Genomic DNA, 57,671 nt, shown 5'->3' on the forward strand with positions numbered 1-57,671 from the left:
TTGATTTTTTCTGCTTTCGCGACATTCACGCTCGCTATTTCTAGCCACGTTGTAGTTCAATCAGCTTTAGGGATTGCCCGCACTTAACCCTCACTACTAGCCAATCACTTGACTAGCAGGGCTTACTGATATATTTAATTAACTTTGGTTATAATTGGTTAAATAAATCGTAACAGTTAGTTACCCTTCATCTTCAAACCTTCTCCCCTATTCTTACATAAAAAAAGAAAGCAAAGGATCTGCTTTCTTTTTCCTTTTTATACTTGAGATGTTTGCACCCGAGCTGTTCTCGTTATGTCCATATCAATGCCATATGTAAACTGTAATTCCCTACAAACATCTTTAATTAAAATCGCGACATTATACTTTTCATTAAATTGTAAAACTATGCTTTCTACTTCTTCATATGTATACCTATATTCTCCTGTAATGACACTTTTTAGATCAAAGCATTCATTTATACAAAGTTGCACAAGCAGCTGGTCATATTTCTCGATTACATCTTCTTTCTTCCACAGTACCTCTTTTACATATAACCGATCAAACTTCACACTTTCTCGGTTACAATCCGTTAAAATCCGGGTCATTTCATTTAATTCTCGATATAATTCGGAAATATTTCTGCTTAAACTAAGCAGTTTATCTACGCCATTTTCATATAACATACTCTTTCCACCCCCGCATTTTCTTTTTCTTATTATAGCAAGAAAATTCTAAAAATAGTTTCTTTCTTCTGAAATATTAGGAAACTAATTTCGATTGCTTTACAATGAAACTAGCTAACACGAAAGGGGAAAGAAACTTGGAGCAAAAATTATATTACGCTGACGCTTATAAGAAAGACTTTACTACTAAAGTTATAAAGCAAGATTATAATGCAGAAGGAAACTTATATGTTGTCTTGAATGAAACTGCCTTTTATCCGACAGGTGGTGGGCAACCGCATGATACTGGAACTTTAAATGGTATTGCTGTATTTGGTGTTGAAGAAGTCGACGAAGAAATCCGCCACTTCATTGCAGAACAATTACATACAGAAGAAGTAGAAGGTAAAATTAATTGGGAGCGCCGTTTTGATCATATGCAGCAACATGCAGCTCAGCACATTTTATCTGCTGCTTTTTGGGATCATTTTAACATACCCACTATCGGATTCCATCTTGGAAAAGAAACCGTAACAATTGATTTAGAAACGGCAAACCTGCCTACAGAAACGGTTGAAAAAGCGGTGCAAATTGCCAACAACATTGTTTTTGAAAACCATCCAATTCGTATAGAGTGGATGAACTTAGAAGAAGCGAAAACATTACCTCTTCGTAAAGAACCTACTATGACAGAAAATATACGCGTTGTTATTATCGAAAACTATGATTACAACGGCTGTGGTGGAACTCATCCGAAACACACTGGTGAAGTAGGTCCTATTCAAGTACTAGGATGGGAGCGCAATAAAGGTGGCATCCGCTTAACATTTATCGCTGGTTGGCGCACACTTAAACTAATGGGGCAACAGCAACAAATTATGAAAGATGTTTCTAAACAATTAAACAGTAGCGAAACTGATATTCCGGTAAAAGTAGCACAGATTCTTACTTCTCAAAAAGAAAACGAAAAAGCAATACAAACAATGAATGAAAAACTACTCTTTGCAGAAGCGAATGAACTATTGCAACAGTCAGAAGAAATACACGCTGGAACACTTATTTCTAAAGTATTTATAAATCGTTCCATGCAAGAAATCGCAAAACTTTCTGCTATTATTACAGAACAACAAGAGCATGCCATTACATATTTCGTTATTGAAAATGAGGACAAATTACAATGTATTCTCGCTTGCGGAAAAACAGTAATGCTCGATATGAATGCTCTTTTAAAAGATGCCCTTCCTGCAATTGAAGGCAAAGGTGGCGGAAATAAAAAGAGTGCTCGCGGCGGCGGGAAAGCAATTATGACTGGGGATGAGTTTTTAAATCAACTTGTTTCTTCTTTACAGTCAGCGGTATAAAACATTTTTGTGAAGGATAGCAGGTGGCTATCCTTCCTCTATACTTACAAACCAATATTTTGTTTCAGCCCTTGGTAACTCCCTGCATTTGAAAACCCTTCATTTACAAGCTTTATAAAAGTTTCTGAGAAACCATGATGACTTAATTCTTTGATCGGTATCATTTGCACATCATGAATCGGATTATGATCAAATTCATTTGATGGTAACGTAAATTCCCCTGTAATTTTTTCAAGCAGAAATGTAATATGTAATAAAGATGGAAGAGCATCTGGTTTATCACAAACATAGAGTAGTTTCTTAATTTTAACTTCTAATCCTGTTTCTTCTCTCATTTCTCGAATCATTGCTTCTTCTAACGTTTCACCGTTCTCTACTCTCCCTCCTGGTAAAGACCAATTCCTGTTAGCAACTTTTTGGTTTACTAGCAATACGCTTTCTTCTTCAATTAAAATTCCAGTAACACGAACTTGCATTACATTTTCCATACGCACTCTCCTCTTCCTATTAAATTTACAAATTAACCCTTCCACAAAAAGAACATACGTTTTATAATTAAAGAAAATTATGGAAGAAAGAAGTTGTTACATTCATGCGTCCATCTTTAACAAAAACTATGCCACTCGAAGATTTCCAAGACTATTATTGGTTAAAAGCTGAACTGCAAACATTTTGTCGTGAGCATAATTTACCAGCTAGTGGCTCTAAAATCGAAATAACCGAGCGTATCTCTCATTATTTAACTACAGGTAAAATATTAAAAAACAGTTCTCATCAAAAAGTGAGTAAAGCTTCCCTCTCTTATAAAGATCTTTCTCTTCAAACGATTATTACCGAAAATCACCGCTGTAGCGAAGATGTTCGTGCTTTTTTCAAAGAAAAAATTGGAGCAAACTTCCGCTTTACAGTAGCTCTTCAAAAGTTTTTTAAAGAAAATGTTGGAAAAACATATGAAGATGCGATAACGTTTTGGCATGAAGAAAACAAACGAAAAAAAGATCCTACATACAAAACAACTATCAGTGCGCAGTTTGAATACAATCGTTTTACGCGCGCTTTTTTTGAAGACCCATATAACAAAGGAAAATCAAAAGCTGATGCTATCGCTGCTTGGAACGAAATAAAAGCAAAACCTGGTAGTAACGACTATATCCCTCAAAAAGTAGAAAACTAGTTACCTTGCTAGTCTTCTACTTTTTCAAATAATAGCGCAAGCCCAATTCCACCACCAATCCCTAATGTCGCAATTCCATATTTCATATGATTTCTTTTCGCCTGATAAAACAAGCGTGTTACAAGCATAGCTCCAGACGCACCGTACGGATGACCGAGTGCAATTGCACCACCATTTACATTTAGCTTTTCATACGGAATTTGTAACTCCTTTGCACAAGCCACAATTTTTGAAGCAAATGCTTCATTTATTTCAAAATAATCAATGTCCTCTACTTTTAAGTTCATTCCATTTAATAATTTATTCACTGCAAATATCGGACCAGTTCCAGGAAGATTTGGATCCACTCCAACTACAGCACTGCGAACGAAACGAAGGACAGGCTTGTATCCTAATTTTCGGGCTTGCCCCTCTTCCATTACAAGAACAGCACATGCACCGTCATTTACGCCACACGAATTCCCTGCTGTTACTGTTCCATTTTGCCAAAATACAGGTTTTGTTCTCTTAATGATTCTTTCATACTTCATTTCTCGCTTTATAGCTTCATCTAATAAACCATCAAGTGGTAATATTTCATCTTGTATATATCCGTTTTCTAACGCTTGCAGGGTCCGTTTATAACTAAGACATGCGTACTCGTCTTGCATTTCCCTCGTTATGTTATAACGCTCCGCGACATATTCAGCCGCTACTCCCATATCAGGATCCCCAATTGTTTCAGGTGAAAACCGCGCTCTCTTTTGAAAAGGTGACGTACTTGTACTCTCTACTCCCCCGGCGACATAACAATTACCTGCCTCACCTTGAATAAGATGACATGCGGTGCGAATGGCTTCCAATCCAGCACCACATTGCCGGTCAATCGTTACACCAGGAATATGATAACCGAGCCCCGCCTCTAAAGTAGACAGCCTTGCAATATTTCCTCCCGGTCCAACAACATTCCCTACTATAACATCATCTATTTCTCTCTCAATCCCTTTACTTAAAAACGAAAGAATTGGTGCTGCTAAATGCTGAACTTCATAATCTTTCAACATCCCATTTTCCTTACCAATAGGTGTTCTTTTCGCCTCTACAATAACCGCCCTATTCATATATCTTCTCCCGATTTTTAATCATATTTTTTGCTGCAATACGAGCAATCTTCCCGCTATTTGTATAAGGTATTTCATCAACAAAATGCCATTCTTTCGGTATTTTAAAAGAGGATAATCGTTGTAAGCAAAAACTCTTTAATTGTTGCTTCGTAGCACTTCCTTTTACGATAGCGACAGGCTTTTCCCCCCAATAACTATCTTCTACACCAACTACAACTATTTCATCAACAGCTGGATGTGTCTGTACTACACTTTCTATTTCTTCTGGAAAAATATTGATTCCTCCAAATAAAATCATATTCTTCTCTCTACCAACAATATATATAAAGCCTTCTTCATCTTGATAGCCTACATCTCGCACTGTCATCCAGCCATCTGCAGTCAACTCCGGAACTAAAACCCCATCCATTATGTAGCCCATAAAAAACTGATTACTTTTCACATACACAATTCCTATCTCGCCTATATGTACCGCTTCTCCTGCTTCACTACATATTCGAACTTTCACATTATGACAAGGCTTCCCTACTGAATTTGGCTTTCTTTCACTCTCTTCATCGACCAATGCCGTTACAAAGCTTAGCTCAGACGCACCGTAAAACTCATATCTTTTTGCATAAGGAAACATATTCTTCATCTTTTCTTTCGCTTCAGCTTCCCATTTCGCTCCTGACGAAATAATTTTCATTTCATTTTCTATTACTCTACTTTCTTTATATAAAGACTCAAGCATCGTCGGAACTGTATACATGACCGAAATATTTTCGGTTTTCAACTTGTCCAACACTTGATTTGGAATAAACTTTCTCATAATGTGCACCGTTTGCCCTACATACAATGCACTTATTGCACCGTATAAAAAAAGAGAGTGAACGAGCGTCCCGGCTATTAAAATAGAATCTTCTTTTTTCATATGAAAATCATGTACATTACAAGCAAAACTATGAACCCACGATTGTTGTGCACGTAAAAATGCTTTTGCCTTTCCAGTCGATCCTGATGTAAATCCCATATAAAAAGGAGCCTGTTGTACCTTTTCTTCAGGGTGATCTGTAGGAAGGTAGTTCTCTATTATTTGTTTCCATTCCTCAATTACAATTACTCTTCCTTCTTCACCCGGTATATCGTTTAGCTTATATCGTTCCGTCACAATCACATCCGGATTACTAATTGCAATTCTTTCTTTGAGCTCATCCTTTTTCCATTTGGTATCTAATGGCACACAAACCCATCCAGCCATAGCAGCACCGGTGAATATTTGTAAAAACTCTACACATTTTTCTAATACAATTGCTACTGTTTTATTCTTCGATTCTGTTGCACGCAACCAGTTTGCTACTTTATAAACTGACTCGAACCACTCTTTATATGTTAAAACTCTATCATTTTCCTTTATCGCTATTTTATTTGGTTGTAAAGAAGCATGCTTTTTGTATTCTTTTGTAATCCCCATATGAGACGTCCTTTCTTTACAAAATAATAAAAAGAAACACGCAATGAACGTGTTTCTTCTCTCTTATCCCGCATTTGTATATTTTCTATTCTTCAAAGCAGGCGTAATAATATGTTTCAATGAACGATGCAATTTTGTCACGAGAATTGCTGCTATAATCGCTTTTATGAAATCACCTGGTAAAAATACGACACTTACTTTCATCGTTTCCCATACGGAAATATCCATTACGAAAGCTTGTACTGTGATACCAAATACATACACTACGAAAATACCACCAATTATATTAATGCATAATACTTTTATAATAGAAACTTCACGTAAACGTTCAATTAAATAACCAATGACAAACGCTCCCACAATATAACCAAGTAAATATCCTGCACTCGGCCCAACAAATACACTTGGTCCCCCGCGTCCACCAGCAAGTAATGGTGCTCCAACTCCAACAACAAGTAAGAAAATAAGCTGACTTAGTGCCCCAAGACGTGATCCTAACAATCCACCAGCAAGCATAACCCCGAGTGATTGTAATGTAATCGGAACTGGTGTAATAGAAAGAGCAATTGGAGGAATTAACCCTAGCACTCCCATAATAGAACTAAATAAAGCGACGAAAACTAAGTTTTTTGTATTCATGTTTGCTTCTCCCATTTGTAAACTTAAAGTTAATTTTAGATAACATATTACAAGAATTATATTATCTTTCAATTTACCATTTGTCAACTTAGTTTTAATAGAGGTTTACAAATAAAAATTCAATTATTTCTCTTTATGCAAATACTCAAGTTCTTTCCTAAGCGCCTGTTTTAAAAACTTCCCAACAGATGTTTTCGGTATTTCTTCCATAAATACAATATCGTCTGGTAACCACCACTTCGCAAACTGTGGTTTTAAAAACTCATATAATTCTTCTTTTGTAACAGTGCTATTTTTCTTTTGAACAACGCAGGCAACCGGGCGCTCTTGCCACTGCGGATGTGGAATTGCGACAACAGCCGCTTCAAATATAGCGTCATGTGCCATTAACGCATTTTCAAGATCCACGGAAGAAATCCATTCTCCTCCGCTTTTAATAACATCTTTCGTACGGTCCACAATTTTTACGCAGCCTTCCTCATCAACTGTAACGACATCGCCAGTATATAACCAACCGTCACGGAATCCTTCGACAGTACGATCATCGTTATAATAGCTTGCAGCGATCCAAGGTGCTCGTAAACATAGTTCTCCCATTTCAGTACCATCCCACTTCACTTCGCCCTCTGCACCAACTACCTTCATCTCTACACCAGGAACAAGATACCCTTGCTTTGAACGAATCTCAAGTTGTTCTTCATACGCCAAATCTGTTTCATAACTTTTTAGACGCGCAAGCGTTACAAGTGGACTTGTTTCAGTCATGCCATATGCGTGTACGAAAGGAACATTATATTTTTGCTCAAACGCTTTAATAACGCTTTTCGGTGCAGCTGCGCCTCCGCATAATATTCTCGTTATACTAGATAAATCGTAACTATTATTTTCTAACTCTTGTAAAACACCGAGCCAAATTGTCGGCACACCCGCAGCTATCGTTACTTTTTCAGTTTGAATCATTTCTAATAAAATTTTCGGCGTAAACATCGGTCCCGGAAGAACTTGTTTTGTCCCAAACCAAGTAGCCGCAAAAGGGAGTCCCCAAGCATTTACATGAAACATTGGCACAATAGCCATCGCTGCATCACTTTCCGATAAAGCTGTCGTATCCGCTAACCCAAGTGCCATACAGTGCAACACTGTACTACGATGCGTATAAACAACACCTTTTGGATTTCCTGTAGTCGCTGACGTATAACACATACCAGCAGGTGTGTTTTCATCAAGATCTTTTACAAATTGGAAATTTGGATCACCTTCTGCTAATAGCTTTTCATAATGATATACAGGCTCTAGTGTAGTATTTGGAAGTTCATCTTTATCAGTCATAATAATGTAGGCTTGTACAGTTGTTAATTCAGACTGAATCTTCTCAACAAGTGGTACAATATCTTCATCAATAAGTAGAATTCGATCTTCAGCGTGCTGAATAATGTATGAAATATGTTGAGAAGATAAACGAATATTAATTGTGTGCAAAACGGAAGCAATACCTGGAATAGCAAAATATGCTTCCACATGTCGATGATGATTCCATGCTAACGTTCCTACACGTTCGCCTTCTTTAATCCCAAGCTTTTTTAACGCGCTAGAAAGTCTTCTCGTCCTTTCTCCTAGCTGCTTATACGTTAATGTCGTAACTGTATCATGTGTCCTTGAAACAATTTCTTTCTTCGGGAATAACTTTTCTGCTCTTTCCATCATAGAACTAATTGTTAGCGGTACATTCATCATCATATTGGTTACAGCCTCCCTTTAAAGCGTTTTCATTTTCATATATTATAACAGACTTCTACAAATATTTACGGTATTTTTCAGTATTTTCTGAATTATTTCTTTGGAAATAATTCAAAACAATAAAAACCATAGCAATTAAAGGTAATGATTGTTATAGAAAAATAAAAACTCCTTTATTCATTTAAAGGAGTTTTCAATATAAAACATTACATTGATTCATATATCTTTCCCTGGATATACAATACCTTTTCGTATCACGATACTTATCTTTGACAAACAAATCATTTTGAATCGTACACTTATACTCCATATTCAAGCGTTTCATTAATCTTTCAGATGCTTCATTTTCTGAATTACATCCCGCTTCAATACTAGTAAGACATAGCTCGTTAAAGCCATAGCTAAAAAAAGCTAACGCCGCTTCGGTAGCCAATCCTCTTCCCCAATATTTTCGTGATAAGGCGTATGCAATTTCTGCTTTATGTGTATTTGAATCATATTTTATAAATCCACAAGTTCCTATGAATTTTTGTTCTTCTTTTAATACAATTCCAAGGGGAGCTACTTTTTCTTTCTCATATCCGCTCACAATTTCTTCTATATATTTTTGTGTGTCATGTAATGATTGATGAGCATCCCATACAGTATAAGTTGTCATCTCTTTATCTGAGGCATACTCATATATATGTAAACTATCACTCATATTAACTTCCCTTAATATAAGACGTTTCGTATACAATGTTGGATACGACCACTTCTCAACGATCATAATGGCTTCTGCTTAAACTTTTCATAATTCCGTACCTTTAATACAAGGATATTTCCGCAATCCGTACAAATATACGCATCCACTGGTGAAGATGTGAACATTGTCTCCTTCTTCCGTATTTGTGCATAGCCGACAAACTCACCCTCTCCTATGTTATGAGAACCACAATTAGAGCATGTTTGCACGTCCTTCTGTTTCATGAGAGCACCACCTTTAATCTGTTTCTACTCCCTTCGACAGTTAACTTCCATTTCCCTTCCAAAAAACTCTTATTCTCTTACATTCCAAAAGGAATCTCAGAACAAAAATCGTATATATACTATGAAATACATTTATTGACGGAGGTATCTTATGAGTACGATTATGACAATCGATGCAGCACAAGAAATTGAAAAGACGGAAATAGATATGCTCTCTTCTAGATTAGAGGCACTACAAGCAATGAACGGAAATCCAATGCAAGTGCAAATGAAAAAATTTGGGAGTGCCACTTCCTTTTCATCAAAAGTAATTGCTGGCCCTACTTTTAATACGGTAAAAGGCCTTACATTTACTAATACAGATGAGATAGATGAAATCATCTCTTATTATCAATCACTACAAATCCCTTGCCGTTTTGAAATTACACCCGTTCAAGGCACAGCTGAGCTATTTCAATACTTATCCCAGAAAGGTTTTTACCATTCCAGCTTCCATACCGCTTTATATAGTATACCGAGAGAAGATCAATCCCTTCTTCCTTCTAACATTTCAGTACGCCAACTAAAAGAAAATGAATTTGATGTTTTTGCAGACATATATGTACGTGGATTTAACATGCCATCCTTTACAAAAGATGGTGTCCGTCAAAATAACGAAATTCTTTTCAATAAACAAGGTTGGCATTTTTTCATAGCTGAAGTTCAAAATGTTCCTGCAGGTATTGGTGTCCTGTATACAAATAAAGGTGTCGCATCATTAGCCGCTTCTGCTACTTTACCAGAATTCCAACGTAAAGGTTGTCATACCGCATTAATTCAAAAACGCATTGAGACCGCTGTTGAATCCAGTTGTAATTTAATAGTTGGACAAGCTCGATTTGGTAGCGGCAGTCAAAATAATATGGAACGTGCCCATATGAAAATTGCTTATACGAAATCGATATGGACTTCGCAATACGTATAATTAATTTTCTTTTTCTTACCATTACAAATATATACATTTTATTACAATTGCTTTCCTCCCCTTTAACCGTTAAATATTTAAACCGATCTCTTTACACTAATAGTAGATACATCATTCCAATTGCAATTTGAAAAGGGAATTTTGATCAAACTACAAGGAGGAGAAATGTATGAATAAATATAATCATGGTTTAAAAGAAAAAGCACATGCGTACAAGAAACATAAAACAGACAAATAAAAAAGAGCCATTCGGCTCTTTTTTATTTCCCTTCATTCTTCTCTAACACATATAAATCTTCCTCAATATTAGATAACTTCTCAGTTACAAGTTTTCTAGCATCTCCAATTGCTTGATTGTATGCAAATGGTCCAATTAATTTAATCATTTCTTCTATTAAACGTTCTGCTTGGAATCGTCCGATTTCATCTAAATCTTCTTCCATGAAAAATTGCTGAATTTGTGCTACAATCTCTTCTTTTTTGTCCGCTGATATTTTAATATTCATCATTACACGTTACACCTCTACTTATGATATTACTCCTCTTAACTCTACCATAGAAAAACGATTTCCAGGACAACTTTTTGTAACACCTTCTAGCTCCCTATGGCCGAGTATAGCTTCTTTCTTTATAGCGAACTGCTTCATAAACATTTTACATAAAGAATATAATGCATTCATTTGTGCAGTAGTTGGATCATATTTATCAAAATTCCCCGCCATACATATTCCAATTGTATTATGGTTATGGTCTTTCGCATGTGCTCCAATATGTAACCCTCGTCCTTCCACTACAGTTCCGTCCTCTTCAATAAAATAATTGTAACCAATCCCGCTCCATCCTCTTACAGTTTGATGAAATTCATGTGTTTTATACACATCCCATCCATCTTCTGACGTATGGTGAATAATCAACTTATTTACTTTTTCTAAAGGAACTAACTCATCTTGAAATATTAAATTTACACATTTAATTTTCATATGAACTTCCTCCTTCTAAAAATCGATCATTATAATTGTTTTATCATCTGGTCTTATTCTTTTTTCTTCCTCTAATCTTTCAATGATTGCTACATACTCTTCTATTCCATTCTTTCTTATATATGCAACAGTTTGTTCTAATGACCAATTTGGGTGGAATAATCCATCTGAACAAATAAAAACCCCACTTAATTCTTCTACTTGTAATTCACCATATTGTAAATACTCCATTGCTTCTTTCATCCCATTTGCAACTGAATACCCATTTGGCATATTTGCAAGATAACGATTGTATTTTAACTGTTCCCGAACATCTTGAAAGATATGTTCTTCTGGTACAGACAAACCTTTTTTGCGATCTTCTTCCCTCTTCTTTTTTGCTCGTTTACTAATTCCATTAACTGTGTCTTTCGTTAATACTTGCATCGTTCCATTTCGAAGGATTGCAACAATCATACAGTCCCCTAGCTGCGCATATTCAAGTTTCTCACCATCTATTTGAACTGCCGCAATACATGTACACCACAAATACTCTTTTTTTCTCGTATCAACCTTATATTCTAGCATCTTGTTCTGCAATAAATCATTCGCTCTGGCAACTGCAAGTTGTAAACTATGATTTTCCCGTAATGAAGTAAAATAGCTTGCAAATAAATGTGAAGCGATGTATGCTCCATTATGTCCTTTTTCATCCTGAAACGGGACGAGTGGTGTTGCACCATCACATACACCATAAATCATTTTATCTTCATTACAAAAAAATGAATCCTCACATTCATGTTTCAACGGGCTTTTCTGTTGATACGTTTTTACCCTCATATCTGTATCCCCTTTCAAATTATGAAATAATTAAATTCTTTTGATTAATCTAATTTTCCGAAATAAACTGTTTTTACCCAAAACTTTCAATATCATATATAATCTTGAAATAATATGAATTTTTTAGTGAAGGACGGAAAGAGATGCTCAGATTTCTTGGTGTTATAATTGGTTCTTTTATTATTGCGATTGCCTTTAATCTTTTCCTTATCCCCCACAAAATTTTAAGTAGTGGAATTGGCGGAATTGCTATTGTTTTAGGAATTGTAACCCCTGTAAACACAGGTATTATTAACTTCGTATTAAACTTACCTATCCTTATTGTAGGATACATAGGTCTTGGAAAAAAAGTGATTTTTAACACAGTTGTCTCTGTAATTGTATTATCTGTTGCATTATACTATGTTCCAGTAAAAGTCGTAGCAACAGATCCACTTTTATCATCTATCTTCGGAGGTGTCATTGCCGGAGCTGGTATCGGTCTTGTTTTTAACTGTAATGGATCAACTGGTGGGTTTGATATTATCGGTATGTTGTTATCTCGCAAGCGAGACATTAAACTTGGCGGATTCCTTATCGCTTTAAATGCAGTCGTTATTGTTATTGCAGGATTTTTCTTCACTTGGGATGTTGCACTTACAAGCTTACTTTCAATTTATGTAACTGGTAAAGTAATCGATGCTGTCCATACAAAACATCGTAAAGTTACACTTATGATTGTAACAAATGAAGCAGAAAAAATGAAAAAACAGCTTCTTTCAACTGTTGTACGTGGCATCACATTACTTGATGGCGAGGGTGCCTATTCAAGCGAAAAAAAGCGTGTACTTATGACCGTCGTTTCTCGCGAAGAATTAGCAAGTATGAAACTTACAATTTCTGAAATCGACCCGAATGCATTCGTTAATATTACAGAAACTGTAGAAGTGTTAGGACTTTTCAGAAGAAGTTAAAGACTAGGCGGGGATCCACCTAGTCTTTATTTTGCATAAATTCAATTCGGTTTCCAAATGGATCTGATACGTAAAACCGAATTACATCTGGTCGTGCCTGATCATCAATTACTTCTATATCTTGCTCTATCAACGTTTGCTTAAATTCATTAATTTCATTCACATAAAAAGCTGGATGTGCCTTTTTAGCTGGTGTAAAATTCTGCTCCACACCGATATGAATTTCTTGATTCCCACACTTAAACCAACATCCGCCTCGTTTTTTCAGTTTTTCCGGCTTTGGAATTTCTTCCATACCAATTTTATTCCCATAAAATTCACGCGCCTTTTCTTCACACCCTACAGGTGCAGCTACTTGCACATGATCAATCCCTTGAATATAACTTTTCATTTTCTCCTCCCCCTTCTATTCTAATGATATAACGAAAGCATATTGAAGTAACTTATAAAAAAGTAATAAAACGATATAAGCTTCTCTTATTACTACATTTTATTATTTCAAAAAAAAGAAAATAAATTTAATTATGGAACTTTCGTTTTTTATAGAAATATAGGTTATACCTATATTATAGTTATGAATAGATAAATCTTTTTAAATGCCAGTTGTACGGAGGAAATAATATGAGTCGTAAAAAATATTCATCTACTCAAAAAAAACGTCACCCGAACATTTCTGGACGTTTGCGAAACCATATACAAGATCGTTCTTTAGCAGAAATGTACACCTCACTATTCGAATACAATCCTGATAGTATTATTTCACTGAATTTAGAGGGAGTTATTCTACATATCAACCCTTCTGCCGAAAGAGTACTAGGTTACACTTCTGAAGAATTGAAACGGAAAAACATTACCTCTATTTTAGTGGCTCATATTTCTGAGCAAGTATTACAATATATAAAAAATACTGAAGCGGATAATCAACAAGAGTATATCGTATCTATTTATCATAAAGACGGATATTTATTAGACGTCGTAACAAAACTAGTTCCTATTTTTGTGAAAAATCGTCTATCCGGTGTATATGCGATTATGAAACCTCTTGAAAAATCAGCACGAATTGAAAAGATGTTAAAAGAAAGTGAGAAGAGATTACGCACGTTAATGAATTCAATGCCTGCGTTTGTTATATTTAAAGATCATGAAGGTCGCTGGCTTGAGGCAAATGACTATGCACTTTCCTGCTTTAATTTCCATCATGTTCCTTATCACGGAAAAAAAGATGGTGAACTTATTCAATATAATGAAGCGTACCGAGAAGCTTTTTTACATTGTGAAGAAGTCGATGAACTAGCATGGCAACAACGACAAATTCTTCATGGAGAGGAATTTATTATACATAGAGATGATTCCGACCTCATCTTAAGTATATCAAAAGTCCCTCTTTATCATCCTGATGGTTCCCGGAAAGGTCTTATTGTAATGGGAAGAGACGTTACCGAGCTGAAAGAAACTGAAAAGTTACTACGGAAATCAGAAAAACTTGCCGTAGTCGGACAACTGACAGCTGGAATTGCCCATGAAATTCGAAATCCACTCACTTCTCTAAAAGGCTTTTTAACATTGCTACTCCCTGAAATAAATGAGGAGAATAAATGGTATGTCGATGTTATGTTAAGTGAGATTTCACAAATGGAATCTATCACGAGTCAATTTATGGCTATGTCTAAACCACAAGTTTTATCTATCCAAACTTGCAACATACAAACTTTAATAGAAGAGGTAGTCACATTTATTTTACCGACTGCCATTATGCATAGCGTTCATATCATTATGGATCATTTTGATTACGTACATGATATTCAGTGTGACGGTAACCAACTAAAACAAGTTTTTATAAATATATTAAAAAATGCTATAGAAGCGATGCCCAATGGCGGAAATATTTTCATCCAAACAAAGCCGTTAGAGAATAATTTCATCTTAATACGTATTATTGATGAGGGCTGTGGTATACCAGAAGATCGCATCTCTCGTTTAGGCGAACCATTTTATAGTTTAAAGGAAAAAGGTACTGGACTAGGATTAATGATGTGTTACAAAATAATTGAAGAACATCATGGTCAATTACACATTGCAAGCGAATTAAATAAAGGTACTATCGTTGATATTCAATTGCCACTTTCTTCATCTCATCTGGCAATCCAGTCTTAGATCATAAAAGAAGCATCTGCNNGCAGATGCTTCTTTTATGATTTACACTTATAGAATTATTTTATCCCGCATTAACGCCCGATTGGTGAAGGCTAATAATCAGCGGGGATGCCCCCACTGATTAAAATTTCACTTTATCATACCACTCTTTGGCTTTTTCTACTTCAACAATCGTTAATTGATGCCCTCTATTTTCCCAATGCATTGTTACATTGGCATTTGCAGTTTCTAGTAACATCTTCAATTCTTCTGACTCTGATGATGAACATATTGGATCATTTGTCCCCGCAGCGATAAATACTGCTTTTTCTGCCAAATTAGGCAATTGTATTCCTCTTCTAGGCACCATTGGGTGATGAAGTACAGCACCTTTTAATGCATTTTCATAATGGAACAGTAAGCTCGCTGCAATGTTTGCTCCATTTGAATAACCGATAGCTACAATGTTATTTCTATCAAATTCATATGTTTTTGCTGCTTCATTTAAAAACTCATTTAATTCCTTCGTACGGAAAACTAAATCCTCTTCATCAAAAATACCTTCTGCTAATCTACGGAAGAAACGTGGCATGCCATTTTCTAATACATTTCCACGAACACTTAAAACCGAAGCTTCTGGATCAATTCTTTCTGCAAGTGGTAATAAATCTAATTCATTCCCACCTGTACCATGAAGTAATAACAACACTGGTTTTGACGTATCTTTTCCTTTTTGAAAAATATGTTTCATCATTATCTCTTTTCCCCTTTCAATCACTTTAATCTAAATTTCTTACTTCAAACGGTAAGAGAGTTTGCTTGAGCTGCTTTCTATGTGGTTCATATTGCTCTGGCAACTTTAATTCCTCGCCCATCGTCTCTATAGATTCGTCATGAGCAAACCCAGGAGGATCTGTTGCAATTTCAAATAAGATTTCACCATGTTCTCTAAAATAAATCGCGTTAAAATAATTTCGATCTTGCACAGGAGTTACACCGTACCCAAAACGTGATACGTGCTCTTTCCAATCTAGTTGATCAGCATCGTCACTTGCTCTCCAAGCAATATGGTGAACTGTACCAACACCCATCTGGCCACGTCCAATTGTTGATAATCTCAAATCGATAATATTTCCAATATCAGCAGAAGAGCGGAATCGAACGAACTCACCTTCTTCTCCAATTTTCTCAAGACCCATAACATGTTCTAGCAATTCGGCTGTTTTTTGAGGTTGTGCAGACAAAAGAACAGCACCACCAAACCCTTTAATTGCTACTTCTGGCTTGACTTCTCCAAAACTCCAAGTATTGAATTCACCCTCTTCTCTTTCAACTAATTCTATATGCAAACCATGCGGGTCATCAAATTCTAAATACTGTTCTCCAAAGCGAGTCATCTTTGTATACGGAACGTCGAATTTTCCTAATCTATTTTCCCAAAATTCCATTGCCCCTTTTGGTACGACATAGGAAGTGATTCCTACTTGACCGTCACCAATAATTCCTTGATGAGCACCTGCCCATGGGAAAAACGTAATAATTGTTCCAGGTTTTCCTCCTTCATTACCAAAATAAAGATGGTACGTACCTGGATCATCAAAATTTACGGTTTGTTTTACTAAACGTAAACCTAATACACCAGCATAAAAATCTACATTTTCTTGTGGATGCCCTACAATCGCTGTAATGTGATGAATTCCCATTGTTTTCTTTTCCATTTTCCCCACTCCTTTTTTATTTCGTTATAAAAAATTGTTTATACACTAAAATTCATTATTCATTTTGTCCATACTACAAAGTAAAATCCGTCATGATAATTTTATCTCGAATTCGAGATATTAACTAAAAATTGCACGCTGTTGTTCGCGAAACTTAAATTATCTCGAATTCGAGATAATTTATAAAATATATATGTTATTTCAAATAATAGAACGCTCAAAATTTGTCTTTAATTCGAGATTTATTATAAGTTAATTGTTTTTTATTGTCAATAATCTCTTTATTTCATTATTGTTCTCTTCAATTAACTTTATTATCAAATAAAAAGGTCATACAAACGTATGACCTTTACATATATTTTATCGCCTATTTACTATAGGGAACAATTCCGACAACGGAAAGATTCTTCCCTTTTCATCCTTAAAAACAATATGTTCTCTCGTTAAATGGCGCGGACTCCTCACTCCTGCTGCTGCCGCTAATGCAAACAAGCTATATCTCATACTTATTATATAATTCATTACCCTCCATTTCTTTTCATAAGGATCTAATGCTTTTTGATAGTGTGGATTCGTCGTCGCAACTCCAGATGGACATTGTCCGGAATTACATTGAAGCGCCATAATACAACCACTTGCCATCATAAATCCTCGTGCTGAATTTACTGCATCTGCTCCAATAGCTAAAGCAATCGCAACCTTATCTGGTGTAATTAATTTACCGGATGCAAATACCTTTAATTTATTACGGATACCGTAATGGTTTGCCGTATCAATAAATGTAAGTAATGCTGGGATTAGTGGCATTCCCATACTATCTGCCATCGATTTATAAGTTGCGCCTGATCCACCTTCTGAACCATCAACTGTAATAAAATCCGGATAAATATTTAATTCGTTCATTGATTTTAATAAATCTTCTAAAGGTTCCTGCTGACCAATTACAATTTTCATCCCGACTGGTTTACCGCCTCTTTCTTGCAACTGTTGAATAAAATAAAGTGTATCTGCTGCATTATTTAAAAATGAAAATCGATTCGGCGAATTAATCGTTTCTCCTTCTCGTACGTTCCGAACAGAAGCAATTTTCTCATTTACCTTTTGTCCTTCTAGATGTCCACCACGTATTTTAGCACCTTGCCCAAATTTCAATTCGAATGCTTTAATATTGCTTTCTTTTGCTTTATCAATAAATTCCTTCATCGAAAAGTTACCGTCTTCATCACGATATCCGAATAACCCTGGACCAATTTGGGCAACGATATTTGCACCTGTATGTAAATGTTCTGGAATTACGCCTCCTTCGCCAGTATTGATCCACGATCCCCCAGCCATTTTTGCTCCAAATCCGGTCGCTAAAATATAATTTTCTCCAATAGCACCGTAAGAAGTTGCTGACGCCCCAAACATGCCATGTAGTTTCCACGGATATTTGCGGTTTTCACCGACTATAATTGCATCGTCTTCTTCATACAGCCAAAGATTTGTTGTATCCGCTGTCAATTTCTCTCTTCTTGAAAATAGCCCTTCTTTCTGAATTATATACTTCTTCCCCTCCCGTTCTTGCGAAAGGTTCACACTTAATTCTTCAGTTAATATCGGAAATAATGTATTAGCAATATAATAGCCAGAAGCATCAAAATCTCGTTTCGATCCAAAGCCAAGTATTTCAGAGCGATATTTCGCCAGAAACATCACACTTTGAAAATCATAACGTGAAAAAGGTTTTCCATCTGTATCGTGATCGAACCAATATTGCCTAAATTCAGGCCCTATCTTTTCTAGTAAATAACGCATTCTTCCTAAGTACGGATGCAGTTTTAATATGGAATGATGCGTCCGTTTCTTAATAAAAAATGTAATAATAAAAAAGAAAATTAAAAGTAGCATCAAAAAGAGCAATATACTAATAATAACGAGTAGCGCTTCATTCATTCCGCTTCCCCCTATATACTTCCATAATAAAAGGAGAACACTCGATGTGTTCTCCTTTTATCCTTATTCACACTAATGTAACAAGATGCTCTTTCGCGTCATATTCAACTAAACTTTCGGCATGTTTAATTCGATGAACAAAGTCTGGGTTCGCAATTAACGGTCTTCCGAATGCCGCTACATCAATTGTTCCTTCTTGCAATGCTTCTTCTGCCTCTTTCGGATTCAAATTACCCACTCCTACGATAGTACCATCCCAATACTTCCTTACTAATTGATGAAAATTCTTTCCGTCAGCAATCACTTGCGTATAATTCATGGTTGAAGGGTGGATCATCGTTAATCCAACTTCTTTGAACATATCTATGAACGTTTCAATCGCAAGTTCTGGGTTTTCCCACATATAAGTAGGATTATCACCTTTAAAGGCAGAGAAGCGAAGAAGTGTTTTATCAGCTCCAACAGCTTCTATTACAGCCTCAGTTACTTCTTTCATAAATGTTAACCTTTGCTTTAAGTCACCGCCGTATTGATCTGTTCGCCTATTCGCAAACTCATAAGTAAATTGATCAATTAAATATCCATGTGCACCGTGAATTTCTACTCCATCAAACCCAGCTTCGATTGCGTTTTTCGCAGCTTGTGCATATTGACCAATAACTTCTTTTATTTCTTCTAACGTCATTGCTTCTGGCGTATCAAACGGTTTACGAAAACGTGGAACATTTCCCTCTGCAGCGATTGCAGACGGTGCTTGTGGCAATTGACCACCAATTATTTCATGATGACTCATACGCCCAACATGCCATATTTGAGCAATAATCGTCCCGCCTTCTTTATGTACCGCCTCTGTAACAGGCTTCCAAGAATCGATTTGTTCTTGTGTATAAATACCTGGTACTCCTGGGTTTCCTTTTGCTCTTGGGCTAATAACAATTCCTTCTGTAATAATTAATCCAACTCCATCTGCAGCACGCTTCCGGTAATACTCTACTACATCAGCACCAACTACTCCAGTCTCAATATTTGCAAAACATCTCGTCATCGGTGCCATTGCTATACGATTACGAAGAGACCAAGATCCAATTTGAATCGGATCAAACAACTTCGTTTCTTCAATATTTTCAAAAGATCCCCAAGCGTTTATATTTGTCCCCTCATAAATACTTGCCGCTTTATTATTTGCACTTGTCATTTTTCTTCCCCCTAAAAAATATTACTATAATTGCATCATACTTACTTTTAAATAGTACCGTCAATTTATACGACTTCACCATAAAATATTCGAATATCAAAAAAACAGCATGCTATAAATAAAGTGAAACTTTAATCAGTGGGGGTTTATTAGCCCTCACCTAACCTCTTCGCATTCTCCGATTTTTGAGGTAGGAGTCTTACTGCCCACAAATAGCGGGATAAAATTAAAAAGGTTCCCTTAGGAGGAAACCTTTTTTAGTTGATCATATATGGCTGTCAATTCGTTTATCTCTTTTATATAAAGAATATATACAATTATTGTATATTCACATATAAAAATCTCTTATCAATAGAAGTGAAAATGGTTTAGTATTCTTCTAAAAATAATAACTTATATACCTAAAACAATGAAAGCCCTACCTCTCTTTCATCCTTACGGCTCCTCGTCCGTGCCAGTGTGAATCAGGATTGCAAAAATCAAGTAACTATTTTATCGAAGTATTTAATTAAACTTCGAACATTCGTAAAAGAAATTAAAAAATAAAAATGGATTAGATTGTAGTAATAACAAAAGAGGTTAATGCTTTAAAAGTGGTTTGAAAGAGTTGAATGTCTTTGAAATGATTGATTGTCTATAATTATGTTCCCAAAAAATTCAAGATCTTTTTTGGGATGCAATACATTATTTATAATGAACCTTAACAAAAGCTTTTCATTTGATTTTCTGTGATACCTTCAATTAATCCCAGTTCACTAATCAAAAATTCATGTGCGTTATCTAACATTTTCTTTTCGCTTGCATTAAGTGCTTTTTCTTTCTGTATACGCATTAAGTCACGTACAACTTCAGCACCTTCTTGCATTTTACCCGTTTTTATTTTATCCGTGTTCACTTTATACCTTTGTTTCCACGTAAGTAATCTATCTGATTCTCCATGCTGAAAAATATCTATTATGTGTATTAATGCAGTTATATCCGTAACTGGTCGTATATTTGAATTCAATATTTTCCCTTCAGGAATCATTATTTCCATATTACTACCCGACATTGTTATAACATAATACTGTTGTTTTTTTCCTGCAATTTCTTTCTCTTCTATGGCTTTAATTATACCTGCTCCCTGCATTGGATAAACAATGTTATCGCCAATTTGAAACAAATAATCCACCTCCATATATGGTAACCTTCTCAATCTTAACACACATTCATTTTTTTAGCAAAATTTTTATAATATCATAAAAATATTTTCCATGTCAATTTATTTAAACAGAAAAATTCACTCTGTACAAAAACACTAAAAAACCCGTGATTTTGTTACCTTTTCACACCCATCCCCTCTGATTTTATATATCTTATTAAATAAAAAACACATCACTACTTATATGTAGTGATGTGTTTTTATTTAATATGCAATATGAAAGACACACACGATTCTTCGCTTATATACTAACCTGTTTACTAATCGTTTCTCGTGCTAAAAGAAAACTCATAATCACTTGCGCTGCTACTCGGCTCGTCATATCCCTAAAATCAAGAGTTGGATCAATTTCTACGATATCCATCCCTTGAACGAGCTGTTCTTTGCCAAGGAATTCGATCGCATCAAGTAAAGTTGCGCTATCCATTCCTCCAGGGCCAATTGCTGGGCACCCTGGCGCAAATGCTTGGTCTAGTACGTCCATATCAAGAGAAATATAAATAGACGTCACACCTTGTTTTCTTAACACTTCAATACTTTCCGCGATAATATCTTTTATTTCTTTTTCTCTTACATCTTTCATTGTATACACTGTCACGCCATGCTCTTTTGCATATTCATGGTAAGTACGTGCATTTGAAAAATTACGAATTCCAATTTGAACGAGTTGTTTTCCCGTAATGACATCATTTTCTATTAAACTACGGAACGGTGTACCATTTGATGGACCACCATCATCTAAATTACGTAAATCATGATGGGCATCAAATTGAATAATACCGACCTTTCCTTTACTATTTGCAAAACCTGTTACACTCGGAAAACTAATCGAATGGTCACCACCAAGAACGATTGGTATCATTTTCGGATTTACTTTCGTTAAGTGACCAACTGTTTTTGCAATTCGGTTATGACTTTCTTTTATATCTGTCACATGCATCGTAATATCACCGCAATCATACAAGACACTTTCTTGCATATCGTGTTCTTCTGTAATTGCGTATGTGCTATATGCATCTAACATCGCACGAATTGTTTTTGGCGCAAAACATGCTCCTGAATGACTAATAGATGGTTTAGAAAGGGGTGCTCCAATTAAGGCAGCACCGAATATTTCTACACCTTCTTCCCAATCTTTAATCATCTCACTCCATTTCGTCACTTCACGATCGATAAACTTTGCATTTTTCTTTAAATAGTGGCCGTGCTCCACGATTGTTCACCTCTTGTATATGCGATATTACCGTTCTTCCAAACTGTATTTACATGACTTACACCGTAATGGTACGGCACGTAAGCATAATTGTACGCATCCCATAAAACTAAATCTGCCTTGCGACCCAATCTAATTTTACCAGCTACTTCACCGCGATTAATTGCGTAAGCAGAGTTAACTGTTACTGCATTCCAAACTTCTTCTGGTGTCATTTTCAACTTTAGCATTGCAATACTCATAATAAGCTGAATATTTTCAGTTGGACAGCTACCTGGATTAAAGTCTGTAGCTAACGCAACTGCAACACCTTCATCAATCATTTTACGACCGCGAGCGAAGCTTTCTTTATTTAAATAGAAAGTTGTTCCTGGTAATAATGTTGCGACTGTATTCGAGTTTGCAAGCATTTCAATGCCTTTATCCGAGGCGCCAACTAAATGATCTGCTGATGCTGCACCGATTTCAGCCGCTGCTTCCGCACCACCAAGAGGGTCAATTTCATCTGCATGAATTTTTACATCAAAGCCAAGCTCTTTCGCTTTTAATAAAAATTCTTTTGACTCCTCTACAGAGAACACACCTGTTTCGCAGAAAATATCAACAAATTCAGCTAATTGCTTCTCTTTCATTTCTGGCAGTAGGTCTAACATCCATTGTAAAAATTCTTTTGATCTACCTTTATACTCTTTCGGAACTGCATGAGCACCTAAAAATGTGGAAACTAAATCGATTGCATGCTCTTTTTGTAATTGTGCAGTTGCCTCTAATTGTTTCCATTCCGTCTCATCATCTAGTCCATAACCACTCTTTGCTTCTACAGTTGTCACACCGAAAGATAGCATGCGGTCTAAATGGAATTTCGCTTTTTGAACAAGTTCTTCTTTCGACGCTTGTTTCGTTGCATTTACAGTTGAAAGAATACCTCCGCCTTGTTCTAAAATTTCTAAGTACGGAACTCCTTGTAATTTTAGTGCGATTTCATTTTCACGAGATCCACCAAATACAAGATGAGTATGCGGATCGACAAGACCAGGAGAAACCATTTTCCCGCCGCAATCAATAACTTCTTTCGCTTGTAATCCTTTAGCTTCTTCCGCTGTTCCAACGAAAGTAATTACGCCGTTTTCAATTCCAACCGCACCGTTTTCGATAACAGGAAGCGTGTTCATCGCTTCCCGTCTTAACAAGCCATCTTCTTGATCCATTGTTAGTAATTGACCGATATTTATTAGTAAAGTGTCTAGCATGTTTTCTCCTCCTTATTTCATCATTGGAATGTTAACGCCTTTTTCTTTCGCAGTTTCCACAGCTAAGTCATATCCTGCATCAACGTGACGAACAACACCCATACCAGGGTCAGAAGTTAATACGCGCTCAATACGTTTTGCTGCCGCTTCTGTTCCATCTGCAACGATAACCATTCCAGCGTGAAGTGAATAACCCATACCAACGCCGCCACCATGGTGAACAGACACCCAGCTCGCACCGTTTACACTATTAATTAATGCGTTTAAAATTGGCCAGTCAGCTACTGCATCACTGCCATCTTTCATCGCTTCTGTTTCACGGTTTGGAGATGCTACTGAACCGCAATCTAAATGGTCACGGCCGATAACGATTGGTGCTGATAATTCACCATTTGCAACCATTTCATTAATGATGCGGCCAAATTTCGCACGCTCACCGTAACCAAGCCAACAAATGCGTGATGGAAGGCCTTGGAACTCAACTTGCTGGCGTGCCATACGAATCCAATTACATAAATGCTCATTATCCGCAAACTCGCGTAAAATTACTTCGTCAGTTTTATAAATATCTTCTGGATCACCAGAAAGTGCTACCCAGCGGAATGGTCCTTTTCCTTCGCAGAATAATGGACGAATGAATGCTGGAACGAATCCTGGGAAATCGAATGCATTTTTCAAGCCTTCATCGAATGCAACTTGGCGAATATTATTTCCATAATCAAATGTAATCGCACCTTTTTCTTGCATTGCAAGCATTGCTTCTACGTGCTTTTTCATACTCTCTTTTGATAATTGCACGTAACGTTCTGGGTCTTCTTCACGAAGTTTCGCTGCTTCTTCTAACGTATATCCTACTGGAATATAACCGTTTAATGGATCATGAGCAGAAGTTTGATCCGTAACTAAATCTGGGATAATATTACGGTTTACTAATTCAGGTAAGATTTCTGCTGCATTTCCTAACAATCCAATTGAAATCGGTTCTTTCTTCTCTTTATACTCATTCGCAACAGTTAATGCTTCTTCCAATGATTCTGTATACATATCACAGTATCTCTTTTCAATACGACGGTCGATGCTACGCTTATCAACATCAATTGCGATAACAACACCACCATTCATCGTTACAGCAAGAGGTTGTGCACCACCCATACCACCTAAACCAGCAGTAAGTGTTATTGTACCTTTTAATGAACCATCGAAATGTTGACGAGCCGCTTCACCAAATGTTTCATATGTTCCTTGTAAAATCCCTTGTGTTCCAATGTAAATCCAGCTACCTGCTGTCATTTGTCCGTACATCATAAGACCTTTTTTCTCTAGTTCACGGAAGTGATCCCAGTTCGCCCACTTCGGTACTAAGTTTGAGTTCGCTAACAGCACGCGAGGCGCGTCTTCATGTGATTTGAAAATTGCAACTGGTTTTCCTGATTGAACAAGTAATGTTTCATCGCTTTCTAACGTTTTTAATGAATCTACAATTGCATTGTAGCTTTCCCAGTTACGAGCTGCACGGCCAATTCCGCCATATACAACTAATTCTTCTGGTTTTTCAGCAACTTCAGGATCTAAATTATTCATTAACATACGAAGTGCAGCTTCTTGCACCCACCCTTTCGTTTGTAGTTCTGTACCTCTTGGCGCGCGAATTGTTTGTTTTACTTTTTCCATTTCAATCTCTCCCTTTTCTCATTTTATAGTGCTGCGTTTACATCCAATCTTTCTTTTATCGAATAATTCATTTTTAACCAATGCGCAATATTTTCAATATCCGTTGAGAATATGCGATCATTTGTAATAGAAGGTACTTGCTGACGACCTTGATGGTAAAAACTCTTCGTCACTGTACTCATATTTTCAATTCCTCGATATTCTGCCGCTTGCATCGCACAAATCATTTCAATAGAAAGAACACGTCTTACATTTTGAATAATTTGATGCGCATGGCGTGAAGCAATTGTCCCCATACTTACATGATCTTCTTGGTTAGCTGACGACGGAATTGAATCAACACTCGCCGGATGTGCTAACGTTTTATTTTCAGAAACGAGTGAAGCTGCAGCATATTGCATAATCATTGCACCAGACTGAAGTCCTGGTTCTGGACTTAAAAATGGTGGTAAATCATTCAATTGCGGGTTTACTAAGCGCTCAATACGACGCTCTGAAATATTTGCAAGTTCCGCCATCCCAACTTTTAAGAAGTCCATCGCAAATGCAATCGGTTGTCCGTGGAAGTTACCACCTGAAATTACTTTTTCCCCGCCATCAAAAATAAGTGGGTTATCTGTCGCTGCATTCATTTCAATTTCTAATTTTTCTTTCACGTAATTTAAAACTTGCCAAGTAGCACCGTGTACTTGCGGGATACAACGAAGTGAATATGCATCTTGTACACGAAGTTCTCCTTGTTTTGTCACTAACTTACTATCTTGAAGGATGTCACGAATTCTGCTCGCTACTTCCACTTGTTCTTTATAACCGCGCGCTTTATGAACATTTTCATCAAATGCATCAATAATGCCTTGTAACCCTTCAATTGTCATGGAAGCAATTAGTTCAGCTTGATAAGCCATTGCTTCTGCTTCTATATAAGATAGAACGCCTTGCGCTGTCATCGCCTGCGTACCATTAATTAACGCAAGACCTTCTTTTGCTTCAAGTTCAATCGGCTCAAGACCTTCTTCTGTAAGAGCAACCATCGCATGAACTCGTTTTCCTTTATAGAACACTTCACCTTCACCTAACAAAACGAGAGCTAGATGAGATAAAGGTGCTAAATCTCCACTCGCACCAAGTGAACCTTGTTGCGGAACGACCGGGTGAATTTTACGATTTACAAACTCAAGAAGCATATTTACAACAAGCGGTCTAACACCAGATACTCCTTTAAGCATCGTGTTCGCTCGTAAAATTAACATACCGCGTGATACTTCTTCAGGAAATGGATCGCCTATCCCGCATGCATGTGACTGAATTAAATTATGCTGAAGTGCCTTTACATCATCTTTTTGAATTAACACATCACTAAACTTTCCAAATCCAGTTGTAATACCGTAAACGACTTTCCCGTCTTCTACGATTTTTTCAACTACTTCACGGCACTCTGCTACCTTTTGCATACTAGTTGGACAAGCTGTTACACCTTCACCTTCAAGTAACAACCTCTTTATTTCCTCAACTGTCAATGTATGTCCTGTTAACGTAATCATTCTTTTTCCTCCTTATAAAGGCAAAAGGGGACCTTATCTTTTTAAGACAGACTTCTGTCCTAAAGAATAAGGCCCCCTTCTAACTAATAGACTATGGGCAAATCATATGTGATTAATTCCTAAACCAATCGCCTCATGCTCAGATCCTTTTACAGGTGCACCAATCGTTCCATAAAGTGCAACAGCAACCCATTCGCCTTCTTTTTTTCCGTCGTATGGTGTACCGCGCACAATTGCAAAACGAAGTCCTACTGTACGAAGAACGTCTGCTAACTGAATTTGACCTCTCGTCACTCCGTACAAAGCTTCCATTATTGCATGATAAAGTGCATGTGTTTCTCTGTAAACATCTGTTTCAATAACTTGGTTGCTCTTAGCCGCTGTTTCCATTGCTGCTACAACTTTTTGCGAATTCATAGATCCCACTTTCCCTGTACAATATTTCCAACCTTTTGGAATAGATAACACAGGGCTTTCATTCTCATCCGCAAGTGCCAACAGCATGGCCATACGACCAATTCGATGTGTTCCTTGAAGAAGCATGTGACTCTCTCATTTCTTTTTAATTATTTGAATATTTCTTAATTTAAGAATATATGAAAACGGTTAAATCGTCAATAGTTTAAACTCACATTCAAACAATTTTTTCATTCCCTCCATTTGTGTACACAAATTATTTACACAAATTTTTCAGGCGTGCTATAGTCTCACTAACAGATGCAAAGGGGCGAGATTTCAGTGACGAAACGAAAAGATATCCATTTTCGAATTGAAGAAAATTTACTTAAAAGATTTGAAGCGGCACTACTTTATGAAGGCTTAAAGAAAACAGATGCTTTAACATATGCGATCCAGCAATTTTGTACGAGAGTAGAAAATGAAAAGATGAATGATATAAAACGCCAATACAGCGTCAGCAACCATTTACAAATACGCATCGATACGCATAAACAGTACGAAGAAAAACAAGTGAAATTAGATGAGGTCGTCATTGAGCATTTACAACTTCAAGGAGAAGAAAATATATTAGAGGTTGGGTGTGCTAATGGAAAATTCCTTTCCCTTTTGCAAAATAGTGGTCATAAAGGTCCATTAACTGGGCTCGATCAATCGGAAACTATGCTTTCTGAAGCCGCTAAACGAAGTAATACAATTAAGTGGAAACAGGGTAATGCTAGTAAACTTCCTTTCGAAACGAATTGTTATGACCTCGTAATTGCAAGTCATATGTTATATCACATGAAAGACGTCGAGAAAGCAATTCAAGGATTTCACAAAGTCATTCGTCCCGGCGGTACACTTTTAGCCACAACAAATTCTAACATTTCATTGCCTCGTATAGTTGAAATGTGTAACAACATGCTAAACGCATTTGATTTACCGCAAACATCACCAGCAGTCGCTCCATTTTGTTTAGAAAATGGTAAAGAGCTACTACAATCTGTTTTTCCAACTGTTGAAGAAACAATTATCCATAATGCACTTGTTTTCCATCGTGCCGCTCCGATTGTAAACTATATTTCTAGTATGTTCCCATCGCTGAATATACCTGATGATATGTATCTTCATATTGAAATGAAGGAATGGCTAAAAGAAGAAATAAACAAAGAATTATCTCTTCATAACGGTATATGGCGCGATCCAAAAACGTTAGCAATTTATCAATGTAAAAAGGAAAAAAGCTAGCATTTGCTAGCTTTTACACATTTTTTGGTAAAAGTTTCTCCATCATCGCATTGCCCTTACCGCCATAAAAATTTGTATTATGTTCGTTTGCTACTCCAAAATAAGATGCAATCGCTATTCCGAATGGTACAAATGCATGTCCTTGCGCTGTAATAACATGTGATTGCTGTACAACTTCTTCATACACAAAGTTTTCTACTGGAAAACAATCTAATTTTTGATAATCTATGGTTACTGTATACGAGATTTCTTTGAATAAGCCTGCTTTTGCTAGCGCATAAGGTCCAGCACAAATCGCAGCTACTAACTTTTCTCGTTCCGCAAATTGACGAATGATTGAGAAGAGCAATTCTACATCTTTCATATGTATTGCATCTCCGCCTGGAATGATAATCCCCTCATACTCTTCTACGTGCACTTCACTTAATTCTATATGCGGCTCTACTTGTAAGCCTGTTTCACTTATAATCAATTCTTTCGTTAAACCCACTGTAATGATTTCATATTTATTTTTTAGCAATGCCGTCGCTACCGTAATTTCAAATTCAGCAAACGTTTGATAGACGAATACAAGTATTTTTTTCATAGTCCTTTCTCCCTTAGCCACTTCATAAAATTCTTCTCTACTTCTTCTATCATCAATTCATCCGTATTTGCATATGTAACTGAAAATTGTTTATACCATTCCTTTTCAATTTCTACCAATTTAAATTGTTCCTCAAATGTACTTCGAGTTCTTGCCCGATCATTATGTTTTCTATCATATAAACCCTCTTTCGAAATATCTAAATAAAAAATTGCATCCGAACGGCATTCTCTTAATTTACATAAATCATCTTGCAATTCTGTTTCTATATCCCACTCTTTCTCTATAAGTTTTGGATAAAAAAGTGAATAGAACTCTATATCCTCTGGCCCGCGATCAAATATCACAACTGAACCTTTCACATTTTGAAACTCTTTTATTTTTGCCTCCATAAACATTTTTTGATTTGTTATAAAACCCTCTTTTGAATTCATATCTAAATTCAATTCTTTTCGCTTTTCTACAATTGGATATGGATTTTCATATATAACCGAATATCCTCTCTCTTCTAATCTTTTAGCCAATGTTGTTTTTCCGCTTGCCATCGGTCCTTGAAGTGAAATTACGTATGTCATCCCTCTCATTCCCTTCATACACAGATAATATACAGAATTTTAAAAACAATCAACGAAATATATATCGGCTTGTTTCTTATTCTTATCTAACTTATAATAAAAAATAGAGGTTATGACGGACGCATAAATAATGTAAGCTTGGAAATCCGAGCTTACATTATTTTTTGCTTTCCCTTTTCTTATAAAAAGAGTATACTTGTTTAGAACATATGTTCTTAATGATTACATACAGTAAGGAGATAGAACAATGGTATACGATACAAAAGCAATTTCTTGGAATGAATCTTTAAAACAACTTCAACGCCGCTATACAAACAAACAAGTTGACCGAAAAGAATTTGAAGACATTGAACTGATGGAATTCTTCCGCGATAACGACTACATTTCTTTACCTACACATATAAGCGGCCTATCAACAACACGTTTTACTTCTTACTCTATTTTCACAACTGAAGATAAAGATCGTAAAGTTGGCACACTTATTATTGAGTATGTTGAGGACGACAATAATAATTTATGTGTTGAACAACTATACTTCGTTTAAATCACAACGCTTGGTCAAAATGACCAAGCGTTCTTGCTTTCTATGAATCTCACTGTTTATAATATAAATAATAGAAAACTACTGCTTTCGTTAAAGGAGTGCATACAATTGCTTGAAGGTTGGTTTAGTTGGTTTATAGTCGGTTGGACTGTTATATTATTAGGGCTTATGTCTATTGGTGGATATTTCATGTTCAGAAAATTCCTGAAACGATTACCCAAAGAAGACGGTATGTCCATTTTAGATTGGGAAGAGCACTATATTAATAAAACTAGACATTTATGGGATGACGAACAAAAGCAATTATTAGAAGAACTAGTGAGTCCCGTTCCTGAGCTATTTCGCGATGTTGCTAAATCAAAAATTGCTGGGAAAATCGGAGAACTTGCCTTACAAGAAAACGCATCCAGTATTACACAAGATTTAATTATTAAAGGGTATATCGTTGCTACACCGAAGCGTGACCATAAATTTTTAGTTAAAAAACTGCAAGAAAAAAAGATTGATTATTCTAACTACAAATCTTTACTTGTAAAGTAACTTCACATTATTTTCGATAAAAAAGACAGCGCCTTTGACGCCGTCTTTTTATTTGATGCATATACAGTTGTTAAGTTAATTTCATATCTTTTTCATTATAAAAACCATCTTCTTTTTCCATTTCCTTCTGTAATTTCGTAAAGGAACGGTACATTGCAATTCTCCATGATACAATCATCGCGAACGCAAGTAAGAAGAACATGCCGCTAAGTTGTCCTAAATCAAGAGATTGACTTAAGTATGTTTTAAATACAATCCGCACTACAAGTAATCCAATTAGTATAAAAACAAATGCTTTTGAACGTTTCAAATAAATCTCTTGTCCTCTAATTTCAAATTTAGATGTTTTAATAAGAAAAATAGAGAAAAACAAACCAACGCCAACTGCTTCTAGCATTTCCGCTGGAGTTAATCGAAATTCAGGAAAAACATACATCAATGCTCCCGTGCTCATGAAAAATGGTGGAAGTATAACCTTTTTCAATGTTGCAGGTTTCTTAGCTGCTTTTAAACGAATAAACATCGCACCGACAGCCATACAAACAGCAACGATACTTGATAAAACAACTATGTTCATATTTTCTCATCCTTTTTTGTGGCTATATGCAAAATATATTTTCATTATATGCTTTTCCGTTAGTATTTCCAACATTTTCACAGAATAATACTAAAAACCGGTAAAGCCACCAAATAAACTTGAGAAATATACGATAATCTTTGTCATCCAGTTAAAGTATAAGAAGACACCCATGACAATCATAACGTATCCTCCGATTTTCATGAACTTCATACTATTTCTTTTAATCCAAGACATTTTCGTAATAAAGAATGACAGTACGAAGAACGGGATGGCAAATCCAAGTATGTATGCAATCATATAAATCATTGCTGATTCTGGATTTGTTGCTGCTAAACCAATGACTGACACTAAAATAGGTCCTGTACAAGGAGTCCATCCTGCAGCGAACGCCAATCCAATTAATACTGATCCAACATAACCACTCGGACGATTCTTAAATGTAAATTTACGGTCTTGCATTAAAAACTTCGGCTTAAACACACCTACAATAATAAGACCAAACACGATGATAAATATACCACCCAACTGTCTAATTAAATCTTTATAGTCCGTAAAGATTCCTCCGATAAAACTTGTACCAAATCCAATTGCAATAAATATTATTGAAAAACCAAGTAAGAAAAACGCTGTGTGTATCATACTTCTCTTTCGAAGCATTGCATTTTCTTCTTTTAGCTCAGAAACCGACATACCTGTTATGTAAGATAAAAATGCCGGATAAAGCGGTAAGCAACATGGGGAAATAAATGATAAAAACCCGGCTCCAAACGCTAAAAAGATACTAATATCTTGCATGATTCCACTCCTCTCCCTAAATATTGTAGCAAAAACACATAAAAATACTATGAACAATTCGTGAATTCACTTTTCCAACGTGACAATATGAAAAACTATCCTCTTACACCTTTTCGAAAATAACGTTTTCATTTCCTTCTATTATATAGACAAAACTCCAATTGAATAATAGCTTATTTCCTATTACTTCTAACATAACAAATGCATTATCATTTCTCAAATTAGTGGCCTATAACCGTTTGCCATTCATATTCATCTTAAAAAATATTTTTTTAAAATGCTACTTTTATACAATATAAAGCTGATTTTACAATACTTCTATTATTATAAATTTCAAGATTATGCATAAATATCATACTTTTATTATTATTCTATAAAATGTCGCACTTTTCTTTTATTTGACCCTTTATTTTTAATTTTGTATACTTCCCTCTAGATATATTTTCGTTACGGAACTATTTCATACAGATGGGAGGAATTTTTCATGCTTCGTTATTCTCTTTTAGTTTTATTAGGAGCGTGTAGTTATGGAATTTTAGCTATTTTTGTTAAGCTTGCGTATGCAGAAGGTTTTTCACTAGGAGAGGTAATTGGTAGCCAATATTTGTTCGGTTGGATTATTTTGCTTGCTATTACTCTTCTATTCTCTAGACACCGCGTTCCATTAAAACAAGCGTTAATTTTATTCGTAGCAGGAACATCTGCAAGTTTTACTGGAATTTTTTATTATGCTTCATTAAAAACAGTACCAGCTTCTATCGCAATTATTCTTTTGTTCCAATTCGTTTGGATCGGTATTATTATTGAAGCTATTGCAACAAAAACATTACCTTCAAGAGAAAAAGTTATTTCGGTTATTTTCTTACTTGCAGGTACATTTTTATCAAGTGGTTTACTAGAAAAATCGGCTGGTGATTTCGATACGACTGGAATCATTTTAGGTTTATTATCTGCTGTTACATTTGCAACATATATTTTCGTAAGTGGTAAAGTTGCTGTTGAAGTTCCTTCCTTACCACGTGGTGTCCTATTAATGGCTGGCGCTCTAACTTTAGTCATGATCGTGTTCCCGCCAACATTTATTTTTAATGGAGCAATTGCTCAAGGACTTTGGAAATACGGATTAGGACTAGGGATATTTAGTATCGTTATCCCATCTATCGCCTTTACAATCGGGATTCCAAAAATCGGATCTGGCTTAGCAACTATTCTTGGCGCAGCAGAATTACCTGTTACAACAATTCTGTCTGTATTCGTTTTAAAAGAAGCTGTACTATCTTCACAATGGATTGGTGTATCACTTATTTTAATTGGTGTTGCAATCCCTCAGATTGCATATGTAATGCGTGGACGTTATCAAAAACATCCTACACCTAAAAAATTGGCCGCATAAACGAGAGAGGATTTTCATTGGAGAATCCTCTCTTTTATTATTGTATACTTAATGTAAATACTTTATTTAAGAAAGAAGGCATTATACGTGGCATCCAATCTAGAACGATTAACTGAGGAATTGATTTCTATTCGTCGAAATTTACATGAGCATCCAGAATTATCATACGAAGAATTTGAAACGACGAAAGCTATAAAGAATTGGTTAGAAGAAAAAAACATTACTATTATAAATTCTAGTTTAGAAACGGGCGTTATTGCTGAAATTTCAGGAAATAATAGTGGAACAATTATAGCAATCCGTGCTGATATTGATGCCCTTCCTATTCAAGAAGAGACAAATTTACCGTACGCTTCAAAAATCCACGGTAAAATGCATGCTTGTGGGCATGATTTTCATACAGCTGCTATTATAGGTGCGGCCTTCTTATTAAAAGAAAGAGAATCTTTCCTAAACGGAACGGTTCGCTTTATATTTCAGCCAGCTGAAGAGAGCAGTAATGGTGCTTGCAAAGTTATTGATGCTGGACATTTACAAAATGTGCATGCTATTTTCGGCATGCATAATAAACCTGATTTGCCAGTAGGTACAATTGGTATTAAAGATGGTCCACTAATGGCCGGAGTCGATCGATTTGAAATTGAAATTCACGGAGTCGGTACACACGCAGCGGTACCAGATGCTGGGGTAGACCCTATTGTCGCATCCTCTCAAATTGTTATGGCGCTGCAAACTATTGTAAGCCGAAATATAAGTTCATCTCATAATGCAGTTGTTAGTGTTACAAACATCCATTCAGGAAATACATGGAACGTTATTCCCGAAAAGGCAACATTAGAAGGAACAGTTCGCACTTTCCAATCCGAAACACGTGAAAAGATACCAGCTTTAATGGAACGTATTATTAAAGGCGTTTCGGATGCATTAGGTGTAAAAACAGAATTCCATTTTTACCCAGGGCCTCCTGCCGTTCAAAATGATGCAGACCTTACTGGTTTATGCACTCAAGTTGCAGAGGAAATGGCTCTAAATGTGATTTCGCCTACTCCTTCCATGGCTGGAGAAGATTTCTCCTTTTACCAACAACACATACCAGGATATTTCGTCTTTATGGGAACAAATGGTACACATGAATGGCACCATCCCTATTTCACTATCGATGAACAAGCATTACCTATAAGTGCAGAATACTTCGCTTTGCTAGCTGAAAAAGCTCTTAAACAATTAACATAAAATGAAAAAGGCATGAGAAATCACGCCTTTTTCTTGAAATGAAACGAATTTTCATCTTTTAAACTTCGAACAAATCGACAGCATTGCATCATCGATAATAAGACAACAACCATCATAATTATACTAATAACTACTATTGCATATATTGTAATCGGTGCACTATTTATCCCTTGTATCCCTGCTATTTTCATAAAGATAATCGTAAATAATTTCAAAAATAAAATCCCATGAACTAAGCCGAAAACAAATGCTGCTCCATAAATGAATAATTGCTCCTGACATAATAAACATAGCATTTCATTTCTTTTCATATGCTTTACTTCATAAGATTTAAACTCTTCTCTCCTCATTTGCAAAAGAGAATGCGTCATTTTATATGTAATAAACAGACATATAAAAATCAATAAAATAAACATAGTATAAAAACACATTTCAAATATACGTATATCCCCTACTTTATCCACTACTACTTTATTAAATTGTAGCGATATCATGAAAAACAAAATCATTGTACTCGTAGCAACCCATACAAATTGTTTCAACCTTCTGGTAGCAAATGTTCTTATATTTTTTCTCGCTAACCGAAATAAAGACATAAATTCTTTCCCCTACCTCACTTTATAACATACTCATTCTATACTACTAGTGTATAAAAATATGACATTTTAAACATCGCACTACAATCGGAATCTTTTCTAAGTCTTTAGTCCTAGAAAATGAAAATGGAAAATAAACCATATTTAGAATATAATTGTAAAAAGGGAGAGGATTGCATGCGTGTAAAATTACTATTACTCTTATCCTTACTATTTCTCACAAGTTGTAGCCCGCTGAAAAACAATGAAGGGGCCATTGTTAAACCATATAAATTAACGAAAGAGCAATCTGATATTTTACAAATGACTCCTATAAGTGAAGAAAATAGAATGTTTTATGATTTTACAATCAAAAACAATAAAGATGAGCTACATGCTACGATTGAATATTATCAAAATGGTAAAAAAGTAAAAGAAATTGCTAACATAGCTGCATCACATTTTTTAGAAAAGAAAATAAGGCTTTCTTTCATAGCACCACATTTCCAATTGAACAAAGATATACACGGAAAAGGTCAATGGTATATTAATATTGACGGTGGTTCAACGCTTGTTCCTGAAGAAGCACCTCAAAGCTTAAATAGTTCTGCAACTACTACAATTCAATCCGCAAAAAATGTAAGGTACAATCAAAAAACAATTTTAGCTGCTGTAATCCAAACAAATAAAGAAACTGTAAGCATCCCTACCATTGATGAAAAATCAGGGATTGATTTACTCTTAAAAGAAAACGAACACGTTTATCTTTTTAGTATCGAGCTAAAAAAACAATAAAACGGAAATGCNNNGCATTTCCGTTTTATTGTTTAATAAGGTGTACTTTTATATATCTGATTTAAATCCCTTTTCCGTTACTTTTATTACTCGTCTTCTACTTCAATTCTTTTTTTCTCTCTTGCAATCTTTAAAAACTCTAAAAGCTCTGGATTACTATTCATTTTTTTGTAAGCTACCGACATTTCTGCCACAAAATTAGAATCAAATAATTCCTTATATACGACTTCTGTTTTATATAATTTATTTGCCGATACGGGTATTACTGTAATTCCAATCCCTGCTGCTACAAGCCCCATAACTGTTTGATACTCCGTTGCTTCTTGTACAATGTGCGGACTAAAACCTACATCGCGGCAAAGTGATAGGATTGTATCATATAATGCTGGCCATACTGGTCTCGTAATAAATACGAACGGTTCATCCCTTAAATCTTCAATATGTATTTCGTCCTTTTCGGCAAGCGGATGTGCCTTCGGTAAACATAACGTACAAGATAGCTTTTGAATTGGTTCTAACTCTAATAATTGCGTTGGAATTGGCGGACGTAAAAATCCAATATCAATTCGATTATCATGAAGTGCGTGCACTTGATCTGGTGTTGATAATTCATGTAATGCAACAGACACTCTCGGAAATTTCTTTCTATACTCCCTGACGATAGATGGTAAAATATCATATATCGCCGCACCTACAAAACCAATTGAAAGTGATCCTACTTCTCCCCTTTGCGCACTTTGTGCAACTTCTACTGCTTTTTCAATTTGCTCAAACGCTTTTTTTACTTCTTTTAAAAACATTTCTCCTGCTTCTGTTAATTCAACCTTTCTCTTCGTCCTTGAAAATAACATAACTCCCATTTCTTTTTCTAATTGCTGAATTTGTTGACTGAGCGGTGGCTGTGTCATTTGTAAACGAGCTGCTGCTCGTCCAAAGTGTAACTCCTCTGCCACAACAACAAAATATTGCAAATGCCGTAATTCCATTTTTGACACCCTTTTCCTCTTCAATTAATACATCTAATATATTAATAACATACAATTTATATATTAGACAAACATTTTAAATGAACGTATAGTAGAAAATGTTAATTCTTTTTTACAATTTTTATGTAAAAAAAGAAAGAGGTGGTTACTGTATGAAATGGTGGAAATTAAGTGGACAAATTTTATTATTATTTTGTTTCGCTTGGACAGGTGAATGGATCGCAAAGCAGGCACACCTCCCAGTTCCAGGAAGTATAATCGGGATATTTTTATTATTAATTTCATTAAAATTTAATATAGTTAAAAAAGAGTGGATACAAGATGGCGCTGACTTTTTATTAAAAGAACTTATTTTATTTTTCATTCCTTCTGCAGTCGCTGTCATACGCTACAAAGATACATTATCACAATATGGAATCGATATCATTTTAATTATCGTGATTAGTACTCTTTGCGTTACTCTCGTAACAGGACTATTAACAGAATTGCTATTAAATCGGAAAGGATCAACACAATGATCGGCTTTCTTTGTTTACTATTAACACTATTCACATATTGGGTATCTAAAAAAATGTATCAACGCTGGAATTGGAGCTTACTTTCTCCTCTTCTTATATGCCCAATCATTTTAATTGCTTTATTACTCGTATTGGACACACCCTACGAAACCTACGAATCCGGTGGTCATTGGTTAACAGAATTGTTAAAACCTGCAACAGTTGCTTTCGCATGGCCAATCTACAAATATTTTGATCTATTAAAAAAACATGGAATTGCTATATTAATTAATGTCATTGTCGGTTCTTTTCTATCGGTTATTACTTCAGCACTACTAGCTAATTTTTTTCAAATCGATTCATCAATAGAACAGAGCCTAGCACCACATATTGTAACAACACCTATTGCAATGGCTATTTCAGAAATGATTGGTGGTATGTCACAATTAACAGCCGTATTTGTCGTATTAACTGCCTTAACAGGAGCATTACTCGGCCCTTCTCTTATACGTATATGCCGTATTAAAACAGCGCTCGCAAAAGGCATCATGTTAGGAACAAGCGCAAATGGAACGGGCACATCAAAAGCATTCGAAATCGGTCCTGTAGAAGGAACCATTGCAAGTTTATCAATGCTTTTAACAGCTGGAGCTAGTTTAGTTATCGTTCCACTTTTCTTATCTTGGATACATTAAAGAAGCAAGTATTTAAATACTTGCTTCTTTATTTATATATTGGCATATTAGTTCATAATCCTCTGGGAAAGCCAAAGATAATTTTTCAACTTCATGTATCCCTTTCCAATCAATTTCATGTATTAACTCATCAGGGTCTTGAATTTTCATATAACCACCTGTTTGTTTAACAAAATAATAGTGGACATACACGGGAATTCCGTATGTAATACCTTCTTTTTCGTATATTTTATTTACAATTTCCACATCGTAACCTGTTTCCTCCCAAACTTCTCGGATACAACATTCTTCTAAAGTTTCTCCCTTTTCAAGCCCTCCACTTGGGACAGACCACCTTTTTTCTTCACCTTTTTTTCCTTGCAAAACCATTAAAATTTCATTTCTTTCATTTACACATATAGCTGCCGTACCTATCCATCTCTCCATATACATCCCTCCCCTACTAAAATTCGCCTTCTTTTCTATTTTCCCCTTGAAAAAAAGAGGAAAAAAGTAAAACGATGACGAAAGATTACATCAACTTCATGAGCAGTCCCTTCTTAGAAATTCAAACCGAAAGGATGGAATTATGATTTCTAAATATGTTGTGGAATGTGTCTTTTGTGAAGAAAATCGAAAACCTCGCCAAGCCATCGTCACAGTTCCCGCTACTTCTCAGCTACTAGCCATTCAAAAAGTGCGGGCTGAATGTAAACGCCGCTTCGGAAAAACTTTATTATTGCAAACAGAAATTAAAGAAGAAATAGTTTTTGAACAAAAAGAAAGCTGACCACCATTGGTCAGCTTTCTTATCCGATCATATTTTCACATGAAGATTAGGGGCATCCTCTTTAAGGATCGGGATTCTCCCATTACGTACGTTCCATAATGGTCATCGAACAATATATTTCTATACAATTAAATATTGAATAGAATAGGGCAAAACTTGTTCGCATTTTTTAGAAAAGGGATAGGGATATAATTCAAGTAATACTTCGAATACTCGAACTTTATACTCATAATATTAAAACAAATCCTTTTATATTGGAAATATGAATTACTTACATAATTCATTCGTAAAACATATTAGTTTACTATATTATTTTTATTCCATCAGTAACATACATACATCCAGCTAAAACCGGTGTCATAATCATTGAAAACCTCAAAAGCATACGTGGTGCATAATTTGTAAACTTCGCATCGATATATGCTCCTAACATCGTCCCTATTAATACTTGCATCTAGATACCCTTCCGAACTATATCCTAGCCCATCTCCAAATATAACAAGCATTGTTGTCCCTACAGACTGCTGAATCGACGGTTGCTTTTAGTACTTTTCTATATTGATAATATGTACTTAATCTTGATTAATTAAAATAACAGCAGGACCAGCTACTACAACTCCAGCTACTTCTATTTTTTCAAATTCCTTTACGGTAATAGATATAACTCCTTCTCTTTCCATCAACTCTTTACTCAGGACATCAGTCGGGATTGGTTTCACCGTCTTACCTCCTTTTCATTTATACAATATGAGAAAGTGAAACTTTAATCAGTCGGGGTTTTGTCCATCCCCTACTGATTATTAGCCCACACCAATCGGGCTTTTACAGGTAACCCGCCTCCCACCTAACCCCCTCGCATTCCGAATTTTGAAGTGGGAGCCTTACTGTCCGTTTATGCGCGATAAAAACACCCCAATGCATCTATATATATGCATCACCTCCGCTTTCATTCCTTATTCCATTCAAAATCCATATTCCTCTCCTACAACATATTGAAAAATAAAAAGAAGCTATAACATATAGCTCCTCTCTAGATTTCTTTAATCTCTTTGTACCTTATATTTCAAAACTCTACCACCTCTATCAAATTGTAAAACAAGCTGTTCACTATCTATTGGAATGAAGCCACGTTCTGCTCCAAGATAGTACGAAGTGATAACCCCATCTTCCTCATTTCTCGTTTCAGTAGGAGTTCCTAACAATTTTGTAATTTCTTCATTTGATTTCCCTATTAATTTATATTTTTGTAATAAGTCATCTACCATATGTACCCGTTTCTCTGCATAATTTAACCATCGATCTTGATTAAACTTGGAAGTGTACTCATTCATACTTAATTGTACAGCGCACACTATTAATGGAATGATTCCTACTATCATTACACTTAACATTTGTTTCTTTTCTTTATTTCGATTTACAGTAGCCCTTTGAATTATGGCTAATAAAACAAAGGGCATGACTACTACAAATATACTCTTTACACTTAATGACATATGAACTATATCAATAATGAAAATAAACGCAAGATACATTACTATATACAAACAAAAATACACATACAAAATACCCCGCAACATAGCGCTCAGAAAGTCCCCCCTTTTTAATTCATTATATAATTCATCCGGCTAATGATTTCTCGAAGTTTTTCTAATTCTTGATCTGTATATATTACTTTCCCTGTTAAGATTTCATTTCTGAAGAACGTTACAATTTGCTCTCTATCTTTTAATCTCGGCGTTTTTTCTTCAGAAAGATCTAGCACTTCTTTTCCACTCTCATTATAAAAATATACAATCGGTTTTACGTTTTCTTTTACAATATCAACTTGTATTTCTCTCAAAAAATTGTATAGAATGTGAGATAGTTTCTTCGCTCTATATACTGGATTCCCTTCATTTTTCACTTGTACCGTTAATGAATCTTCACTTGTAATGTATTCAAACGTCTCTTCTTTCTCAACTTCTTGTTGATACTTACCAATTTCATCAATCATAAATGAATATATACTAGCATTTTCTTTCGTTACACCATGAATTAATTTCCCTGTCCATTCTTTCGTCTCAAGTAGATACATACCCGTTTTACTTAAGACAAGATGATGAATTCGAAAATCATTTGCTCCGCGCTTATTTCTAATAAAAACATTCGGCATAATATGAAATTCTTTATCTAGTATTATGCCCTGCTCTACGAAACCTCGCTTCATATAATGTAATGTTTCATGTGTATTCACTTCAGCTCCATTTTTAGTATACTCTCGTAAATCTGCAATTAACTTTTGAAACATATGTATCTCATTACTATGTTTATCTTGCATTTCACTACGTTCTTTACTATGCTGCACAGCTAATTGATTTTTCATCATACGCATATTTTCAATTTCTCTAGCTGTACTTACTTGTAAATCATTGTATTTTTTCTGTTCCATATTTTTTAACGTATTTTGTTGTTCTTCATGATCTGTAATCGTAGCTGCAATTTCATTTTCATACGTTGCAATTGCTTGCTTCTTTTCAAATTCCACTTGCTGACTCTCTGATTCTAACTGTTTATTTTTATAAAACAGTACAAACACTCCAGCTAATAATATTAAAATCACACCTATTAGCACATAATACATATTTTTACCCCTTTATTTCATTTTCGATTATTTTTTATAAATATATCCATTATATTATACTACGTATTCAATATACACTTTGTAAAAATTATTTATTTTTAATGAAAGGTATCTCAGGTGAGATACCTCTTAAGTTCACTTTATTGCACACCATACTGAATATAACTTGAATCATAGTATACCCATTGATTTGTCCCTAAGCAAAGCCACCCATCTTGCTTACTCCATACTCGATATGCTTCACCATGATGTAACTGTCTTATAACATTTCCATTTAATGATGGAGCGTCTCGCAGATTCACATTATCGCCAGTAATGGTTGCTACATAATGTTTATACTGAATATAACCCGGATCATTATATACCCACTGATTTGTTCCTAAACAGAGCCACCCATTTTGTTCTCCCCAAACTTCATATGCTTCGCCACGATTCAATTGACGAATTACACTAGACTGTAAAGAAGGTCCACTTCTCAAATTCACATTATTTCCATTAATTACAGCAACTCCGTATACTGGAGTTGCATTATTAGGCGGGGAAACATTTCCTCCACTACTTGCTCCATTTCCTTGTAAAGCTTTTAATGAAACAGCTACAGATACATCACAATTTCCTACACCTGAAATTTGACCAGAATCAGTGTATTGCCATGCTGTCCACTCTGTCCATCCACCAGCATCAGCAGGAGGTGTACTAGAATATCTAGCAATCCAAAGTGAAATATCACTTAACCCATTAATTCCAAACTCATTAATATACCAAACTCCTGTATATAACATTACATTTTTTCCAGTAGCCTGTTTCACATAATTTATGAAACTTCTTGCCCAATTAGATATAAAGGTACCCGTTAAATTACTCTTACTTGCATCTGTTGGTGATTCTAAATCTAAAACTGGAATTAAGTCTGTCTGATTGCTTTGTAATATACTTGTAAAATATTTCGCTTCTGAAATTGCATCATTTTGTTCTGGGTGTGCAAAATGGTATGCACCAATTAATACATTCGCATTTCGTGCCGCTTGTACATTTTGAACAAAAGTAGGATCAAGATAATTCACACCTTCTGTCGCTTTTGCATATGCTGCTGGAATGCCAGATGCTTTCACTGCATTCCAATCAATATTCCCTTCCCAATGAGAAACATCGATAAACGTAACATTTGAACTCGATCTGTTTTGCATATAAAATCTCCTATCAATTTTTTTTATTCCGTATACATACAATATGTACAACTTTAATAAAGAGACACGACATTTATGCTATAGAAGCAAAGAGGAAATATATTTTGTATACAAAGTAAAAAAGACCTTGTATATTACAAGGCCTTTTGCAAGCTCCCTTTATTTTGTAGTAAATACATATTATAATACAACCCTTGTTCACCCAGTAATTCTTGATGTGTTCCTCTTTCTATTATCTCCCCATCATGCATTACAAATATTTGATCCGCATCTTGAATTGTAGATAATCTGTGCGCAATTGCTATCGTCGTCCGCCCTTTTCTCATTTGCTGCAATGCCGTTTGGATAGCCTCTTCTGTTTCTGTATCAATATTTGCCGTCGCTTCATCTAGCACTAATACTTTCGGATTAGTTGCTATCGTTCTAGCAAAAGCAATTAATTGCCTTTGACCACTAGAAAATGCAGCTCCTCTCTCAACTACCTCCGTATCATACTGCTCCGGTAATTTTTCAATAAACGTATTCGCTTGCACAAATTTTGCTGCTTTTTCTATCTCTTCATCCGTAATCTCTTCATTATACATACGAATGTTTTGCTTTACATTTCCAGCAAATAAAAATGCATCTTGCAGCACAAGACCAATTTTCTTTCGAATTTCTTGTTCCTCAAACTTCTCTAAATCTACTCCGTCTATTACAATATTTCCTGATTTAATATTGTAAAATCTCATTAGTAAATTCATAATTGTACTCTTTCCACTACCAGTATGCCCTACGAAAGCAACTGTTTGCCCTGGTTTTACGTGAAAAGATACATTTTTTAATACGTTACGCTTTCCATCATATGAAAAAGTAACATCTTTAAAATGAATTTCTCCATTAGATACTCGTGGATTTTCACTACCTGTTTGAACAGGTGCTAAATCTTTATCATCCATTAAATGAAATACACGTGATGATGAAACAAGCGCTTGCTGGAAGAAAGATAGTTTCATCATCAGCTCATTTACTGGCTGGAAGAAACGATGAATATAGTTAACAAAAGCATATAGAACCCCTACTTCAACAGGACTCTTTAAAGCGTCAATTCCAAACAAACCGAGCACTAATGCAATCGCTACAATATGAACAAGATCTGTTGCTGGGCGTAAAAGCAATGCATCTAATTTTAATGTACGACGTCCAGCACTATAATGCTTGTTATTCACTTCTTCAAACTCTTTTCTCATCCGCTTTTCTTGCCTAAATACTTGAACAATATTCATTCCTTGTATGGACTCATTCAACTTTGCATTTAATGTACTTAGTTGATTACGTACCTCTAAATAAAAAGCTGCACTTTTCCGGCGATACAGCACCATAATCGCAAACATAATTGGAATTAATATGAGAGAAAATAACGCTAATTTTACATCTAATAAAAACATCGCTATTAAAATTCCTACTAAAAACACTACATTTTTTACGAATGTTGATAGTACGCTAACATAAAAATCTTTAATTGCTTCCGTATCATTCGTTATGCGAGATACGAGTGTACCAATTGGCGTACGATCAAAGAAACTTAATGACAATTTTTGAACGTGTTCATACACTTCAACTCGCATATCTTGAACAATCTTAAAAGCTATATTTTGAAAGTACAATAAGTCTAAATACGTAAATAATACTTTTAATAAGTGCGCAATAATATACACTATAAATAAAGTAACAAGTGCTGATTGTTCAAAGTTGCGTGGCACTAAGTGTTCATCAAGAAATTGCTTGATCAAAAAAGGACCCATCATTTCAGTTACAGTTGCACCAACTAGAAATAAAAATGCTAATGCTAATAACCCTTTATATGGCTTCATATAAGAAAGTAATCTTCTTAAATCACTCCGCTTTTTCTCAGCCATCACGCGCCTCCTTTCTCTACTAACGCCTCTAGTTGCTGGCTTTCGTACATTTCTTTATACCAACCATGTTCTTTCATTAATTGTTCATGTGTTCCTCTTTGCACTACCGCTCCTTCATCAATAACAAGAATAAGGTTTGCATGCTGAATCGCACTTAAACGGTGCGCAGTAATAATCGTTGTTTTTTCTGCTCTTTCTCGTTTCAATGCATTTAATATAGTTTCTTCTGTTTTTGCATCTACAGCTGATAAACAATCATCTAAAATTAAAATTTCAGCATTCGTTAATAAAGCACGTGCAATTGAAATCCGCTGTTTTTGACCTCCTGATAGCGAAACTCCTCTTTCACCTACTACCGTGTCATACCCTTCTGAAAATTGAATAATATCATTATGAATACAAGCAATTTCAGCAGCACGGGTAATTTCTTTATACGTAGCATCAGCCTTACCAAACGCAATGTTCTCCCCAATACTTGCTGAAAATAAAAAATGATCTTGTGGCACGTATGAGATTGCAGAACGTACACCATGAAGCGTTAAATCTCGAATATCCTGCTCACCAACTTTTAATTCACCATTAAAATGATCATACTCTCGAATTAAACATTTTAACAACGTCGTCTTCCCTGCACCAGTACGTCCCACAATTCCTAGCGTTTCACCTTTTCTTAAATTAAAATAAATATCTTTTAAGTTTGATAGTTCATTTTTCTTATAAGAAAACGAATCAATAGCGAATGAAACATCGCCACTTGCTATAGTATGTATAGCATTTTCCCTATTCACTACATCTGAAGTTTGCGAAAGTATTTTCTCCACACGATCATAAGAAGCGCGTCCACGTTCCATAATATTAAACAACCATCCAAAAGCTAACATTGGCCATACAAGAGTCCCTAAGTATGTTGTAAATGTTACTAGTTCCCCTACTGTTATTTCGCCCCGTACGACTAATAGCGATCCGTAACAAACTGCGATTAAAAATGAAAATCCGACAATAAGTGCAATCGTTGGGTCGAATAACGAGTCAATACGCGCAACTAACATATTTTTATGTACGACGTCTTCCGATTTCTTCCGAAATGCTTGTAAATCTTCTTTCTCTTGTCCAAGCGAGCGAATCACCTTCATTCCACTCATACTCTCTTGCACTTTATCATTGATTTCCGAAAACGATTGCTGCGCTTTATGAAATCTTCTATGCAATAAAGTTCCATAATAATTTGTCGAAATCGCTACAATTGGCATCGGAATTAAACTTAATAACGTTAACTTCCAGCTAATTGTAAACCCCATCGCTACAAGTACACATCCTCCAACTGCTAATGAGTCAACAAGCGTTAAAACACCTGATCCAGCAGTTTGCTGAATCGCCTGAATATCATTGGTCGCATGCGCCATCAAATCGCCCGTACGACGCGATTGGTAGAAAGATGGGCTCATTTTTGTAAAATGTTCATATAAATTCTTTCGTAATTGACGGGCTAGTTTTAACGAAGATCCAAAAATCATAATACGCCATAAATAACGTAATATATACATAGTAATCCCTACAGCTACTAACAGAACAACCCACTTCAACAATTTTTCAGCTGTTAATGTCCCATTATTAATTTCATCTACTACAATTCCTAGTACTTTCGGGGCTACAAGCTCTAGAAGAGCGACACCAAATAACATAATAATTCCGATTATGTACGCTCGTTTTTCTTGTTTAAAAAACCAAGCTAAATTTAAAAATACTTTCATATTTATCCTCCTCCCTTAAAATGAGCGATGTTTTCAGTTTAACAAAAATACAGAATTTTTAAAAGTTTTAAACACTTCAAGGGTTCAAAAAGAAAAGGATTTAAAATATACTGTCTTGTTAATTCCTTTTTAATAAATAAATTAAATACTATCTATAACAATTACGCTGAATATAATCTGAATATTTTTGAAATTAAGGGTAGGATTTCCTTTGAGTTCATAGAAACTATAAAGTATCTCACCATGATTTTTTAACATATAAGTTTCTTCCTATTTATATAAGTTCTCAATATGAACTTATATAACACCATTACTAATTACCTCTTAGATTACTATCATACTGTAATAAAATGAAGGAAACCCTTTTCTTTAACATAAATTCTATTTTCCACTAAATGAATTAGAAAACGATACTAAAATTAGGAGGATTACGATGCCCCAGCTCGATTCATTACATCCCATTGTAGAAAAAATAATCAATAATATTGAAAAATTAATGGTCGGAAAACGAAAAGAAACAATTTTAGCCCTAACAGCTCTCTTAGCTGAAGGTCATGTACTATTAGAAGATGTTCCCGGTGTCGGGAAAACAATGCTAGTACGTGCTCTTTCTAAATCAATTGATGCCGATTACAAGCGAATTCAATTCACACCTGATTTACTGCCGTCAGATGTAACAGGTGTTTCTATTTACAATCCAAAAGAGCTCCAATTCGAGTTCAAGCCTGGACCAATTATGGGAAATTTTATACTTGCTGATGAAATTAATCGTACATCTCCAAAGACACAATCCGCCTTACTTGAAAGTATGGAAGAAGGCACTATCACAATAGATGGCATTACAAGACCGTTACCAAAACCATTCTTTGTAATGGCTACACAAAATCCGGTCGAATATGAGGGAACATACCCTTTACCAGAAGCTCAGCTCGATCGTTTCTTGTTGAAGTTAAGAATGGGATATCCTACACCAGAAGAAGAATTTGAAATTTTAAACCGGATGGAAAAAACAAATCCACTCTCCCATTTACAAGCGATTACTACAATAGAAGAATTACTTTATTTACAACAAAGCGTACGGGAAGTAAGCATGGACAAAGCAATCAAGCATTATATTGTAAAGCTTGTTAATCAGACTCGTTCTTATAGTTCTATACAGCTAGGTGCAAGTCCACGCGGCTCAATTGCTTTAATGAAAGCTTCACAGGCTTATGCATTCATCCATGGCAGAAATTATGTTATTCCAGACGATATTAAATTTTTAGCTCCTTACGTTTTAGCTCACAGACTCATTCTAAAAATGGAAGCAAAATTTGAAGGAATAACAGGAGAAAAAGTTATCGCCAAAATCGTTGCACAAACTACCGTACCGACTCAAAGGAAGATGAACCTTTGATGAAACGGCTACTACGAGCACTATATCACGTCACCAAGTTATTGCTAATCCCTTTATGCCTACTCTTAACATTTGTGTACGCTATGCTTCAAGGAGGATTTGTAAGTTGGTTTTTATTTTACAGTACGATTCCTACCTGCCTTTATTCACTATTACTCCCCTTCTATGCTTTGCGGGACGCTGAAGTAAAACGAATAACCAACCAAAATGAATATGTAGCAGGAGAACAATTTTTAAGCACTATTACAATAAAAAGAAAATTTCCTTTTCCCTTACTTTATTTAGTTATAGAAGATGAACTGCCACCACAATTTACAAGTTATAGACAAACAAAAACAAATAAGGTAATACTCTTTCCAGGATTAAAACGAAGTATTTCGTTTCAATATGCTATTGACACAATCCCTAGGGGAGAGCACACTTTTTCAAGCGTACGTGTCAAAACCGGCGATCTATTCGGTATGACGGAGAAAGACATAACTTTTTCAGTTCCAGATACATTTTTAGTCTATCCCCAGTATGTAGACATAACGTATCGACAATTAGAAAATCATTTCGAACAAGGGGCTCTTTCAGCAAATATAAATTTAGCAAAAGACTCTACAGTCTCTGTCGGTGTCAGAGACTATAAACCTGGTGACCGCTTTTCATGGATTGATTGGAAAGCATCTGCACGAACAAACAATATTATGACGAAAGAGTTTGAACAACAGCGCAGCCATAATATCATGATATTCATGGACAGAACTGGGTCCCCTCTATTCGAATCAGTCGTAACGCTTACTGCCTCTATTGTGAGGGCTGTCTTGAAGCAAAATTCACCTGCGTCATTCGTGTCTGTCGGAAAAGAACGAACTATTTTCCCATTAAACAATGGCGATACTCAGTTGCAACAAATCTTTTGTCATTTAGCGAAAGTACAAGCGGACAGTGTATTCCCGCTCTCACGAAGTGTAGAAATGGAATTAAGAAAAATGTATCAGCCCGCAACGATTATACTCGTGACAAGCGATCTTTCTCCCGATATTCAAAAGGCGGCTGATTGTGCCGCTATAAAAAATAGAAAATTAATGGTGTTTGTTGTGAAAGAAAAAGCGAACCAACTTTCACATCGAGAACTAAGTATATTAGAAACACTACAAAAAAGAAAAATATTTGTAAAAGCGATTTATGAAAACCGGTATACAAACGTGTTTTTTGAGGTGAGCAAATGATAACATTACAAACAAAAAAACAATGGGATATGAGCAGATTCTTCATGCATGTATGTGCACTTCTTCTTTTACTAGAATGGCTAAACCCCCTTATAGGTATTACAAACGTAGGTAGATTAGATATTTTTGTAATATTTATAGGAATTTGCTTCACTCTCTCTTTTTTTCAAACAAGGTGGCAGATTCCAATAAAGATCGTCACAATTTTATTCATCATTCATTCCCTGTATTATAAAAAAGCTTTTATAAATCCATCTTGGCTAACAACATTTTTTTCTGATATTTCTCGAAACTCCTCCCTATTTTTCCAGGGGAATTTGCTAGATATTTCTCCAGTTTTTCCAACATTTTTATTTTTTCTATCATTTTGGTTTTTGAGCTCTTTTATCTCTTTTTGGATGATTCATAAAAAACGCGGCTTATTATTTCTTGTATTGACTATTATTTATATCACAACTTTTCATAACTTACATTTATACAATGCAAACTACGCTATTATTCGTACTGTTGTCATCGGCTTTTTAATACTTAGTCTTCTTCAAATAGAACGAATAAAAGAGGTTGAACACTTACAAAATTATGCTAGAGAAATCTCAAAATTACTTAGACCGCTTACAATATTTATTGTATTGTCAGCAACCATCGCATACTTCGCTCCAAAATTTGGCCCTCAATGGCCAAATTCGATGAATTTTTTAAAATTCAACACATCCGAAACAAGTAAGGAACAAGAAGTTTCTACAATTGGGTATGGTTCAGAGGACTCGCAATTAGGCGGTCCTTTTAAGGCGGATCCTACAATTGTTTTCACAGCACAAACGCAAAACAAACAATATTGGAGAGTAGAAGCAAAAGATTTTTATACAGGAAAAGGCTGGGAGGTTTCTGAAAATCAAAAAAAGGTTTCTTTTAAAAATAAAAACGACGTCCTGAGCTGGTACGAACAAAATACAAAAACGGAGACCACTGAGGCAACAATCACCATGCAAAAAAGTTATCCTCACCTTACCTATCCAGCAGGATTAGTATCAGTTGAGGCTTCTTCTGATGTATCATACAGCGTTGATCCATTTTCAGAAAAAATCTATACCATGCACGGGGATTCTTCTACTACTTTAAATTCGTATAAAGTAACATATGAGATCCCAGAGTTTTCCATAGAAAATTTGAAAGCTGTAAAAACGAATGAAGATCATGAAACAAATTCTTATTTCATGACAAAGTACACACAGCTTCCCGAATCATTACCACAGCGAGTAAAAGACTTGGCTGTCAATCTTACAAATGATAAAGACAACCGATATGATAAAGTATTAGCTATTGAAAATCACTTCACAGACCCTTCTTTTGTATACGAAACAATGAATGTCTTGTTCCCTGCCAAAAACCAAGATTATGTTGATCAATTCCTTTTCGATACAAAAAGCGGCTACTGTAATAATTTTTCGACGTCTATGATCGTGTTACTCCGTTCTGTCGGGATTCCTGCTCGTTGGGTAAAAGGCTATACAGAAGGAACTCTTGAGAATACACTTGCTAATGCAGAAGGAGAGAATGTTTATAAAATCGCGAACAATAACGCACACTCTTGGGTCGAAGTATATTTTTCAGGATACGGATGGATTCCATTCGAACCAACAAAAGGATTTACCAATCCCTATAATTTTATGAATACTACTCCTACTCCTGCTTCTACTTCACAAAATAGCGAAGAAAATAATTCTAATAACGAACAAATGCAAGGGCGGAACAATGAAGCAAAACTCAAAAGTTTAATAGAAAATACAGAAGAAGACTCTACTAAAAAGATCACAAATTCAAAAAATAGGTTTTCTTTGTGGTACGTATTCCTCTCTACGATACCGATTAGTATCATGGGATACATTCTCTTCTCCACTAGAATGAAATGGATTACATTTTTTATTATTCTTTTCTATAAATACCGAAAAGATGATGCTGTTTATCAAAAAGCTTACAGTGCACTTTTAAAACAATTTTCGAGAATCGGCATACCACGAGGCGAAAGTCAAACATTCCGAGAATACGCTCTCCACATCGATACACTTTACAACTCAACTGATATGCAACAACTTACTTTCAGTTATGAGAACGCTATGTATCAAAAGGGACAGGCCACAGCCGAATGGAAGAAATCCGTACACTTATGGGAAGTGCTTATGAAAAAAGCAGCCTCTCTGCCTGAATCAAGTGACTTCGATGTATTATTTAAATAATGTAGTTTCAAAGAAAACACTTCAAAGACTAAGAGTTACTTTGTTCTTTGAGGTGTTTTTTTAATCCCAATCATCTTGAACATTGGCACTATTGCTTGTCATTGTAACGCCTCTTCATACTCTAATCTCATATATGCCTTTTGATGGAGGTTATTTACACTTTCTAATTTACTTATCCTCTTCTCATCCATTAGAAACCTTTTTAATTGTTTCATTTCCTGACGTTTATTCTTTATTGTTCTCTGAGTGAATCCTTTTGCAATGCAGTGATACAAATATTCTTCTATTACCTCTTCTAATTCCAAATAAAAAACCACCTTTCCTGTTAGTTTATTTCTCAACAGAAAAAGTGGTTTTAAAGAAAGATATAGCAAATTCCGTAAAAATTTCAAAGAAAGATAAACCTATCCATCCTTTTAGTTTGTTCAATTTACGAAATTAATACTTATATCATAGTGATGAAACGCTTGCGGTTCTAGGGATTACCCAGCCGCTTATTTCGTTTGTTGCTTGTTCATCGCGCTCATCATTTGATTGATTTTCTTTTGGGAAGGTTTTTGTCCCATTTGCATCATCATCATTTTTAACATTTGTTCATTAATTGGTGGATTTTTTTCTAAGTAGTTCATCATATATTTGCGGGCAATGAAAAATCCTAACGCCACGCCTGCTACTAGTGCTACTACACCCACTAGAATACCTAACCAAATTGGCATATATTTTCCTCCTTCATGTTGTCTACCTTACAGTGTACTAAAACCTTTTCAATAAGACAAGATAGAATTCGACATTTTTTACACATATGTTCGTACTTGTTTTAAAGGATTCAGCCATCCGTACTTTGTATTTTCATAATCCATAGCTAAAAATGTTAATTCACACTTTCTTAACACCTCAAAGAAAGTCGTTTCCATAGAGACGTTTCCAGAGGTATGCATGCGAATATAGTGTGGTTTCACCATTATTTCGCCATATTCCGCTCCCGTATAAAGCGTATGCGTATGATGTGTTCTATCGTATTTACCAAGAACACGCAAAGCTTGCTCTAATTTATGATGAATTTTCATTACTTGTAATGGCATCGTTATATACATCATTTGTTTATATAACACTTTTTTCTCCGAAAGGGACCCAGATTCTGAAAATCGAGCAAATAAATCAAAAAACAAATATTCACGACCAAAGTAAGCTTTCGCAATATCCTCTTGAATTAAATACAATTCATATGTTTTCATTTTTTCCCTCCCAATCTGGACAACCTTTTCTCTTCATTATATATAAGAAAATTTGCAATGATTGTCTGACTGCGGAGAGATAAAAAACTTTTTCTGTCGAAAAAACTCATTTACATAGAAAAACCTCTCCATGCCGGAGAGATTTTTCTAAAATCATTAAAGCATTTCTTTTACTTTACGAACAACGTTCTCTACAGTAAATCCATACTCTTCCATAATCTTCTCACCAGGAGCAGAAGCACCGAATGTATCGATACCTAACACATCTCCTTCAAGACCTACGTAACGGTGCCATCCGAATGTAGCACCCATTTCGATTGCGAAACGTTTTGTTACTGCTTTTGGTAATACAGATTCTTTGTACTCAGCAGTTTGAGCTTCAAAGCGATCCATAGATGGCATGCTGACAACAGCTGCGTCAACGCCGTCTACTGCTAACGCTTTTTGCGCTTCAACAGCTAGACTTACTTCAGATCCAGATGCAAGTAAAATTACATCAGCTGTTTCTTTCTTGCTTGCAGAAACTACATATGCACCTTTTGCTACTTTTTCATACGTATCGTCTTTTGCACCTTCTAATGTTGGAAGATCTTGACGAGTTAATACTAAAGCAGTTGGTTTGTTTGTAGATTCTAAAGCTAATCTCCAAGCCGCAACAGATTCGTTACCATCAGCTGGACGGATAACAGATACATTTGGCATTGCACGAAGCGCTGCTAATTGCTCAACTGGTTCATGCGTTGGACCATCTTCACCAACAGCGATACTGTCGTGTGTGAATACATACGTTACTGGCAATTGCATTAATGCTGCAAGACGAATTGCTGGACGTAAGTAGTCAGAGAATACGAAGAACGTACCACCGTAAGTTTTTAAACCGCCATGTAGTGCAATACCGTTCATTGCTGCACCCATTGCGAACTCACGTACACCGTACCAAATGTTTTTACCGCTGTAATCATCTCTTGTAAAGTCTTGTTCGTTATTCATATATGTTTTATTAGAACCAGCAAGGTCAGCAGATCCACCGAAGAATGAAGGTACAGACTCAGCAATTGCATTAATTACAGCACCTGAAGAATTACGAGTTGCTGCTTTAGATCCTAATTCATAAGTTGGTAAGTTTTGCTCCCAACCTTCTGGAAGTTGACCGTTCATTGCCGCTTGCAGTTCGTTTGCTAATTCTGGATATGCTTGTGCATATTCACCTAACATAGTGTTCCACGCAGCTTGCGCAGTTTCACCAACATCTTGTACTGTTTTACGGAAGTTGTCATATACTTCTTCTGCTACATGGAAGTCTTGTTCAGCAGTCCAAGCGTATGCTTCTTTCGTTAATTTTGTTTCGTCTACACCAAGTGGAGAACCGTGTGAAGCTGATTTTCCTGATTTGTTTGGAGAACCGAAACCAATTGTCGTTCTTACTTCAATTAGCGTTGGGCGTTTTTCGTCAGCTTTCGCCTCTTCAATTGCTTTTGCGATTGCTTCGATATCGTTTCCATCCTCAACACGGATTACTTGCCATCCGTATGCTTTGTAACGATCTTCTACGCTTTCAGAGAATGAACGATTTAAATCGCCATCTAATGAAATATCGTTTGAATCGTAAAGCACAACAAGACGACCTAATTGTAAATGAGCAGCTAATGAAGATGCTTCAGCAGAAACGCCTTCCATTAAATCTCCATCACCACAAATAGCGTATGTATGATGATCTACTACATTATACGCATCACGGTTGTATTTAGCCGCTAAATGTCTTTCAGCCATTGCCATACCTACAGCAGTTGCAATACCTTGTCCAAGTGGACCAGTAGTTGCGTCTACACCTGCTGTATGACCGTACTCAGGATGTCCCGGAGTTTTGCTTCCCCATTGACGGAAGTTCTTTAAGTCATCCATTGTTACATCATAACCAGATAAGTGAAGTAGGCTGTATAATAACATTGAACCATGACCTGCAGATAATACGAAACGATCGCGGTTAAACCACGTTGGGTTATTTGGATTGTGTTTCATAAATTGAGTCCATAATGTATAAGCCATTGGTGCTGCACCCATTGGCATTCCTGGGTGACCAGAGTTTGCTTTTTCAATCGCATCAATGGATAATGTGCGAATCGTGTTGATAGAAAGTTGTTCGATTGAATGTGACATGCTATTCTTCCCTTCGCGTATGTTAGTAAACGTTTTATACATTTATATGATAGCTTCCCACGCAAGATTATACAACATGTATCGACAAATATGTTGATGTTTTTTTGATTCCCCATAAAAAAACCAATGATTCCGGGAATGTATGGGCATTCAATATGACATACTTTTTTATTATTTTTATTTTAGAAAGAAAGAGAATTATCTGCATATTTATTCATCATTTTCAAATTCCATAATGCAAAATATATCCTTCCCCTTTTTTCACTCTTCGAAGCAATCGAATAAAAAATTCTAATTCCCGGCATAATTTATCTCGATTAATTACATATCTCTCATATTCCCCATCAGTATTATTATCATTTCCCCATTGAAACCGTCCCGTCAGTTCAATTGTTTCTGGCGCTAGAGAAAACATACTAACTAGCAAACCAAATAACTGTTCTGCTACCACTGCCCCTTTTTGTTCAATTTTTGTAATACCATAATAATGAATTCCAAATCCTTCTGCTCTTTTTGCTGGATGATAGAATGGAATCCAATGGATAAAATCTAATAGATATACGATGATCTCATCACTTAATACAACACTCTCATCTATCGTTGCCTCTTCTTTATACAAAAAACAATCTTCGATCCAATTCACACCTTTAAGATCCAATCCTTTTTTTTCATATGAAACAAATACAAATTCATGCTGTAAAGCCAAGATATCCCCCCTGTTATTCAATGATTTCCACATTAATTACTCTTATTATATAAAAGAAGCACCTTCTATAGGTGCTTCTAAAATAATTTATACAAGTTTCTTCCGAATCGAACTTGAAATAAAATCAATTATAATTACCATTAAAATAATGCCTAATAAGATTATCCCCACACGAGACCAATTACGTGAACTTAGTGCAAATATTAATGGCGTACCAATACCACCTGCTCCAATAACACCTAAAATCGCAGCGGACCTTACATTAATTTCAAACCTGTATAACGTATACGATAGAAAATCTGGTAACACTTGTGGTAATACAGCATACCAAAGTATTTGAAATCGATTTGCCCCTGTTGCCATCAAAGCTTCTGTCGGTCCCTTATCTATATTTTCAATTCCTTCCGAATACAGTTTTCCGAGCATCCCGATAGAATGTAATCCTAAAGCTAGTACTCCTGCGAAAGAGCCTGGACCAACAGCTTTTATAAATAAAAGAGCCATAACTAATTCAGGAAATGTACGGACAAAACTAAGTACAAATTTCCCAGTTCCTGAAGTTAATTTTCCACTACTCATATTCGTTGCTGCCCAAAAAGCAAATGGAACAGATAAAAAGGCAGAAATAAATGTACCTAATATCGCAATCGCCAACGTATCAATTAAGCCATGTAATAAATCTTCGCCATCTGGTAAGGATACGTACGACCAGTCTGGGTTCAATACCCCTGTCATAATTGCTTTTGTAATTTCTCCCGCTGTATCCTTTATTCCCTCTAACGGGACTCCTGAAAAGGCCCATACATATATAACTGCAAGTGCTATAAAAATAATCCAGCGATATACACTTGGTTTCTTCGGTTTTGGCACGATTATCGTCGTTTTACTCATTATAATTTCTCCCGCAACAATGTACTTATATAATCAATTAGCAATACAACAACAAGTGTATAAATAATAATAGAAGCCGTTTGTTGATATTGTAAAAATCCAAGTGTACGATCATAATACAACCCAATGCCACCCGCTCCTACTAAACCTAGAACAGCTGCTGCACGTACATTCACCTCAAATGTATAGAGTACATAAGAGACAAAGTGCGCTTTTACTTGCGGAATCACCCCATAAACAATCCATTGCACCTTATTAGCTCCTACAGCTGTCATCGCTTCTAATGGACCTGGGTCAATTGATTCAATAGACTCATACAATAATTTCGCTACGAGTCCAACCGAAAAAAATGTAAGAGCCAAAATACCTGGTAATGGTCCTATCCCAAAAATCGCTACAAAAATAGCCGCTAATAATAAATCTGGTATCGTTCGTATAAAATTTAAAATCAATCGAGCTGGACTGTACAAAAATGTGCTAGTAAACACATTACTTGCGGCAAGTAGTGCAAGTGGAATGGCTAAAATTGCTCCTAAAGTCGTCCCAATAATCGCCATACGTATTGTATCTAACATTGCTGTTGTAATAACTTGAAAATAACCCCAATCTGGCGGCACCATTTCTTTCAATAAATCCATCATATTAGGAAAACCAGCTACTAGTTTTGAAAATGATGCGTCGACCTGTACACTACTACCCCACAACAGTAAAACAACGAGAATAATCGTTAACATATGTTTCAATTTACTCGGCGGCTTCGGTATCGATTTCGAGTATATCGTCACGTCATTCATTTAGCTGCCACCTCTAATAATTCGCTTTTTTGAGCTACATCCCCATAAATTTCAGCAAATTTTTCATCCGTTGCCTCTTCTACTAAACCATCAAAAACAATTTCTCCCGCATGTAATCCAATAATGCGTGTAGCATATTGTCTAGCTAAATCAATAGAATGTAAGTTAACAATTGTCGTAATTCCAAAATCTTCATTAATTTTTTTCAAATCATCCATTACTTGCTTTGTTGTGAGCGGATCTAACGATGCAACAGGTTCATCAGCCAATATGATTTTCGCTTCTTGCGCCAATGCTCTCGCTATCGATACACGTTGCTGCTGCCCTCCTGATAATTCATCAGCACGTGTATATGCCTTTTCTAAAATATTCACTCTTTTTAGCGCTTGAAATGCAAGCTCCAAATCCTCTTTCGGAAACATGCCTATCGTTGTACGCAATGTCGAATGATAGCCAACCCGACCAGCTAATACATTCTTCAGTACAGTTGATCGCTTCACAAGGTTAAAGCTCTGAAAAATCATTCCAATATCTCGGCGCATGCGTCGTAATCCTTTTCCTTTTGCAGCAGTAATTGACTCACCTTCAATAATGATTTCTCCTTCTGTAATCTCATGAAGGCGATTTATAGATCTTAGAAGTGTAGATTTTCCAGCCCCAGATAGCCCGACCATGACAACAAACTC

At 35.6% G+C, this 57,671-nt stretch carries 60 protein-coding genes and 2 pseudogenes (1 of these 62 running past the window's edge); 17 read left to right on the forward strand and 45 right to left on the reverse strand.

From position 1 onward, the window contains the following. Positions 1–257: 257 nt before the first annotated feature. Positions 258–665, reverse strand: a complete 408-nt coding sequence (locus COI75_RS22325; protein ID WP_000965151.1) for a hypothetical protein — start codon at positions 663–665, stop codon at positions 258–260. A gap of 137 nt (positions 666–802) precedes the next feature. Between COI75_RS22325 and COI75_RS22330 the strand changes: the two genes are divergently transcribed. Then, the gene (locus COI75_RS22330) at positions 803–2,005 is read left to right on the forward strand and encodes a serine-tRNA(Ala) deacylase AlaX (RefSeq protein ID WP_000435873.1); all 1,203 of its coding nucleotides are present in this window, start codon (positions 803–805) and stop codon (positions 2,003–2,005) included. A gap of 44 nt (positions 2,006–2,049) precedes the next feature. Here COI75_RS22330 and COI75_RS22335 read toward each other — a convergent pair whose 3' ends face one another. Next, entirely contained in the window at positions 2,050–2,493 is a 444-nt protein-coding gene (locus COI75_RS22335) for an NUDIX domain-containing protein (protein WP_000432580.1), read from the reverse strand. 104 nt (positions 2,494–2,597) lie between these two features. On the opposite strand from COI75_RS22335, the gene COI75_RS22340 reads away from it, so the two are divergent. After that, positions 2,598–3,179, forward strand: a complete 582-nt coding sequence (locus tag COI75_RS22340; protein ID WP_001247884.1) for a DUF6434 domain-containing protein — start codon at positions 2,598–2,600, stop codon at positions 3,177–3,179. Between the two features lie 8 nt (positions 3,180–3,187). On the opposite strand, the gene COI75_RS22345 is transcribed toward COI75_RS22340, so the two are convergent. The 6 genes from COI75_RS22345 to COI75_RS22370 all read right to left on the reverse strand — a co-directional run bounded on the left by COI75_RS22345 (position 3,188) and on the right by COI75_RS22370 (position 9,080). After that, on the reverse strand, positions 3,188–4,279 hold the full coding sequence (locus COI75_RS22345) for an acetyl-CoA C-acyltransferase (RefSeq protein ID WP_001077963.1): 1,092 nt from the start codon (positions 4,277–4,279) through the stop codon (positions 3,188–3,190). After that, a complete protein-coding gene (locus COI75_RS22350) occupies positions 4,272–5,735 on the reverse strand; it encodes an acyl-CoA synthetase (protein ID WP_000513176.1) in 1,464 nt (487 codons plus the stop codon). The genes COI75_RS22345 and COI75_RS22350 overlap by 8 nt, the downstream gene beginning before the upstream one ends. A gap of 63 nt (positions 5,736–5,798) precedes the next feature. Next, positions 5,799–6,374 carry a biotin transporter BioY gene (locus tag COI75_RS22355; RefSeq protein ID WP_001093340.1) on the reverse strand — a complete coding sequence of 192 codons (576 nt, stop codon included), beginning with the start codon at positions 6,372–6,374 and terminating at the stop codon, positions 5,799–5,801. 123 nt (positions 6,375–6,497) lie between these two features. Further along, the gene (locus COI75_RS22360; protein WP_000980167.1) at positions 6,498–8,111 is read right to left on the reverse strand and encodes a long-chain fatty acid--CoA ligase; all 1,614 of its coding nucleotides are present in this window, start codon (positions 8,109–8,111) and stop codon (positions 6,498–6,500) included. A 193-nt stretch (positions 8,112–8,304) separates the two neighbouring features. Beyond that, positions 8,305–8,880, reverse strand: coding sequence for a GNAT family N-acetyltransferase (locus tag COI75_RS22365; protein WP_000634625.1), 576 nt, complete (start codon positions 8,878–8,880; stop codon positions 8,305–8,307). Further along, positions 8,877–9,080 (reverse strand): hypothetical protein, encoded by a 204-nt coding sequence (locus COI75_RS22370; RefSeq protein WP_000810207.1) that lies wholly within the window; start codon positions 9,078–9,080, stop codon positions 8,877–8,879. The genes COI75_RS22365 and COI75_RS22370 overlap by 4 nt, the downstream gene beginning before the upstream one ends. Positions 9,081–9,231: 151 nt before the next feature. Between COI75_RS22370 and COI75_RS22375 the strand changes: the two genes are divergently transcribed. Next, positions 9,232–10,044 carry a GNAT family N-acetyltransferase gene (locus COI75_RS22375; RefSeq protein ID WP_000104261.1) on the forward strand — a complete coding sequence of 271 codons (813 nt, stop codon included), beginning with the start codon at positions 9,232–9,234 and terminating at the stop codon, positions 10,042–10,044. A 260-nt stretch (positions 10,045–10,304) separates the two neighbouring features. Here COI75_RS22375 and COI75_RS22380 read toward each other — a convergent pair whose 3' ends face one another. The 3 genes from COI75_RS22380 to COI75_RS22390 are packed head-to-tail and all read right to left on the reverse strand — an operon-like array spanning position 10,305 to position 11,843. Beyond that, positions 10,305–10,553: a DUF2164 domain-containing protein gene (locus COI75_RS22380; protein WP_000981078.1), complete on the reverse strand. Its 249-nt coding sequence runs from the start codon at positions 10,551–10,553 to the stop codon at positions 10,305–10,307. A gap of 18 nt (positions 10,554–10,571) precedes the next feature. Continuing rightward, positions 10,572–11,024: a peptidoglycan recognition protein family protein gene (locus COI75_RS22385; protein ID WP_000692778.1), complete on the reverse strand. Its 453-nt coding sequence runs from the start codon at positions 11,022–11,024 to the stop codon at positions 10,572–10,574. 15 nt (positions 11,025–11,039) lie between these two features. After that, complete coding sequence (locus COI75_RS22390) at positions 11,040–11,843, reverse strand: protein phosphatase 2C domain-containing protein (protein WP_001264189.1); 804 nt, start codon at positions 11,841–11,843, stop codon at positions 11,040–11,042. A gap of 143 nt (positions 11,844–11,986) precedes the next feature. On the opposite strand from COI75_RS22390, the gene COI75_RS22395 reads away from it, so the two are divergent. Then, positions 11,987–12,796, forward strand: a complete 810-nt coding sequence (locus COI75_RS22395) for a YitT family protein (protein WP_000943433.1) — start codon at positions 11,987–11,989, stop codon at positions 12,794–12,796. Positions 12,797–12,815: 19 nt separating this feature from the next. Here the strand turns inward: COI75_RS22395 and COI75_RS22400 are convergent, their stop codons facing one another. Beyond that, positions 12,816–13,187 (reverse strand): VOC family protein, encoded by a 372-nt coding sequence (locus COI75_RS22400; RefSeq protein WP_000844357.1) that lies wholly within the window; start codon positions 13,185–13,187, stop codon positions 12,816–12,818. A 230-nt stretch (positions 13,188–13,417) separates the two neighbouring features. Here COI75_RS22400 and COI75_RS22405 point away from each other — a divergent pair, with 230 nt between their 5' ends. Next, entirely contained in the window at positions 13,418–14,950 is a 1,533-nt protein-coding gene (locus COI75_RS22405; protein WP_000087669.1) for a BA3702 family sensor histidine kinase, read from the forward strand. Positions 14,951–15,071: 121 nt separating this feature from the next. Here COI75_RS22405 and COI75_RS22410 read toward each other — a convergent pair whose 3' ends face one another. The 10 genes from COI75_RS22410 to hutP form a co-directional block, all read right to left on the reverse strand. Further along, on the reverse strand, positions 15,072–15,683 hold the full coding sequence (locus COI75_RS22410; protein WP_000975440.1) for an alpha/beta hydrolase: 612 nt from the start codon (positions 15,681–15,683) through the stop codon (positions 15,072–15,074). A gap of 25 nt (positions 15,684–15,708) precedes the next feature. After that, positions 15,709–16,647 carry a ring-cleaving dioxygenase gene (locus COI75_RS22415; protein WP_000412718.1) on the reverse strand — a complete coding sequence of 313 codons (939 nt, stop codon included), beginning with the start codon at positions 16,645–16,647 and terminating at the stop codon, positions 15,709–15,711. Positions 16,648–17,007: 360 nt separating this feature from the next. Further along, positions 17,008–18,582 (reverse strand): FMN-binding glutamate synthase family protein, encoded by a 1,575-nt coding sequence (locus tag COI75_RS22420; protein ID WP_001001105.1) that lies wholly within the window; start codon positions 18,580–18,582, stop codon positions 17,008–17,010. A 67-nt stretch (positions 18,583–18,649) separates the two neighbouring features. Further along, complete coding sequence (locus COI75_RS22425) at positions 18,650–19,777, reverse strand: alkene reductase (RefSeq protein ID WP_000199589.1); 1,128 nt, start codon at positions 19,775–19,777, stop codon at positions 18,650–18,652. A 700-nt stretch (positions 19,778–20,477) separates the two neighbouring features. After that, positions 20,478–20,939, reverse strand: coding sequence for a CarD family transcriptional regulator (locus tag COI75_RS22430; protein WP_000486327.1), 462 nt, complete (start codon positions 20,937–20,939; stop codon positions 20,478–20,480). A gap of 280 nt (positions 20,940–21,219) precedes the next feature. Then, complete coding sequence (hutG, locus tag COI75_RS22435) at positions 21,220–22,191, reverse strand: formimidoylglutamase (RefSeq protein ID WP_000399822.1); 972 nt, start codon at positions 22,189–22,191, stop codon at positions 21,220–21,222. Further along, positions 22,170–23,441, reverse strand: coding sequence for an imidazolonepropionase (gene hutI, locus COI75_RS22440; protein ID WP_000887526.1), 1,272 nt, complete (start codon positions 23,439–23,441; stop codon positions 22,170–22,172). Before hutI ends, hutG begins: the two co-directional genes overlap by 22 nt. A gap of 12 nt (positions 23,442–23,453) precedes the next feature. Then, positions 23,454–25,112, reverse strand: coding sequence for a urocanate hydratase (hutU, locus tag COI75_RS22445; protein ID WP_000416704.1), 1,659 nt, complete (start codon positions 25,110–25,112; stop codon positions 23,454–23,456). Positions 25,113–25,135: 23 nt separating this feature from the next. Then, positions 25,136–26,653 (reverse strand): histidine ammonia-lyase, encoded by a 1,518-nt coding sequence (gene hutH / locus COI75_RS22450; RefSeq protein WP_000631855.1) that lies wholly within the window; start codon positions 26,651–26,653, stop codon positions 25,136–25,138. A 102-nt stretch (positions 26,654–26,755) separates the two neighbouring features. Next, entirely contained in the window at positions 26,756–27,196 is a 441-nt protein-coding gene (hutP, locus tag COI75_RS22455; RefSeq protein ID WP_000926516.1) for a hut operon transcriptional regulator HutP, read from the reverse strand. A gap of 195 nt (positions 27,197–27,391) precedes the next feature. Between hutP and COI75_RS22460 the strand changes: the two genes are divergently transcribed. Beyond that, on the forward strand, positions 27,392–28,339 hold the full coding sequence (locus COI75_RS22460; RefSeq protein WP_000166783.1) for a class I SAM-dependent methyltransferase: 948 nt from the start codon (positions 27,392–27,394) through the stop codon (positions 28,337–28,339). Between the two features lie 13 nt (positions 28,340–28,352). Here the strand turns inward: COI75_RS22460 and COI75_RS22465 are convergent, their stop codons facing one another. Together COI75_RS22465 and COI75_RS22470 are read right to left on the reverse strand one after the other, a co-directional pair. Continuing rightward, positions 28,353–28,925 carry a DJ-1/PfpI family protein gene (locus COI75_RS22465; protein ID WP_000722980.1) on the reverse strand — a complete coding sequence of 191 codons (573 nt, stop codon included), beginning with the start codon at positions 28,923–28,925 and terminating at the stop codon, positions 28,353–28,355. Next, positions 28,922–29,500, reverse strand: coding sequence for an AAA family ATPase (locus tag COI75_RS22470; RefSeq protein ID WP_000222838.1), 579 nt, complete (start codon positions 29,498–29,500; stop codon positions 28,922–28,924). The genes COI75_RS22465 and COI75_RS22470 overlap by 4 nt, the downstream gene beginning before the upstream one ends. Positions 29,501–29,747: 247 nt before the next feature. On the opposite strand from COI75_RS22470, the gene COI75_RS22480 reads away from it, so the two are divergent. Then, a complete protein-coding gene (locus COI75_RS22480; RefSeq protein WP_000262404.1) occupies positions 29,748–30,044 on the forward strand; it encodes a hypothetical protein in 297 nt (98 codons plus the stop codon). A gap of 108 nt (positions 30,045–30,152) precedes the next feature. Next, on the forward strand, positions 30,153–30,584 hold the full coding sequence (locus COI75_RS22485; protein ID WP_000889368.1) for a DUF2621 domain-containing protein: 432 nt from the start codon (positions 30,153–30,155) through the stop codon (positions 30,582–30,584). Positions 30,585–30,654: 70 nt separating this feature from the next. Here the strand turns inward: COI75_RS22485 and COI75_RS22490 are convergent, their stop codons facing one another. From COI75_RS22490 to COI75_RS27825, 3 genes and pseudogenes are all read right to left on the reverse strand, one after another. Further along, the gene (locus COI75_RS22490; protein ID WP_001028642.1) at positions 30,655–31,161 is read right to left on the reverse strand and encodes a CcdC family protein; all 507 of its coding nucleotides are present in this window, start codon (positions 31,159–31,161) and stop codon (positions 30,655–30,657) included. A gap of 90 nt (positions 31,162–31,251) precedes the next feature. After that, complete coding sequence (gene ccdA, locus COI75_RS22495) at positions 31,252–31,959, reverse strand: cytochrome c-type biogenesis protein CcdA (RefSeq protein WP_001152678.1); 708 nt, start codon at positions 31,957–31,959, stop codon at positions 31,252–31,254. A gap of 16 nt (positions 31,960–31,975) precedes the next feature. Beyond that, a pseudogene (locus COI75_RS27825) lies at positions 31,976–32,155 on the reverse strand (peptidase T). Positions 32,156–32,443: 288 nt separating this feature from the next. Between COI75_RS27825 and COI75_RS22505 the strand changes: the two are divergent. Further along, positions 32,444–33,352, forward strand: coding sequence for an EamA family transporter (locus COI75_RS22505; protein ID WP_000947019.1), 909 nt, complete (start codon positions 32,444–32,446; stop codon positions 33,350–33,352). A gap of 87 nt (positions 33,353–33,439) precedes the next feature. Next, the gene (locus COI75_RS22510; protein ID WP_000157894.1) at positions 33,440–34,585 is read left to right on the forward strand and encodes a M20 peptidase aminoacylase family protein; all 1,146 of its coding nucleotides are present in this window, start codon (positions 33,440–33,442) and stop codon (positions 34,583–34,585) included. Between the two features lie 20 nt (positions 34,586–34,605). On the opposite strand, the gene COI75_RS22515 is transcribed toward COI75_RS22510, so the two are convergent. Continuing rightward, positions 34,606–35,181 carry an FtsX-like permease family protein gene (locus COI75_RS22515; RefSeq protein WP_000051876.1) on the reverse strand — a complete coding sequence of 192 codons (576 nt, stop codon included), beginning with the start codon at positions 35,179–35,181 and terminating at the stop codon, positions 34,606–34,608. Between the two features lie 177 nt (positions 35,182–35,358). Here COI75_RS22515 and COI75_RS22520 point away from each other — a divergent pair, with 177 nt between their 5' ends. Then, positions 35,359–35,955: a hypothetical protein gene (locus tag COI75_RS22520; protein WP_001264119.1), complete on the forward strand. Its 597-nt coding sequence runs from the start codon at positions 35,359–35,361 to the stop codon at positions 35,953–35,955. Between the two features lie 86 nt (positions 35,956–36,041). On the opposite strand, the gene alsR is transcribed toward COI75_RS22520, so the two are convergent. Continuing rightward, positions 36,042–36,941: an acetoin biosynthesis transcriptional regulator AlsR gene (gene alsR, locus COI75_RS22525; RefSeq protein WP_033657134.1), complete on the reverse strand. Its 900-nt coding sequence runs from the start codon at positions 36,939–36,941 to the stop codon at positions 36,042–36,044. Positions 36,942–37,093: 152 nt separating this feature from the next. On the opposite strand from alsR, the gene COI75_RS22530 reads away from it, so the two are divergent. Next, on the forward strand, positions 37,094–37,459 hold the full coding sequence (locus COI75_RS22530; RefSeq protein ID WP_000872359.1) for a CidA/LrgA family holin-like protein: 366 nt from the start codon (positions 37,094–37,096) through the stop codon (positions 37,457–37,459). Further along, positions 37,456–38,133 carry an LrgB family protein gene (locus COI75_RS22535; RefSeq protein ID WP_000578966.1) on the forward strand — a complete coding sequence of 226 codons (678 nt, stop codon included), beginning with the start codon at positions 37,456–37,458 and terminating at the stop codon, positions 38,131–38,133. Before COI75_RS22530 ends, COI75_RS22535 begins: the two co-directional genes overlap by 4 nt. A 12-nt stretch (positions 38,134–38,145) precedes the next feature. Here COI75_RS22535 and COI75_RS22540 read toward each other — a convergent pair whose 3' ends face one another. Then, positions 38,146–38,559 (reverse strand): NUDIX hydrolase, encoded by a 414-nt coding sequence (locus tag COI75_RS22540; RefSeq protein WP_000442988.1) that lies wholly within the window; start codon positions 38,557–38,559, stop codon positions 38,146–38,148. Between the two features lie 142 nt (positions 38,560–38,701). Here COI75_RS22540 and COI75_RS22545 point away from each other — a divergent pair, with 142 nt between their 5' ends. Beyond that, positions 38,702–38,902: a DUF3903 domain-containing protein gene (locus COI75_RS22545; RefSeq protein WP_000624201.1), complete on the forward strand. Its 201-nt coding sequence runs from the start codon at positions 38,702–38,704 to the stop codon at positions 38,900–38,902. Positions 38,903–39,206: 304 nt separating this feature from the next. Here the strand turns inward: COI75_RS22545 and COI75_RS22550 are convergent. The 7 genes and pseudogenes from COI75_RS22550 to COI75_RS22580 form a co-directional block, all read right to left on the reverse strand. Then, positions 39,207–39,435, reverse strand: a pseudogene (locus COI75_RS22550) (sulfite exporter TauE/SafE family protein); the annotation flags it as partial. A 39-nt stretch (positions 39,436–39,474) separates the two neighbouring features. Beyond that, entirely contained in the window at positions 39,475–39,621 is a 147-nt protein-coding gene (locus COI75_RS22555) for a BC1881 family protein (protein ID WP_098448652.1), read from the reverse strand. Positions 39,622–39,942: 321 nt separating this feature from the next. Then, positions 39,943–40,479, reverse strand: a complete 537-nt coding sequence (locus COI75_RS22560) for a hypothetical protein (protein WP_000943759.1) — start codon at positions 40,477–40,479, stop codon at positions 39,943–39,945. Between the two features lie 23 nt (positions 40,480–40,502). Beyond that, a complete protein-coding gene (locus COI75_RS22565; protein ID WP_000291908.1) occupies positions 40,503–41,522 on the reverse strand; it encodes a nuclease-related domain-containing protein in 1,020 nt (339 codons plus the stop codon). Between the two features lie 140 nt (positions 41,523–41,662). Then, entirely contained in the window at positions 41,663–42,709 is a 1,047-nt protein-coding gene (locus COI75_RS22570; protein ID WP_001181405.1) for a GH25 family lysozyme, read from the reverse strand. A gap of 134 nt (positions 42,710–42,843) precedes the next feature. Continuing rightward, positions 42,844–44,607, reverse strand: coding sequence for an ABC transporter ATP-binding protein (locus COI75_RS22575; protein WP_098448653.1), 1,764 nt, complete (start codon positions 44,605–44,607; stop codon positions 42,844–42,846). After that, the gene (locus tag COI75_RS22580; protein ID WP_000862396.1) at positions 44,607–46,358 is read right to left on the reverse strand and encodes an ABC transporter transmembrane domain-containing protein; all 1,752 of its coding nucleotides are present in this window, start codon (positions 46,356–46,358) and stop codon (positions 44,607–44,609) included. Before COI75_RS22580 ends, COI75_RS22575 begins: the two co-directional genes overlap by 1 nt. 433 nt (positions 46,359–46,791) lie before the next feature. Here COI75_RS22580 and COI75_RS22585 point away from each other — a divergent pair, with 433 nt between their 5' ends. From COI75_RS22585 to COI75_RS22595, 3 genes are read left to right on the forward strand one after another with little or no spacing between them, the layout of a single operon-like run. Beyond that, the gene (locus COI75_RS22585) at positions 46,792–47,754 is read left to right on the forward strand and encodes an AAA family ATPase (protein ID WP_001135793.1); all 963 of its coding nucleotides are present in this window, start codon (positions 46,792–46,794) and stop codon (positions 47,752–47,754) included. Continuing rightward, complete coding sequence (locus COI75_RS22590; protein WP_000826181.1) at positions 47,754–48,968, forward strand: DUF58 domain-containing protein; 1,215 nt, start codon at positions 47,754–47,756, stop codon at positions 48,966–48,968. Before COI75_RS22585 ends, COI75_RS22590 begins: the two co-directional genes overlap by 1 nt. Next, entirely contained in the window at positions 48,965–51,202 is a 2,238-nt protein-coding gene (locus COI75_RS22595; RefSeq protein WP_000631780.1) for a transglutaminase TgpA family protein, read from the forward strand. The genes COI75_RS22590 and COI75_RS22595 overlap by 4 nt, the downstream gene beginning before the upstream one ends. A gap of 98 nt (positions 51,203–51,300) precedes the next feature. On the opposite strand, the gene COI75_RS22600 is transcribed toward COI75_RS22595, so the two are convergent. The 8 genes from COI75_RS22600 to phnC all read right to left on the reverse strand — a co-directional run. Continuing rightward, positions 51,301–51,507 carry a hypothetical protein gene (locus tag COI75_RS22600; RefSeq protein ID WP_000418134.1) on the reverse strand — a complete coding sequence of 69 codons (207 nt, stop codon included), beginning with the start codon at positions 51,505–51,507 and terminating at the stop codon, positions 51,301–51,303. Positions 51,508–51,696: 189 nt separating this feature from the next. Beyond that, positions 51,697–51,918 carry a YneF family protein gene (locus COI75_RS22605; RefSeq protein WP_001123315.1) on the reverse strand — a complete coding sequence of 74 codons (222 nt, stop codon included), beginning with the start codon at positions 51,916–51,918 and terminating at the stop codon, positions 51,697–51,699. 78 nt (positions 51,919–51,996) lie between these two features. Next, positions 51,997–52,437, reverse strand: a complete 441-nt coding sequence (gene sirA / locus COI75_RS22610; RefSeq protein WP_000860643.1) for a sporulation inhibitor of replication protein SirA — start codon at positions 52,435–52,437, stop codon at positions 51,997–51,999. Positions 52,438–52,593: 156 nt separating this feature from the next. Further along, positions 52,594–54,594, reverse strand: a complete 2,001-nt coding sequence (gene tkt / locus COI75_RS22615) for a transketolase (RefSeq protein ID WP_000019762.1) — start codon at positions 54,592–54,594, stop codon at positions 52,594–52,596. Between the two features lie 223 nt (positions 54,595–54,817). After that, positions 54,818–55,300, reverse strand: coding sequence for a hypothetical protein (locus COI75_RS22620; protein WP_001207848.1), 483 nt, complete (start codon positions 55,298–55,300; stop codon positions 54,818–54,820). A gap of 87 nt (positions 55,301–55,387) precedes the next feature. Next, positions 55,388–56,191, reverse strand: coding sequence for a phosphonate ABC transporter, permease protein PhnE (gene phnE, locus COI75_RS22625; RefSeq protein WP_000047905.1), 804 nt, complete (start codon positions 56,189–56,191; stop codon positions 55,388–55,390). Next, entirely contained in the window at positions 56,191–56,985 is a 795-nt protein-coding gene (gene phnE, locus COI75_RS22630) for a phosphonate ABC transporter, permease protein PhnE (protein ID WP_001000765.1), read from the reverse strand. Before phnE (COI75_RS22630) ends, phnE (COI75_RS22625) begins: the two co-directional genes overlap by 1 nt. Continuing rightward, positions 56,982–57,671, reverse strand: the 3' portion of a protein-coding gene (phnC, locus tag COI75_RS22635) for a phosphonate ABC transporter ATP-binding protein (protein WP_000569235.1). 84 nt of this gene lie beyond the right edge of the window; only the last 690 of its 774 coding nucleotides appear in the window; the start codon falls outside the window, past its right edge; its stop codon occupies positions 56,982–56,984. The genes phnE (COI75_RS22630) and phnC overlap by 4 nt, the downstream gene beginning before the upstream one ends.

Origin of the sequence: Bacillus cereus (assembly GCF_002564555.1) — a bacterium.
Taxonomy (GTDB): domain Bacteria; phylum Bacillota; class Bacilli; order Bacillales; family Bacillaceae_G; genus Bacillus_A; species Bacillus_A cereus_K.

Bases quoted from the DNA above. Each gene is read 5' to 3' on its own strand.
- COI75_RS22325 (WP_000965151.1), bottom strand. From the start codon at position 665: ATGTTATATGAAAATGGCGTAGATAAACTGCTTAGTTTAAGCAGAAAT.
- COI75_RS22335 (WP_000432580.1), bottom strand. From the start codon at position 2,493: ATGGAAAATGTAATGCAAGTTCGTGTTACTGGAATTTTAATTGAAGAA.
- COI75_RS22340 (WP_001247884.1), top strand. From the start codon at position 2,598: ATGCGTCCATCTTTAACAAAAACTATGCCACTCGAAGATTTCCAAGAC.
- COI75_RS22345 (WP_001077963.1), bottom strand. From the start codon at position 4,279: ATGAATAGGGCGGTTATTGTAGAGGCGAAAAGAACACCTATTGGTAAG.
- COI75_RS22350 (WP_000513176.1), bottom strand. From the start codon at position 5,735: ATGGGGATTACAAAAGAATACAAAAAGCATGCTTCTTTACAACCAAAT.
- COI75_RS22355 (WP_001093340.1), bottom strand. From the start codon at position 6,374: ATGAATACAAAAAACTTAGTTTTCGTCGCTTTATTTAGTTCTATTATG.
- COI75_RS22360 (WP_000980167.1), bottom strand. From the start codon at position 8,111: ATGATGATGAATGTACCGCTAACAATTAGTTCTATGATGGAAAGAGCA.
- COI75_RS22365 (WP_000634625.1), bottom strand. From the start codon at position 8,880: ATGATCGTTGAGAAGTGGTCGTATCCAACATTGTATACGAAACGTCTT.
- COI75_RS22370 (WP_000810207.1), bottom strand. From the start codon at position 9,080: ATGAAACAGAAGGACGTGCAAACATGCTCTAATTGTGGTTCTCATAAC.
- COI75_RS22375 (WP_000104261.1), top strand. From the start codon at position 9,232: ATGAGTACGATTATGACAATCGATGCAGCACAAGAAATTGAAAAGACG.
- COI75_RS22380 (WP_000981078.1), bottom strand. From the start codon at position 10,553: ATGATGAATATTAAAATATCAGCGGACAAAAAAGAAGAGATTGTAGCA.
- COI75_RS22385 (WP_000692778.1), bottom strand. From the start codon at position 11,024: ATGAAAATTAAATGTGTAAATTTAATATTTCAAGATGAGTTAGTTCCT.
- COI75_RS22390 (WP_001264189.1), bottom strand. From the start codon at position 11,843: ATGAGGGTAAAAACGTATCAACAGAAAAGCCCGTTGAAACATGAATGT.
- COI75_RS22395 (WP_000943433.1), top strand. From the start codon at position 11,987: ATGCTCAGATTTCTTGGTGTTATAATTGGTTCTTTTATTATTGCGATT.
- COI75_RS22400 (WP_000844357.1), bottom strand. From the start codon at position 13,187: ATGAAAAGTTATATTCAAGGGATTGATCATGTGCAAGTAGCTGCACCT.
- COI75_RS22405 (WP_000087669.1), top strand. From the start codon at position 13,418: ATGAGTCGTAAAAAATATTCATCTACTCAAAAAAAACGTCACCCGAAC.
- COI75_RS22410 (WP_000975440.1), bottom strand. From the start codon at position 15,683: ATGATGAAACATATTTTTCAAAAAGGAAAAGATACGTCAAAACCAGTG.
- COI75_RS22415 (WP_000412718.1), bottom strand. From the start codon at position 16,647: ATGGAAAAGAAAACAATGGGAATTCATCACATTACAGCGATTGTAGGG.
- COI75_RS22420 (WP_001001105.1), bottom strand. From the start codon at position 18,582: ATGAATGAAGCGCTACTCGTTATTATTAGTATATTGCTCTTTTTGATG.
- COI75_RS22425 (WP_000199589.1), bottom strand. From the start codon at position 19,777: ATGACAAGTGCAAATAATAAAGCGGCAAGTATTTATGAGGGGACAAAT.
- hutI (WP_000887526.1), bottom strand. From the start codon at position 23,441: ATGCTAGACACTTTACTAATAAATATCGGTCAATTACTAACAATGGAT.
- hutU (WP_000416704.1), bottom strand. From the start codon at position 25,112: ATGGAAAAAGTAAAACAAACAATTCGCGCGCCAAGAGGTACAGAACTA.
- hutH (WP_000631855.1), bottom strand. From the start codon at position 26,653: ATGATTACGTTAACAGGACATACATTGACAGTTGAGGAAATAAAGAGG.
- hutP (WP_000926516.1), bottom strand. From the start codon at position 27,196: ATGCTTCTTCAAGGAACACATCGAATTGGTCGTATGGCCATGCTGTTG.
- COI75_RS22465 (WP_000722980.1), bottom strand. From the start codon at position 28,925: ATGAAAAAAATACTTGTATTCGTCTATCAAACGTTTGCTGAATTTGAA.
- COI75_RS22470 (WP_000222838.1), bottom strand. From the start codon at position 29,500: ATGACATACGTAATTTCACTTCAAGGACCGATGGCAAGCGGAAAAACA.
- COI75_RS22480 (WP_000262404.1), top strand. From the start codon at position 29,748: ATGGTATACGATACAAAAGCAATTTCTTGGAATGAATCTTTAAAACAA.
- COI75_RS22490 (WP_001028642.1), bottom strand. From the start codon at position 31,161: ATGAACATAGTTGTTTTATCAAGTATCGTTGCTGTTTGTATGGCTGTC.
- ccdA (WP_001152678.1), bottom strand. From the start codon at position 31,959: ATGCAAGATATTAGTATCTTTTTAGCGTTTGGAGCCGGGTTTTTATCA.
- COI75_RS22505 (WP_000947019.1), top strand. From the start codon at position 32,444: ATGCTTCGTTATTCTCTTTTAGTTTTATTAGGAGCGTGTAGTTATGGA.
- COI75_RS22515 (WP_000051876.1), bottom strand. From the start codon at position 35,181: ATGTCTTTATTTCGGTTAGCGAGAAAAAATATAAGAACATTTGCTACC.
- COI75_RS22520 (WP_001264119.1), top strand. From the start codon at position 35,359: ATGCGTGTAAAATTACTATTACTCTTATCCTTACTATTTCTCACAAGT.
- alsR (WP_033657134.1), bottom strand. From the start codon at position 36,941: ATGGAATTACGGCATTTGCAATATTTTGTTGTTGTGGCAGAGGAGTTA.
- COI75_RS22530 (WP_000872359.1), top strand. From the start codon at position 37,094: ATGAAATGGTGGAAATTAAGTGGACAAATTTTATTATTATTTTGTTTC.
- COI75_RS22535 (WP_000578966.1), top strand. From the start codon at position 37,456: ATGATCGGCTTTCTTTGTTTACTATTAACACTATTCACATATTGGGTA.
- COI75_RS22540 (WP_000442988.1), bottom strand. From the start codon at position 38,559: ATGGAGAGATGGATAGGTACGGCAGCTATATGTGTAAATGAAAGAAAT.
- COI75_RS22545 (WP_000624201.1), top strand. From the start codon at position 38,702: ATGATTTCTAAATATGTTGTGGAATGTGTCTTTTGTGAAGAAAATCGA.
- COI75_RS22560 (WP_000943759.1), bottom strand. From the start codon at position 40,479: ATGTTGCGGGGTATTTTGTATGTGTATTTTTGTTTGTATATAGTAATG.
- COI75_RS22565 (WP_000291908.1), bottom strand. From the start codon at position 41,522: ATGTATTATGTGCTAATAGGTGTGATTTTAATATTATTAGCTGGAGTG.
- COI75_RS22570 (WP_001181405.1), bottom strand. From the start codon at position 42,709: ATGCAAAACAGATCGAGTTCAAATGTTACGTTTATCGATGTTTCTCAT.
- COI75_RS22575 (WP_098448653.1), bottom strand. From the start codon at position 44,607: ATGGCTGAGAAAAAGCGGAGTGATTTAAGAAGATTACTTTCTTATATG.
- COI75_RS22580 (WP_000862396.1), bottom strand. From the start codon at position 46,358: ATGAAAGTATTTTTAAATTTAGCTTGGTTTTTTAAACAAGAAAAACGA.
- COI75_RS22585 (WP_001135793.1), top strand. From the start codon at position 46,792: ATGCCCCAGCTCGATTCATTACATCCCATTGTAGAAAAAATAATCAAT.
- COI75_RS22590 (WP_000826181.1), top strand. From the start codon at position 47,754: ATGAAACGGCTACTACGAGCACTATATCACGTCACCAAGTTATTGCTA.
- COI75_RS22595 (WP_000631780.1), top strand. From the start codon at position 48,965: ATGATAACATTACAAACAAAAAAACAATGGGATATGAGCAGATTCTTC.
- COI75_RS22605 (WP_001123315.1), bottom strand. From the start codon at position 51,918: ATGCCAATTTGGTTAGGTATTCTAGTGGGTGTAGTAGCACTAGTAGCA.
- sirA (WP_000860643.1), bottom strand. From the start codon at position 52,437: ATGAAAACATATGAATTGTATTTAATTCAAGAGGATATTGCGAAAGCT.
- tkt (WP_000019762.1), bottom strand. From the start codon at position 54,594: ATGTCACATTCAATCGAACAACTTTCTATCAACACGATTCGCACATTA.
- phnE (WP_000047905.1), bottom strand. From the start codon at position 56,191: ATGAGTAAAACGACGATAATCGTGCCAAAACCGAAGAAACCAAGTGTA.
- phnE (WP_001000765.1), bottom strand. From the start codon at position 56,985: ATGAATGACGTGACGATATACTCGAAATCGATACCGAAGCCGCCGAGT.